Source organism: Ideonella sp. FW305-24 (assembly GCF_058788035.1).
Genome location: NZ_JBYTAI010000002.1, coordinates 1 through 56,555, shown reverse-complemented (window position 1 = coordinate 56,555; position 56,555 = coordinate 1). Strand labels below are relative to the sequence as shown.

Genomic DNA, 56,555 nt, shown 5'->3' with positions numbered 1-56,555 from the left:
ATCGGGAGCAGATGCGCAAGTCGATCGCCTTGGGCAACGCGGCCATCGGCAACGACCAGCCCATCGACCCGACCAACCGCTATTTCAACGCCGCGCTGCCGCAGCGCGCGTTCGACCTCGACAAGGCGAAGTTCCACTTGCGCAAGTCCGGCCTGGGCAGCGGCGCCATTCCCATCGTCGCGTCTCCTGCGGCCACCTATTCGGTCGAGATGGCGCTGGTGCTGCAGCAGACGGCGCGCCAGATCGGCCTGAATCTCGAGGTCAAGCGCATGCCGGCCGACGGCTACTGGTCGAACCATTGGATGAAGAGCCCCATCGGCTTCGGCAACACCAACCCGCGTGCAACGGCGGACATCCTCTTCACGCAGTTCTTCAAGTCCGACGCGACCTGGAACGAGTCCGGCTGGAAGAGCGAGCAGTTCGACCAGCTTCTGCTGGCGGCGCGCGGCGAGGCCGATGAGGCCAGGCGCAAGAGCCTGTACGGCGACATGCAGGTGCTGGTGCACGAGCAGGGCGGTGTGGGCATTCCGCTGTTCATCTCCAGCCTCGACGCTCACTCGTCCAAGGTGCACGGCTTCGTGCCCATGCCGCTTGGCGGAATGATGGGCACCGCGTTCGCCGAGCACCTCTGGCTAGAGGCCTAGAGGCCTGACGATTCCCCAAGCCGCGTGCGCATCATGAATCTCCTCCTCGCCCGCCTCATTGCCCGACGAGTCGGCACGGCCCTGCTGTCCTTGCTCGCAGTCTCGGTCATCGTCTTCGCGATCACCGTGCTGCTGCCGGGTGACGCCGCGCAGCAGCAACTCGGGCAGGAAGCCACGCCCGAGACGCTGGCGGCCCTTCGCCTGGAGATGGGGCTGACGCAGTCCGGGCCCGAGCGGTATTGGCACTGGTTGCTGGGCATGCTCAAGGGCGCACCGGGCCAGTCGCTGGTCAGCGGACAAGGCGTGGCCGAGATGATCGGCGAGCGCCTGCCCAATTCGCTGCTGCTGGCGCTCATCACCGCGGCCATCTCGGTGCCGCTCGCGCTCGGCCTGGGCATCGCTTCGGCGGTCTGGCGGGGATCGTGGTTCGATCGCGGCGTGACCGTGGGCGCCGTGGCGGTGGTGTCGGTGCCGGAATTCCTGGTCGCGACCCTGGCCGTGCTGATCTTCGCGGTGAAGCTGAAATGGCTCCCGGCCCTCTCGTATGCGAATGACATCGAGTCGCTGGCGCAACTGCTCAAGGCGTACGCGCTCCCCGTTCTGTGCCTTTGCTGCGTGATCGTGGCGCAGATGATGCGGATGACACGCGCCGCCGTCATCGACCAGCTGCGTGCGCCCTACATCGAGATGGTGCTGCTCAAGGGCGCCAAGCGCAGCCGCATGGTGCTTGCGCACGCGCTGCCCAATGCCGTCGGCCCGATCGCCAACGCGGTCGCGCTGAGCCTGTCATACCTGCTGGGCGGGGTGATCATCGTCGAGACCATCTTCAACTATCCCGGCGTGGCCAAGTTGATGATCGAAGGCGTGACCCAGCGCGACATGCCGCTGGTGCAGGCCTGCGCCATGCTGTTCTGCGCCGCCTACTTGATGCTGGTGACCGCGGCCGACATCTTCGGCATCCTCTCCAATCCCCGCTTGCGCCACCCATGAACAAGCCCTCGAGTCCCGTTCCAGCCGTTCACGCGCAGTCCGTCGCCACCGTCACCGCCGACTCTCCGCCCGAGCGTCGTCGGCGGATCTCCGCTGCGGGTGTGACCGGCCTGGCCATCATCGCCCTGTGGATGGCGGCGGCCGTGTTCGGGCCGTGGATGCTGGCGAAGGATTCGGGCGACATGGGCGACGCTGCGGTCTTCGCGCCGATGGGTAGCGCCCATTGGCTGGGCACCGACTATCTGGGGCGCGATGTGTTCAGCCGCATCGTCGAGGGCACCCGCTACACGGTTGGCGTCGCGCTCGTTGCCACGCTGTGCGCCAGCGTCGCCGGCATCACGCTGGCGCTGCTGGCGGCCGTGCGTGGCGGCATGATCGACGCCTTGATGAGTCGCTCGCTCGACACCCTGGTCTCGATTCCCAGCAAGATGTTCGCGCTGCTGATGGTCGCGGCCTTCGGTCCGTCAGTGCCGATGCTGGTCCTGATCGCAGCCATCGTCTACGCGCCCGGCGCCTACCGGATCGCGCGGGCACTGGCGGTCAACATCGGCGCGATGGACTACGTCACCGTGGCTCGCACCCGGGGCGAGGGAACCTGGTACGTGATGCGCCGCGAGATCCTGCCCAACATCGCCGGGCCCATGCTGTCCGACCTGGGCCTGCGTTTCGTCTACGTGGTGCTGCTGCTCGCCGGGATGAGTTTCCTGGGCGTGGGCATTCAGCCGCCTGACGCGGACTGGGGCTCGCTGGTGCGCGAGAACATCGGTGGCCTGTCTGCCGCGGCGCCGGCCATCATCGCCCCGGCCCTGGCCATTGCCAGCCTGACCATTGCCGTCAACCTCGCGATCGACGCCCTGGGCGGCTCGCACCGTCGGTCGGAGTAAGCCAGCATGGGAGCTTCCGTTGCAGTGCAGGGCCTGCGCATCGTCGCGGGCGAGGGCGATGCCGGGCAGGTGATCGTCCACGACCTCAGCTTCGCGGTGAAGCCGGGCGAGGTGCTGGCCCTGATCGGCGAGTCCGGCTCCGGCAAGACCACCACGGCGCTGGCGCTGATGGGCTATGCCCGCGAGGGATGCCGCATTGCCGCAGGGACGGTCGAGATCGGTGGCGTGGACGTCCTGTCGCTCGATGGCGAGGGGCAGCGCCGCCTGCGCGGCCGCACGGTGGCCTATGTGGCGCAGAGCGCGGCACAGTCCTTCGACCCATCGCGCACGCTGATCGACCAGGTGACAGAGCCGGCGCGCATCCACGCCCTCATGTCGCCTGCGTTGGCGAAGGCCAAGGCGCTCGCGCTGTTCCATGAGCTGGCCTTGCCCGACCCGGACCACATCGGCGAGCGCTACCCGCATCAGGTCTCCGGCGGCCAGCTGCAGCGCATCATGGCCGCGATGGCGCTCATCACGGACCCTGACCTGATCATCCTCGACGAGCCCACCACGGCGCTAGATGTCACCACGCAGATCGAAGTGCTGCGTGCCTTCCGGCGTGTGGTCCGTGAGCGGCGTGCCACGGCCGTCTACGTGAGCCACGACCTCGCGGTGGTGGCCCAGATGGCCGACCACATCCTCGTGCTGCGCGAGGGCCGCATGCGGGAATGGGGCGGCACGAACCGCGTCATCACCGCGCCGGAGGACGACTACACCCGCCGCCTGCTGGCTGCCGCCCGGCCCGAAGTGCAGGAAGTCGCGCCTGCGCGCGGCGGGGCCGAACTGCTGTTGGAGGTTCGCGACCTGGCCGCCGGCTACGGGCCGCTCGACGCCGCCGGCAGGCACCAGGTGCCTATCCTGCAGGACATCGAGCTGCGCCTGCATCGTGGGCAGGCCATCGGCGTGATCGGCGAATCGGGCTCCGGCAAGACGACGCTGGCGCGCGCCATCGCGGGGCTGGTGAGGCCCTCTGGCGGCAGCATCCTGTTCAACGGCAGCTACCTGGCGCCCACCCTGGCGAACCGGCGGAAGGGCGAGCTGCGGCGCATCCAGATCGTGTTCCAGATGGCAGACACCGCGCTCAATCCCGCGCACACGATAGAGGCCATCCTGGCGCGGCCGCTGCAGTTCTTCCATGGCCTGCGTGGCGCGCCGCTGCAGGCGCGCATCAGCGAATTGCTCGATCTCGTGAAGCTTCCCCAGTCCCTGCGTCGGCGCCGGCCCAGCGGCCTGTCTGGCGGGCAGAAGCAACGCGTCAGCCTGGCCCGCGCACTGGCCGCCAAGCCGGACCTGATTCTTTGCGACGAGGTCACCTCTGCGCTCGACACCGTGGTGGGTGCCGCCATCCTGGAACTGATCGCCGACCTGCGCCGCACGCTGGGCGTGTCCTTCCTGTTCATCAGCCACGACATGCACACGGTGCGTGCCGTGTGCGACGAGATCGTGGTGATGCAAGGCGGCCGCAAGCTGACGCAGATCGCGCGCGCGGACTATGCGCGCGGGCCGCATCACCCGTACTACGAATTGCTGTCGCGCTCGGTGCCGGAATTGCGTACCGGCTGGCTGGACGAGCTGCCAGCAACGGACGCGCCCGAGCTGGCTGTTTGAGGGGGAGGCGCCGGCCGCAGCAAGTTGCGGCGACCGCCGGCGATTCGCCACGAACCTTGCGCCGCGCCGCGCCAACACGGCATTTTGAGAAGCGTTGCGCTGGTCTAATTTCTGCTCAATCTGGTACGGAGTTCGGGCATGTCCACAGTGGCAATGAGCGGCGTGAGGGCCGCGGTACGGTCGGTTGGGACGATGAGCTCGCGCCTGTCGAGCATCGACGCCCTGCGCGGTCTCGTGATGATCTTCATGCTGCTGGATCACATCCGCGAGACCTGGTTCCTGTACATGCCGGTGACTGATCCGGTCAATGCGGCGACCGTCGCGCCCACGCTGTTCTTCACCCGCATCACGAGCACGCTGTGCGCGCCGATCTTCGTGGCGCTCACCGGCCTTGGCGCGTACCTGTTCAGCCAGAAGCACACCCAGCGCGAGACCAGCGAATTCCTGCTCAAGCGGGGCTTGTTCCTGGTCCTGCTGGAACTCACGCTGGTCAACTTCTCCTGGCGCGCCGAGCTGCCGTTCACGGTTGTCTACCTGCAAGTGATCTGGGCCATCGGCCTTTGCATGATCGCGCTGGCCGCGCTGATCCACCTGCCGCACCGGGCGATCCTGGCGATCGGCCTGGTGATCGTCTGCGGCCACAACCTGCTCGACGGTGTCGTCGTCGACAAGGACAGCGCGCTCTACATGCCCTGGGGTTTTCTGCACCACCGCGTGGTGATGGACGTCGCCGGCGTGCCGGTGAAATTCAACTATCCGGTGCTGCCCTGGCTGGGCGTGATCTGCCTGGGCTGGGCCATCGGCCCGTGGTTCAGCGAACTGGCCGCCGAGCTGCGCCAGCGACGGCTCATCCGCCTGGGCCTGGGCATGATCATTGGCTTCGTCGTGCTGCGTTCGCTGAATGTCTACGGTGACACGCCCTGGTTCGTCGTCCCCGGAGACGAGCTGCGCACCGTGATGAGCTTCCTGGCCATGACCAAGTACCCGCCCTCGCTGCTGTTCCTGCTGCCCACGCTGGGCATCGGCCTGGTGCTGCTCGCGTATTTCGAGCGCTGGCAGGGCGGCCCCGTCTCCGAGCGCCTCGCGGTGTTCGGCGGCGCGCCGATGTTCTTCTACCTGCTGCACCTGTACACGCTGCGCGTGCTGTACCTGTGCGCCAAGGCCATCTACGGGACCAATCATGGCGACGTGTTCGGCGTCTCGTCCATCGTCTATGTGTGGCTCTGGTACATCGCCTTGATCGTTGTCTTCTACTTTCCGACCGCCTGGTTCTCCGGCTTCAAGAAGCGCCGCAAGGACATCTGGTGGTTGAAGTACCTCTGAGCGGCTTCACCGCGCAGGAAAGCGGCCGGTGCCCTGCGGGACACCGGCCGCTTTTCTTTGTTCAGGTCTCGCCGAAGCCGAGGATGGCCTTGGTCTCCAGGTACTCCTCCAGGCCGTGCCGCCCGTATTCGCGGCCATTGCCCGAGAGCTTGTAGCCGCCAAAGGGCGCGAACGGATCCCAGGCGGGGTGATTGATCAGCACCTGGCCTGCACGGATGCGGCCGGCGACGGCGCGAGCCTGAGCGAGGTCGGTGCCCTGGACGTGCGCGCCCAGTCCGTAGACCGTATCGTTGGCGATGGTGATCGCCTCTTCAACTGTGTCGTAGGGCAGGATGCAAAGCACCGGCCCGAAGATCTCCTCCTGCGCGATCCGCATCTGCGTCTGGACGGACGAGAAGATGGTCGGCCGTGCATAGAAGCCTGTGGCGAGACCGTCGGGCCGGCCGAGGCCGCCGCAGAGCAGGCGAGCACCATCCTCGAGACCGACGGCGATCATCTGCTGGACGCGCTCGAACTGTGCGCGGTTGGCGATCGGTCCCAGGGTCGTGTCCGGCGACATCGGGTCGCCGACGATCAACGCGGCTGCCGCCTGGCAAGCCAGCTCCTCCACCTGGCGCAGCGCACTGCGCGGGACGATCATGCGCGTGGGTGCGCTGCAGGACTGGCCGACGTTGCGGAATGCGGCCGCCACGCCCAACGGCACCGCACGGTCAAAGTCCGTGGCGGGCAGCATCAGGTTCGGTGATTTGCCGCCGAGTTCTTGCGTGACGCGCTTGACCGTCGGTGCAGCAGCCTGGGCCACGAGGACGCCGGCGCGCGTCGAGCCTGTGATCGAGATCATGTCGATGCCGGGGTGCGCGGCCATGGCGGCGCCCACCTCCGGGCCCGAGCCGTTGACCAGGTTGAACACACCGGGCGGCACGCCGGCGTCGTGCATCAGCTGGGCGAACATCAGGGCGCTGTAGGGCGACAGCTCGCTGGGCTTCAGCACCACGCAGCAGCCCGCGGCGAGGGCTGGTGCCACCTTGGCGGTGATCTGGTAGAGCGGCCAGTTCCAAGGCGTGATGAGCCCGCAGACGCCGATGGCCTCGCGCGCGACTGCCGTCGTGCCGTGGCGCTGCAGGAAGGGATAGGCGAGCAGTGCTTCGCGCGCCACACGCACATGTTCCGCGGCGAACGGAACCTGTGCCGCCCGCGCATAGGTGCAGGCCACGCCCATCTCCAGGCTGAGCGCGAGCGCGAGTTCGTCGGCCCGCTGCAGCATCAGCGCGTGGATGCGCTCCAGCAGCGCGGCGCGCGCATCGACGCTCGTGCCAGCGAACCCGGGAAAGGCACGCCGCGCGGCGGCCACGGCCCGGTCGACATCGTGCGCATTGCCCATCGCGATCTGTCCCAGCACGCATTCGGTCGCGGGATTCACGACATCGAAGGACGCTGGTGCCTCGGCCTGCTGCCACGCGCCGTCGATGTAGAAGCGCTGGGGGTCGACACAGTCGACGATGGCCTGTTGCGGCGGTGGGGTCAATTCAGAGGCGGTCATCTCTGCAGTCTTTGAAAGAGGATTGAAAAAGCCCGGCGGCGACGGGATTCGCGGGCCGGGCAGCTTCGGGGAATGGGCGGTCTACTTCGGGATGTAGAGCTTCTCGTAGAAGCCCGAGGTCCGGATCTTGAGGGTTACATCGCTCTCGCCGCGGTTGCGCCAGAACCAGCCGTGGTGCCCATCGAACGGGGCCGTGAACGACCCTTGCGCAGTCGTCAGGTCGGACTGCATCCAGTAGCGCGTGAAGCGTTCGCCGTCATTGGGCTTCTCGCCGTGCATGTCCATCTTCAACGGGCCGTTGGCGTCCCAGTGGAAGATCAGGTGGTCGCCCGTCTTCATCTCCGCCTTCACCTCCAGGCCGCTGTGCGGCTTGAGCACCACGGTCATCTCGTCCGACCGCATGGGGGTGGCCTTGGAGATGGACTGCTGGCTCTGCGGCTCGACGGTGATGGCGGCCTGCGAAGAGGAAGAGGTCGGGCTCGGGGCTGCCGTCGCGACGGGTGTTGTGTCGGGTGTTGCGTCAGCCTCGCCGCTGCGCATCTGCGTTAGCCCGAGTTTGGCGCCAAGCCCGGTGATGTCGATGCCGCGTTCGGCCGGCAGCACGAACAGGGTCAGCACCACGGTGGCGACGGCGAAGGCGCTCGCGCAGGCCAGGCCGAGCGTGCGTGGCGAGACCTCGTAGGTGGGGCCTGCGGGCGTGTTGTCGAGGGCGATGCTCATGGCGGAGAGATGGAGGTGAAGTAGCCCGAGAGCTGGTAACCGATCAGCACGAAGCCCGCGCTCATCAGGGCCGCGTTGGCGACCACGACGCTGCGCTGGAAACTGGCGGTCTGCCGCCAGAGGGACATCAGCAGCAGGATGAGGCCGAGGGCCAAAAACTGCCCCATCTCCACGCCGACGTTGAAGCTGACGAGGTTGGGCAGCAGTCCGTCCTGCGAGATCGAGATCTCCTGCAGCTTGGCCGCGAGGCCGAAGCCGTGGAACAGGCCGAAGATGAGCACCGCGGCCTTCTGGCTGGGCTCGAAGCCGAGCAGGCGCTTGAGGCCGCCCAGGTTGTCGAGCGCCTTGTAGACGACCGACAGGCCGATGATGGCGTCGATGACGAACGCATTGGCGTGCACGTTGCCCAGCACGCCCGCCAGCAATGTCGTGCTGTGGCCGATGGCGAACAGCGTCACGTACGTGCCCACGTCCTTCAACCGGTACAGGAAGAAGATCACGCCGAACAGGAACAGCAGGTGGTCGTATCCCGTGACCATGTGCTTGGCGCCGAGGTAGATGTACGGAATGATGTTGATGCCGGGGTTGGACTCGATGAACGACTTGTCGCCATCGGACACGCCGTGCGCACAGGCCGCGCTGGTCACGACCGCCGCAGCAACGGCCGCCGTGGCGGCCAGCAGCATCGGCAGCCTCCGATGAGGCGCCGACGGCAGCGCTAGAACTGCGCGGCGTGTGTGGGTCGGCGTCGGGTGGCTCACGGCTTACGGGGCGGTGAATTCAGCCGAGGTCTTGGCCATCGTGGCGGTGTTGGTCAACATGACCTCGACCTTCGAGCCAGGCTTGACTTTGGTGCCCTTGGCTTCGAACTTGTTCCCGGCGGCCGCCTTCATGGCCACCTCGGACTTCGCGCCCTTGTAGGTGATCACCAGCTTGGCCGACATGCCGCTGCTGGGCACTTCTTCGTCCTCGTCGACCACGAACACCGACACGCCCGTGGGCTCGGTCAGCAATTCGACCAGCGTCTCGCCGGACATCTGCACGATGCCGCCGTGCGAAGGCTTGGTGGCGCCATGCGCGAAGGTGGCGGCGCTGAAGGCGAGCGAGGCGCTGGCGAGAGCCAGCAGGAGAGCGGTTTTCTTCCAGGTCAGGGGCAGCGTCATGATGCGTTCTCTGTGGGTGGGGTTGCGATGGGCGCGCGAGGCGCTCATTCCGGCGCGTGCTGGAGCGTGAAGCTGAGCGTGGCGAGGTGCACGGTCGCGTCGGCCTTGGCGGGGTCTTCCGACGGGCCGTTGTAGGTGGCAGCAAGGACGTTGAAGCCCTGGTTGCGGACCTTGATCGTGGCGGTGCCGTCGGCGCCGGTCTTCACGCCCGCGCTGTCGGGGTCGTTGACGTAGTCGTTCTGCACGATGGCGCCCGCGATGGGCTTGCCCTCGTACAGCACGCGCACGGTCAATGGCTGGTCCAGCATGTCGGGCAGCTTGCTCGCCACCGGCACGATCTGCAGGGTCTGGTTCGCGAGCACCGGGATCGGACCGGACAGCGGCCCGTTGATTCGCACCGTGTACTTCTTCGTGTGTTCGCTGACCACGGCGCCAGGGACTTCGCTGCGCCCCTTCTTGTGCCACTCGCCGTCCGGCGTCTTGCTCCAATAGCCGTAGTCCATGTCGGCCGTCAGGATGGTGGCCGGGCTGTCGGTGTCGACCAGAACGATGGGGCCGGCTGGGCGGAGCTTGACGGGAATGGCCTTGTAGGCCGCGTCATAAGCGGCGTAGTGGTTCAGCAGTGGGAGACGCTTGACCATGTCGAGGTCATCGGCGCCGACACCGTAGATCAGCGCCGTCTGGGTGGCGCGCTGGGCGAACCAGATGGCGTGGGCCTGCGCGGCGGAGGCGGCGATCAGGCCGGCCGTGAGGGCTGCGACTGCGACGAGTTTGGGGAACTTCATCTGGGACTCCGACGGTGAACGTGTGAAAGGATTCGACCCCGGCAAGAATACGGAATCGCTGGCGAGCAAGCTGCCAAATCGCGCGTGCGAGCGGGCACATCGTGCTGAATCGCGCGCTGGAAACCGCAGCCGCGGGAAGGGGCACCAAGCGGGGTCGCTGCGCACCAGCAGCGCAGGCGATCATGGTGCGCGAGAGGGCTGGAAACGAGCTGGCGGAACTTGCCGCCAGGCGCGATGCCGCGTGCTCGATTCGCATTGCCGGAGGCTTGTTCCATCTGCGAGTCCCCACCCGAAACGGCCGCCGCATGGCGTGCTGTTCGAAGACGGGAAAACGAAACTTCAGGGGTAGCCAGAGCCGCCCATTGAGGACTCCTTGCGGTGCCTTCATGCTTCAATTTCGCCATCGTTCATAGACAGGCGACCCGCATGACGTTCCGACCCAAATACATCACGTTCGATTGCTACGGCACCCTCACGCGCTTCCAGATGGGAGAAACCGCGCGGGCCATGTACGCCGATCGGCTGTCCCCGGAGAAGCTCGAGGTGTTCATCTCGGACTTCACCCACTACCGCCTTGACGAAGTGATGGGCGACTGGAAGCCATACGTGGACGTCCTGAAGAGCGCGCTGGAGCGGACCTGCAAGCGCCATGGCGTCAAGTTCATCGAGGCGGAAGGCCAGAAGTACTACGACCTGGTGCCGACCTGGGGCCCGCATGCCGACGTGCCGGAGCCGCTGACGCGCATCGCCAGGGAGATCCCCCTGGTCATCCTGTCGAACGCGATGAACAGCCAGATCCACAGCAACGTGGACAAGCTGCTGGCGCCGTTCCATCGCGTCTACACGGCAGAGCAGGCGCAGGCCTACAAGCCGCGCCTGCAGGCGTTCGAATACATGCTCGACCAGCTCGGTTGCGGCCCGGAGGACATCCTGCACGTCTCCTCCAGCCTGCGCTACGACCTGATGTCGGCCGACGATCTCGGCATCAAGCACAAGGTCTTCGTGAACCGCGGGCATGGGCCCGGCAATCCGGCTTACAACTACACCGAGATCAAGGACATCGGCGGATTGCCCGCGCTTGTCGGGCTTTGAAGCATTGCCCGGAATGCGGCACTGGACGAACGGCGACGTTCGGGTTCGGCTTTGCAAAGGCCGGGCAGCCGTGGTGGCAACCGGGGCCGGCGCGACGGCCGGTCCGCGGCTGGTCGATGACGCATCCGAGCATGCTAGATTCGACTGCTGGCGCTGCTGCTTGATCAGATGCGCCGGAACAGTTGGTTCGTGAATTTTGTGACATGCCCCACGCCGTGGCCCGCTTGCGCGCCGCGTGCATCGCGCAAAGCAGCACCATGCCCCGCTTGGACCGCGATGGTCCGCGCAAGCTGCGCTGTGTCACTTGCCGCCTGATCCCCAGCCACTGCATGTGCAGCCTGAGGACCGTGGTGCAGACACGCGCTGCGGTGTGTCTGATCATGGCCGAGTTCGAGCCGCTCAAGCCCAGCAACACGGGCTGGTTGATTGCGGACGTGGTGCCGGAAACGATGGCCTTCGGCTGGTCCCGCACGGCGGTGGACCCGGCGCTGCTGGCCTTGCTGGCCAATCCGCAGTGGCAGCCCTATGTCGTGTTCCCGGGCGAGTTTGCGGCGCCTGAGCGGGTCACGACCGAGTTGATGGGCCAGGCGGATGTTGAACAGCCGGACAAGCGCCCGCTGTTCATCCTGCTGGACGGGACCTGGTCCGAGGCGCGCAAGATCTTCCGCAAGAGCCCGTACCTGAATGCGTTGCCGGTGCTGAGCCTGCAGCCCGAGCAACTGTCCCGCTACCGCCTGCGCCGCTCCACGCACGAGCACCATTTCTGCACGTCAGAGGTGGCGGCGATGTGCCTCGCGCTCGCCGGTGAACTGCACGCGGCGCAAACGCTGGAGGCCTATCTTGACGTGTTCAGTGCGCGCTACCTGAGTGCGCGGCAAAGCGTGCCGGCTGACGCGGAGGACGAGGCGCACCAGCGTTTGCGGGCGCTGCGTCAGGGCGCTCCTCTACCGTCGCAGCCTTGATGAAAGCGTGCTTTCAACGACAACCGGCCTGTTAAAGCAATCTTTAACAGGCCGGTTGTGGTTCAAGCGCCGTTCAGGCTGCGCGCAGTGCGCGCGTCGGCGCTCAGATCGCGCTGGCCTTGCTGCCAGTGGCCACGGCAGCGGGGCCGCGGTCCTGCGTGCTGGAGATCACTTCGACCTTTTCGAACGACGTTGCCACGCCGCTGTTCCGGCGTTCCCACTTTTCGGCAGGGGTCAGCTGGCGCGAGGTGATCTTCAGGACCTGGCGGGTCGGGTATTCGCCGGCGGCGCGGGCCTGGGCGATGGCCACGTCCTTGGCCACGCCGGTGTGAATGGCGTAGGCCGCACGGGGGCCTGGGACAAGGTGTTCTTCAACGCGCACGTTGGACGACGCGGCTTGCGCGGCATCGCTGAAACCGGCAGTCTGGCCGCCCACGGCGCGTTGGTAGATCTGTTCCGGCGAGGCGGACGAGCCAGCTGCGAACGACGAGGCGGCGGCCAGGCTGATCAGGGCGCCCAGGGCCAGGGTCTTGGCGGTCTTGGAAGGGGAAGTGTGGAGGGTGAACATGGTGAAACCTCTGAGGAATGGGTCAGTGGGCTCGCTCAGGGAATCGGCACTTCGTTGTCGGTTCTGCTTGCCCTGGGTGCATTGCAGCATAGGGTTTTCACTAGTTCTTCCGGGCCTCGTTTTTGACCTCATTCAAAGTGTGCGCAATCGTTTGCGCGCCTCGCGTTCACAGCTTTTATGGAGTATGGGAGGCCTGGCCGGGGCTGAAGCTGGTTCCAGGACGTCTTGCGGGCGTGCGCCCCAGGGCCCGGCCGGCTTCAGCGTTTGATCGTCGCCGGCTTGTCGCCTTGGGCGACAGGACCGGGACCGGTATCAGGCGCGCTGGACAGCACTTCCACCTTCTCCCAGGGCGACACGTAGCGGCCGTTGACGCGGTCCCATTGCTCGGCCGGCGAGAGCTGGCGCGTGGTGATGCGCACGACCTGTCGGATGGGCACTTCACCGCCGGCACGGGCCTTGGCAATGGCTTCGGCCTTCGGCACGCCGGTGTGGATGGCATAAGCCGCGCGCGGCCCCGGTTGCAGCCGCTCTTCGACGCGCACTGCCTGCGAAGGCTTGCCGTCGCCGCAGCCCCAGGTCTGGCCGGCGACCGCGCATTGATAGGTCTTGTCCTGCGGGTCGGACGGACCGAGCGCGTACGAGGCGGTCGTCGCGACGAAGGAGGCAATGGCGACCAGTGCCGTGACCGCCGCCTTGGGTACGTGAAATGTGCGCATGGTGATCCCCTGATGCTGGTTGGACCGCGGCGGACGCCACGGGCATCAGGAGGCCGGCGCTGCGACTGGGCTGGCGCGGCGGTCCTGACAGCTGAACCATAGGATTCGCCCGGGCGAAGCGAATCTGCCATGCGGGGGGTGAGGCGGCCACACTTTGGGACGGCCGCCGCTTGCCCAGAAGCCTTCAGAATCCGGCGAGTACCACTTTGCCCAGCGCGCGGCCGCTTTCGATCAGTGCATGGGCGCGCTTCAGGTTGGCGGCGTTGATGCTGCCGAAGTTCTCGCTCGCGGTGGTGCGCACGCGGCCGGCATCCACCAGCTGCGCCACCTCGGCCAGCAGCTCGCCCTGGCGGTACATGTCCGGTGTCTCGAACATCGGGCGGGTGAACATCAGCTCCCAGTGCAGCGACAGCGCCTTGGTCTTGAGCTTCATCGCGTCCAGGCCGTCCATGTCGTCAATGCAGCCGATGGCGCCTTGCGGCTTCAGCGCTTCGATGATCTGCGGGTAGTGATGCGCCGTCTGCGTGAGGGCGGCGACGAAGTCGGCCTGGCCTTCGCCCGCGGCTAGCAGCTCTGTGGCCAGGGGCTTGCTGTGGTCGATCACCGCATGCGCGCCCAGGTCCAGGCACCACTGGCGCGTCTCGGCACGCGAGGCGGTGGCCACCACGCGCAGTTGCGTGAGCTGTCGCGCCAGCTGGATCAGGATGGAGCCCACACCCCCCGCGCCGCCGATCACCAGCAGCGTCTGCCCGGCACCGCCGCCCTGGGCCACGCGCAGCCGGTCGAACAGCAGCTCGTAGGCGGTGATGGTGGTCAGCGGCAGCGCGGCGGCCTGGGTGTCGTCCAGCGACGTTGGCGCCAGCGCGGCGATGCGCTCGTCCACTGTATGCAACTCGCTGTTGGCGCCGGGGCGGTTGATGGCACCGGCGTAGTACACGCGGTCGCCAGGCTTGAACTTGGTGACGACCGTGCCCACCGCTTCGACCGTGCCCACCGCGTCCCAGCCCAGCACACGTGCCTGGCCTTCGGGGGGCGGGCTGTTGCGGCGCACCTTGGTGTCGACAGGGTTGACCGAGATGGCTTTGACGCGCACCAGCAGGTCGCGCGCGCCAGGCGCGGGTGCTGGCAGTTCAAGGTCGAGCAACGCGTCTGTGTGGTCGACGGGCAGGTTCTGGCGGTAACCAACGGCTTTCATGGTGCGGTCCTGTGAAGAAGGGAATGGCTTCACTGTAGGATTTCAACGTCTCGTTGATAAGTCGATGACGGCACTATCATTTTCAAATGAAGATTGACAATCCCGGCGACCTGCGCGTGCTGCTTCATACGGCCCGCGGCGGTTCGCTGACGGCGGCGGCCGCCGCGTTGGGCATCACGCCCGCCGCCGCCAGTGCCACGCTCAAGCGCCTGGAGCAGCAGCTCGGCACGCGGCTGTTCGAGCGCTCCACGCGGGCCATGCGCCTCACCGCCGCCGGCCAGACGCTGCTGGACTACGCTACGCGTGCCTTCGAGCTGCTGGAAGAGGGCGAAGCGCAATTGGCGACGGACGCTGGCGCGCTGGTCGGCACGCTGCGCGTGGCCGCACCTTCGGATCTCACGCGCACCGTGCTGTTGCCCTGGCTGGACGAATTCCTCGCCATGCACCCCGGGCTGCAGCTGGCACTTTCGGTGGGCGACCGGCCGCGCGACGTGGTGCGCGACGAAGTGGACCTGGCGCTGCGCTACGGCGCCTTGCCGGACTCGCGCCTGGTCGCTCGGCGCCTCGCCGTGGGCCGCATCGTGCTGTGTGCCTCGCCGGTCTACCTGGCGCGCCACCCGGCGCCGCAGAACCCGCAGGACCTGCTGCGCCACAACTGCCTGATCTTCGACCGTGGCGGCAAGCCGTACCGCCGCTGGCGCTTCGGCCAGCAGGGCCAGTGGACGGAGGTGACGGTGCATGGCGACCGTAGCGTGGATGACGCTTCGCTGGCGCGCGACTGGGCGCTGGCCGGCGCCGGCATCATGCTGCGCTCCGAGCTGGACCTGCTGCGCCACCTGGCGTCCGGCGAATTGGTTCCGCTGATGACCGACTGGGAAACCGAGCCGTATCCGCTGCACGCGCTGCTGCCCAGCGGCCGCTTCGTGCCGCGGCGGGTGCGGGCGCTGGTGGACTTCCTTGCCGAGCGCTTCGAGGCGCTGGACGCCGCTGGCGCTGCCGGGCTGGCTACACCTTGACCGGCATCGGCCTGTCCAGCGAGTCGGCGTCCTTGCAGAAGTAGCTGTCGGCCAGGTAGACCGCGTCGTACTGGCGCACGTCGTAGTGCACCCAGGTCGGCGCGATGGAAGAAGGCTCCAGCGCCTTGCGGTTGGCTGCCGTCCAGCCGATCTGGGCGTTCGAAAGCTCCACCAGCTTGCCGCGCACGGCGTCGCACTTGACCGCATCGTCGCGCTTGCTCTCGCCGGCCTTGAGCGCAATGTCCAGGTCCACCGCTTTGCCGTGGTGGTTGGTGCTGGTGCGCTTGTGCTGCTGGTTGTCCACGCTGCAGCGGTAGCCGGAGCTGAACGAGAACTGGTGCTCAGGCATGTAGAAATACGCCGCCCGCACGGCCCACAGCAGCATGCGGTGGATGCCCGGGTATTCGTACAGGTTGTTGATCTCCTGGCCCTGGCCGCCCGGCAGGTACTGGCCACGGAACAGCCCGCGGCCAAAGCCGCTGCAGGTGCCGCAGGGGCACTTCAGCTGCTTGAAGTCGATCGGGTAGCGTTGCGCGAACTGGTCGATGGCGATGAAGGTCGCCTTGTCCACCACCCGCGTCGGGCTGGCCATCTTCATCACGTCTCGCTGGAACTGCTGCACCTGCAGCTCGGTGCCCGAGCCGAAGTCGCCGTCCGGCAGCGTGCCGCGGAATCCCGCCAGCCGCAACTGCAGCTCGGCCACGTCCGGGCCCTTCATGTCTTTTTGCAGAACGCGTTCACCGTAAGCGGGCATGTGCATCTCCTTGGCAATCGTTGGCATGAACCACAGGGGAAGGGACGGCCGCAGTGTGCGGCCGGCAGGGCGGGCCGCACGTCCCCACCTTGGGGGAACAAAGCCTGGCCCGTCATCCTCTTGAACGATTGTTAAGCGTTTAATTTAGACAAGCATCGAAAGCCAATGCACGGCGATTTGCCTGGTCGGGATCAGATGCGGGATAGCCCTATTGGCAGTGCGCAGGCAGCGGCTCAAAAATCCGCGCACCAGATTAAGCGTTTAACTTAAACATTTCCGCTGCCAAGGCGGTGCTGCTGCGGCACACCGCCCCGCTTGGTCTGAATGCCACCCTTGGAGACAAAGGAGTTCCCGATGACCAGATCGCTGACCCGCCGCGCTGCGGCCCACACCTTGCTGGCTGCGGCCGCGCTCACTTCGTTGCTGGGAGCCAGCGTCGCGCACGCCGCCGATGGGAGCCTGCTGATCTGGATCAACGGCGACAAGGGTTACGAAGGCATTGCCAAGATCGCCGAGAAGTTCACGGCCGACACCGGCATTGCCGTCAAGGTCGAGCACCCCGAGGACGCCATCGCCAAGTTCGAGCAGGCCTCTGCGGCCGGCAAGGGCCCGGACATCTGGATCTGGCCGCACGACCGTGTGGGCAGCTGGATCTCGGCCGGCCTGATCGCGCCGGTCACGCCCAGCAAGAAGACAGTGGACGCGATCGACCCGCTGGCCTGGAAGGCCTGGAACATCGGCGGCAAGACCTGGGGCTACCCGCTGTCCATCGAGGCCGTGGCGCTGATCTACAACAAGGCCCTGGTGTCCACGCCGCCCACCACATGGGACGAAGTGATGGGGCTGGACAAGAAGCTCACGGCGCAGGGCAAGCACGCCGTCATGTGGCCGATGACAGAGATCTACTACTCCTACGGCCTGATGTCCGCCGGCGGCGGCTACGCCTTCAAGCGCAATGCCGACGGCACCTATGACGCCAAGGACACCGGCGTCAACAACCCCGGCGCGGTGCGCGGCATCGAGACGCTGATGTCGCTGATCAAGGCCGGCGCAATGCCCAAGACCGCCAGCTACGCCGAGGCCGAGGCAGGCGTCAACGAAGGCCGCGTGGCCATGATGATCAACGGCCCCTGGGCCTGGAACAACCTGAAGAAGAGCAAGATCAACTTCGGCGTCGCCCCGTACCCGAAGATCGACGGCAAGCAGGGCGCCCCGTTTGTTGGCGTGCTGGGCGCGATGATCGCCACCAACAGCAAGCAGAAGGAAGCCGCCAACGAATTCCTGGAGAACTACCTGCTCTCCATGGACGGCCTGAAGGCGATGAACGCCCACGTGCCACTGGGCGTGCCGGCCAACAAGGCCTACTACGCCGAGCTGAAGTCCGACCCGCTGATCGCCGGCACCTTTGCCGCCGCCCAGTCCGGCACCCCCATGCCGAACAACCCCGAGATGACCCGCTTCTGGACCGCGATGGCCGCCGCGCTGCAGAACATCACCCAGGGCCGCGAAACCGTGAAGGACGGCCTGGACCGCGCCGCCAAGCGCATCCAGGGGGAGTGATCCCCGCGGCCCCGTGCTGGCGCAACCGCTGAGCCCCAGGCGACAGTGGCTGGCATCCGGGTGGACGAGGGCAGCCAGTGCACCGTGGGCCTGCGCGTGATGCGCCGGCCGCTCAGTCGAGCGAACGCAAGGCGGCCACCAGCGGCTCAAGGCCATCGGCTGCGGCGGCCGCCCGATCAGCGATTTCGGGCTCACTGCGGCCCTTTATGCACGCCTGCTCCAGTGCCTCGGCAGCACGCTGGAGGGCGTGCGCGCCGATCTGCCCGGCCCCGCTCTTCAGGTCGTGGGCCAGGCGCATTGCGCCATCAGCGTTGCCGCTGGCCCGGGCCGCGTGAAACTTCTGGCGGAAGTCCTGTTGCTGATCGCGGAACAGGCGCAGCAGGCGGCGGTACAGCACAGCGTCGCCCATCACGGCGTCAAGCCCGGCGCTCGCATCCAGGCCGGGCACCTGATCGGGCAGCTCGGTCGCGAGCCGCGACGCTGCCGCCACGGCGATCGGCCCGGCGCCACCCGGTTGGATCCAGCGCGCGATCGTTGCGAACATTTCGTTGACCTTGATCGGCTTGGCAATGTGGTCGTTCATGCCCGCAGCCAGCACCTTCTCCCGGTCGCCAACCATGGCGTTGGCCGTCATCGCGATCACCGGCAGGTCCTTCAGCCGCGGGTCGCGGCGCAACTCGCGCGTCGCCGTGTAGCCGTCCATCACCGGCATCTGGCAGTCCATCAGCACGCCATCGAACGGTTCACGCTGCAGTCGCTCGAGCGCTTGTGCGCCGTCACCGGCAACGCTGACGACGATGCCGGCACGGCCCAGCAACTCGACCGCGACTTCGCGATTGATCAGGTTGTCCTCAACCAGCAGAATGCGCGCGCCCTTCAGACCGGCGCGGTGCGCCGAATTGACGCGCTCACGCAGGCGCGCTCGGCTGGTCGGGTCCAACATCAGGCCGAGCGCGGCGCAGCAGGCTTCGTACAGTGTCGACGGCGTGACTGGCTTGGTGAGCAGAGCTCCCACCTTCAGCGAAACCTCGTCCAGACGTCTTTCGATCTCGTCGCGGCCGAACCCCGTCAGCATCATGACGGCCGGTGCAGGGTGGCGCAGCGCGCGATCACGAATGCGGCGCACGCACTCGACACCATCCATGCCGGGCATCTTCCAGTCGACCAGCAGCAGCTGATAGGGCACATTGCTCGCATCGGCCTGCGCCATTGCCGCCAGGGCCTCCTCGCCGCTGCTGGCCGCTTCGGCATGCATGCCGAGCGCGCCGGCCATCTTGCACAAGAGTTCGCGTGCGGCTGCGTTGTCGTCGACCACGAGCACATGCGCCTGCAATGAGTCGACGGGCGTGGGTGGGTCCAACGCGGCGTCCGCTGGCAAGCCGAAGCGGGCGCTGAAATGGAAACGGCTGCCCTGCCCCGGTGTGCTCACCACCCCGATCCGGCCGCCCATCAGCTGCACCAGCTGCTGGCTGATCGCCAGCCCCAGTCCTGTGCCGCCGTAGCGGCGGCTGGTTGACGCATCGCCCTGCACGAAGGGCTGGAACAACCGGGCGCAGTCCGCGGCATCGATGCCGACTCCGGTGTCACGCACTTCGAAGCTGAGCACCACCGACGCGGCATCGCGTTCAAGCAGCTGCACGCCGATCGACACTTCGCCACGTTCGGTGAACTTGACGGCGTTGTTGCCCAGGTTCAGCAGGACCTGGCCCAAACGCGAAGGGTCGCCCAACAGCAGGGGAGGCAGTCCCGGCGGCAGCACGAGCAGCAGCTCCAGACCCTTTGCCTCGGCCTTCAGCCCCACCAGATTGCTGGTGTCGTCCAGCACCTCGGCGACGCTGAACGGGATGTGTTCGACATCGAGCTTGCCGGCCTCGATCTTGGAGAAGTCGAGGATGTCGTTGATGATGCCGAGCAAGGCCTCGGCCGAGCGATGAACCTTGGTGATGTAGCCGCGCTGCCGGGCGTCGAGATCGCTGCCGAGCGCCAGGTGTGACATGCCGATGATCGCGTTCATCGGCGTGCGGATTTCGTGGCTCATGTTGGCGAGGAACTCGCTCTTGGCCCGGTTGGCGGCCTTGGCCATTTGCTGCGACTGTTCGAGGTCGGCGGTGCGGGACCGCACGCGTTCCTCCAGACTTTGGTTGAGCAAGCGGATCTCTTCGTTGACCCGTTTGCGCGCCGTCACGTCGGAGAACACCGCGACGCCGCCGCGCGCCGCGCCTTCGGCATCGACCAGCGGACGCGCCGTCACGATCAGCCAGCGCCCTTCGGGGCAACTGGCATTGCGCAGGTACAACTCGACTGCGTCGCAGGACTGGCCGCGAACCGCACGCGCGAGCGGCAGGTCCACGACCGGGTAGGGGGTTACCTCGTCGGGCAGGTAGATGCCGAGCACCCGCGACCAGTCACGCGCGTTGACAACCTTGTCGACGGGGCCGAGGATCTGCTCGCCCGCCGGATTCATCAGGATCAGATTGCCCTGCTCGTCGGACACAGCGACGCCATCGCCAATGCTGTTGAGGATCAGTCGCAGGATGCCGGCCTGGTGCTGAATCTCGTCCTGCGATTGCGTGAGGCGGGTGTTGATCACTTCGAGCTGGCGCTGCGAGCGCCGCAGGAACACGACGAACACGATGGCCCCGGTCAGCGTGATGATGCTGCCGCCCAGCACCGTCCACAACCAGCGCTGCTGTAGCGCCCGTTGCGCCAGCTCAGCCGTCTGCTGCTCGTTGCGGCGTTCGAGCTCGGCAATCTGCCGCCGCCGGCTCTCGGATTCGTAGCGCTGCGCCAGCTCGACCATGTGGCTGCTGGCCTTCTCGCGCGCGGCCTTGTCGGTCATGTTGGAGGCTTCGAGCAGCAGCTCATAGCCTTGCCGGGCATTGCCGGCAGCCGCGACCACTGCGGCCAGCCGCCGCGCGCTTTCGCTGCGGTAGAGCGGGAAGCCGATTTGCTGTGCCAGTCGATAGGCCTCATCGGCGGCGGCGCGAGCCTCGGCCCTGCGGCCTTGCGCTTCGAAGTTGCTGCTCCGCGCGTTCAACACGAACCACTGGCCAATGAGGTTCGGGTGTTCGAGATATCGCGCGAGCACCTCGTCGAGCAATTGCCCGGTCTCGGCAAGACGACCCTGCTTGCGCAGCAACTCTGCCAGCCCGAATTGGGCAAAGCTGATGCTGAACGGCATGCCGATCGCGCGGTACAGCTTGATCGCTTCGCGACAGAGCCGTTCGCCGGCCGCCATATCGCCGAGCCCAGCCACCACGCCGCCCAAGTTGGAGAGCGCATCGGCCTCGAGCATCCTGGAGCCGGCCCGTTGCGCCTGCACTCGCATTTGTTCGAAATGCTCGCGAGCCTCTGCAAGGCGACCGCTCTGGTTGAACGAGATGCCCAGACCCTGGTGTGCGTAGGCCAGCACACGCGGCTGGCTCGTGCGCTGGGCGATCTCCATCGCCTGCATCGTCATCGTGACCGACTCGTTGACCTGGCCGATACGGCGGTACGACATCGCCATGCGCAGCATCGCCTCGCCGAGCAGGTCGGGCCGGTCGACCCCATCGAGCACGGCCAGGCCTTGCGTCGTGGCTGCCACGGCGGCGTCGATGCGGGCCTGGTTGATCGCGCTCAGCGCGATGTTGAGTTCGGCCTCGGCCTGTCCGACACGATCGTCCGATGCCTTGGCGAGCGCCAGCGCCGCGCTCGCATGCCCGGCCCCGGCTTCGGTCTGCGCGAGATAGACCTCGGCGCGCGCCACCAGGTTCAGCGCCCGGGCCCGGTCCACCGGCGAGGCGTCCACGGGCAGCGCCGCCAACAATTGCTGTGCCTGTTGAAGGGCACGTGGCGCGTCGTTTTCGACCAGCTCGCGGGCCTGGGTGGCCTCGAGATTCCAGGCGGCGTTGGGCGGGATTGACGATGCGACGGCATGGTTCATGCCGATCAACAAGGCGTTCAAGACGATCACGCTGGACATCCGCCATGCTGCGAGTCGTCGACCAGGTGTCTGCATACCGCCCACTGCCACTCCCGATCAATCCATTGACACTTCTTCGAGACGACGGCCGCCGCCGATGCGGCCAGGTTGCCATTGTCGCGCCAGCAGGCGGCTGCCTGTCCTGCTTTAGAAGCGCATTTGCAGCTGGGCGGTCTCAGAAGCGGAGCGTCGCGCCGAGGCCGATCTGAATGTCGTTGATCCAGGCGCTCTGCGGTCGTGTCGCGACCGTGTAGTACGAAGTCCGGCGCGTGTTCAGCAGGTTGCTGCCTTCGAGCGCAAGCGTGAGTTGTGTGCTGACCTTCCAGCGCAGCGACGCATCCAGCCAGCCGTAGCCGCGCGTGTAGACAGGTTGCGAGCCCAGGTTGACGATGTTGGTGATCCCGCTCAAGAACCGGCTTCGCCAGTTGTAGGCGATGCGGGCCGACACCTGGCCGAATTCGTACAGACCGATCAGGTTGCAGCTGTTCTTCGAAAAGTTCTGCAGCGGCAGCCCGGTGCCCCGCATTTCGCTGTCCACGTAGGTGTAGTTGGCCTGCAGTCCCAGCCCGCGCCAGGCGCCCGGCAGCCAGTCGAAAAACTGCTGGTAGCCGATCTCCAGGCCGCGCACGTCGGCCATCGGCCCGTTCTGCGGCCGGCTCACCTGGTAGGTCACGCCGTCATGGGTCTCGGGATCGCTTACCGTCGTGACGAAGCCATCGACCTTCTTCACGAACCCGGTCAGATGGGCCAAGGTGGTGGCACTGAAGTAGGTCTCCAGCGCCAGGTCGAGGTTGCGCGAGCGCACCGGCGCCAGCCCGGGGTTGCCGGCAGCGCCCTGGTTGAGGGTCGGGTCGACCGAGTTGCGGACCAAGGTCACCGACGGCGACAGCTGGTCGAAGTTCGGCCGCGTCAGGGTCTTGGATGCGGCGGCGCGCAGCTGCCATCCGGGCGCCGGCCGGTAGCGCAGATTCACGCTGGGCAGCAGGTCGACGTAGCTGCTGGCGATCGTGATCGGCGCGGTGCTGCCGGTGGCGGGCAGCGCCTGATTGCCGTCGACGGACTCGCTGGTGCGCACGATGCGCAGGCCTGCGTTGCCGTCCAGCGGCCAGGCCGAGGCCTTGAACACCGTTGCCGCATAGGCCGCCTGGGTGTCCTCGCGAATCGTCCACAGGCCCAGCGGGTTGCCGCCGGCGGGGATCGGCGTGGTGATGCCGAAGGCTCTGCGGTAGGTCACCGCATCGCGGGCCGCGTCGAGGTTGCCGACGATGTAGTGCGCCAGGCTGTTCGAAGATCCCGTGCCGAGAAAATCGCCATAGGGATTGGGAACTGCAAAACCGGCCTGGTCCGCGGCCGACACCCCGGACACGGGCGCATCGGCGAAGACCAGCCCGGGGCTGTCGGTTGCGCCGCGCCGCGCGAAGCGCAACCCGGCCTCCAGCGTCCGCAAAAAGCTGCCTTGCAGCACTTGTTCGAGATCGATCGTCCCGGCGGCAAGGTGGCCCTCGAACGGGCGAGTGCGGTAAGCGATCGAGCTGACCTGGAAGTTGTGCGGATCGAGCAGATCGGTTCCGCCGACCCGGGTGAACGGTACCGGCGTCGACACGTCCTGCGTGAAGCTCGCGGCCGTTCCCGCGAGCGTCGGACCCGAAAAGAACAGGTGGTTGAAGCTCCGCGCGTGACTGAGGTCGAGCTTGAGGGTCGTGGCTTCATCGCGCCAACTGCCGCCAAGCGCGGCACTGCGGGTGCGGTCGGTGGTGTCGCGCGCGAAGCTGAGGATGGAGATCGGTGCGTTGGTCCAGGTGATGCGCCGCACGTCGCTGGTGCCCGGGAACAGTTGCACACTGTCTGCCTGAAACGTTGGTGCGGCCGACGCATTGATCTGGTACGAGTCCTGCCGCGTGGCCAGCCGCGCGCTGGTGGCCTCGGCATAGAGTTCGAGCTGCTCGTTCGGCCGCCATTGCAGCACGCCCGCAATGCCGGTGCGCCGACGCAGGCCGACACTCGTGGCTTCCGACGTGCTGCTGGCCACGTTGACGATCTGGCCCGCCACGATGTCGCTGCGCGCGATGGGATTGCCGGTGCTTTTCTGATCTTCGCGCCATGCACGGTCCTGGCGCGAAACGTTCACGAGCAGGCCGAACTCGCCGGCGCCGGCCGTCTGCCAGCGGTCGGACGCCAGCACCGAAAACTGGTTCGCCCCGGCCTGTGCGAGCTGCGAGTCCACACGCCGCAGCGAGATGGCCGCCTCGCGCCCGGCGAAGTCGAAGGGCCGGCGGGTGCGCATGTCCACGAGGCCGCCAATGCCGCCTTCGATCTGGGACGCCGACGAAGTCTTGTACACGCGAAGGCTGGCCAGCATCTCGGCGGGAATGTCGGCAAATTCGAGGTTTCTCCCGGTCCCTGCACTGAAGACCTCCCGGCCGTTCAGCGTCGTCTGCATCTGCGTGAGGCCGCGGATGGCGGCGGCGGTGCCGTCGCCCCGGTCACGTGCGATCTGGACGCCGGTGACGCGCTGCAGCGCATCGGTCACGCTGAAGTCCGGCAGTTTCAGGATGTCGTCGGCGAGCACCGCATCGACGACCTCCAGTGAATTGCGTTTCAGCTGCTGGGCCGACTTCAGACTGGCGCGGGTTCCGGTGACGACGACCTGAGCCAGCTGCTCCGTTGAGCCAGCCGTGGCCGGCGAGGGCTCCGGATCGACCGGTTGGCCACAGGCCCACAGCGGTGACGCCGCCGCAAGCAGCCCGGCAAGTGTCCGGCGCGAAGCCTGCGCCGGGTGAGGGCTGGAGCCAGGAGCAAGCGTCGTCACACACATTCTCATGGTGTCAATACTTCACGCTTTACCGCATCGATTTCCGTCGCCTATTGTGTACCCCATTTCTCGGATGGCGGCGCGAAGCCTCAGGTCATGCCGATTGCCGTCTCACCACTCCGCCACGCTCCCGTCCTTGTGGCGCCAGATGGGGTTGTGCCAATCGGGCGCGTTCTTGGCGGCGTGGATCACGCGTTCTTCGTCCACTTCCACGCCCAGGCCTGGCTTGGGCAGCGCGTGGATGTAGCCGTTGTCGATTCGGAAGTCTTCCTTGTTGATCACGTAGTCCAGCAGTTCGGCACCCTTGTTGTAGTGGATGCCCATGCTCTGCTCCTGCAGCACGGCGTTGTGCGAGACGAAGTCGACCTGCAGGCAGGCGGCGAGTGCCACCGGGCCGAGCGGGCAGTGCGGTGCAAAGGCCACGTCGTAGGCCTCGGCCATCGAGGCGATCTTGTGGCATTCGGTGATGCCGCCGGCGTGCGACAGGTCCGGCTGCACGATGGCGATGCCGCCGGCTTCGAGCACGCGCTTGAACTCGAAGCGCGAGTACATGCGCTCGCCGGCGGCCAGCGGGATGCTGGTGGACGCGGCCAGGCGCGCGTAGTGCTCGGCCTGTTCGGCCAGCACCGGCTCTTCGACGAACAACGGGCGGAACGGCTCCAGCGCCTTCAGCAACGGCTTGGCCATGGGCGCGGAGACGCGGCCGTGGAAGTCGATGCCGAAGCTGACCTGGGTGCCCAGCGCGTCGTGCACGCCGGCGATCTTGGCCACGGCCGTGTCAATGGCGCGCGGCGTGTCCAGCAGGCCGAATTCCTCGGTGCCGTTGAGCTTGAAGGTGTCGAAGCCGCCTTCCATCAGGCGCTGCATGTCGGCCACGATGTCGGCCGGCCGGTCGCCGCCGACCCAGCTGTAGACCTTCATCTTGTCGCGCACCAGGCCGCCCAGCAGCTGGTAGACCGGTACGCCCAGGGCCTTGCCCTTGATGTCCCACAGCGCCTGGTCAATGCCGGCGATGGCGCTCATCAGGATCGCGCCACCGCGGTAGAAATGGCCGCGGTACATGGTCTGCCACAGGTCGTTGATGCGCATTGGGTCCTGGCCGATCAGGGTCTCGGCGAATTCCTGCACGGCGGCTTCGACAGTGCGGGCCCGGCCTTCAAGCACGGGCTCGCCCCAGCCGGTGATGCCTTCATCGGTCTCGACCTTGAGGAACATCCAGCGCGGGGCAACGCGGTAGGTGGTGAGGCGGGTGATCTTCATCTCAACTTCTCTTCGGGGGATCTTCGGGGAGTGGTGGCCTGGCGGGCAGAACATCGCACAAGTGGATGGCGCCGGGGTGGCCAATACCGGCAATGTGCCACGGCCAGGCGGCCCGGGTCGACAAAGGGCTCAGTCCAGCCACCAGGCAGCCACGCCGCCGGCTTCCAGTACCGGGCCGCCGAGCACGAAGCGTGCGTCGGCCGGCGCGGGCAGCTGCACCGCTTGCTCGCCATAGTGGACGGCGAACTGCAGCCTGCCGCGCCGCCGCAGCCGCAGGCCTTCGGGCAGCGGCTGCGCAGGCAGGCCGGCCGCGCTTGCGGCGCGGGCCATCACCGCGCCCAGTCCCGCGTCGCACAGCCAGCCGCTCACATAGCGAGCAGCGCCGTGTTGCACGACGGCCGCGTGGCCGTCCGGGTAGCTTGCCTCGGCCGTCAACCCGGCCGGCAGGTCCAGCACGTCGCGCCAGCGCGTCACTTGGGCCGACGTGTCGCCCAGCGAGACTGGCAGCGCAATGCCGGGCCGCAGGCCTTCGACCGCGGTGACGCGCAGACCTGGGAAGAGGGCGCGCAGCGGCCCGGGGGGCAGGCCTTCGGCAATGTGCATCTCGGCCGTGCGCGAGCCGCTGCGCGGGCCGAACACCAGCTGCGCGCCGCTGCGCTGCAGGCGGTCCACGAAATCCGGCGAGACGACTGGCAGCGTGGGCACCGCCACCAGCTGGTAGCCGCTGAAATCGGCCGAGGCCGGCAGCACGTCCACGTCCAGCCCCAGGCGGCGCAGCGCGCTGTACCAGCGCAGCTGCAGCGTGTGCACCTCGAAGTCGGCGCTGTTGGGCAAGGCGTCGATCGCCCACTTGCCGGCGTAGTCCACCACCAGCGCCACGCGCGCCGGCCGGCTGGTTTCCACCGGCACGGTGGCCAGCTCGCGCGCCACCTGCGCGGCCTCTTCGCCGCCGGTGGCCAGCAGGTTGTCGGGCGTGTTCAGGCCGGAGTGCAGCTGCTCTTGCGCGTACGGCACCTGGCGCCAGCGGAAGTAGGAGACCAGCTCGGCGCCGTGCGCAAAGGCCTCCCAGGTCCACGCGCGCACCATGCCGGGCAGCGGCAGCGCGTTCCAGGGCGCCCAGTTCACAGCGCCGGCCTGCTGCTCCATCACCCACCAGCGGCCACCGGCGACCACGCCGCGGTAGAGGTCGTGGTTGAACGCCGCGATGTCCGGGTGGCCGGTGCGCCGGTGGGCCAGCTTCTCGGCTTCGCTGGCCACGTTCATGCCGTCCAGGTGGCCCAGCGGGTAGCTGTCCCAGCTGGCAATGTCCAGGTCGCGGCCCATCTCGTGGTGCTCGAAGTTGCCGAAGAAACCCATGAAGTTGTGCAGCACCGGCCGGCCCAGCGCGTGCCGGCGCAGGATCTCGACCTGCATGCGGTTGTAGCGCAGCACCTCGTCGGAAGCGAAGCGCTGGAAGGCCAGCAGCTGCGAGGGGTTGGGCGGTGCCGGCATCGCCACCGGCAGGCCCACGTCGTCGAAGCTGCCGTAAGTCATGCTCCAGAAGACATTGCCCCAGGCCTGGTTCAGCGCTTCGATGCTGCCGTAGCGCTCGGCCAGCCAGGCGCGGAAGCGCTTCAGCGCGCCCTGCGAGTAGGACACGGTGGTGTCGTGGCAGCCGTATTCGTTGTCGGTCTGCCAGGCGATCACGGCCGGGTGGCGGCCATAGCGCTCGGCCATCGCCGTCACCACGCGGGCGCTGGCGGTGTGGAAGGTCTCGCTGGAAAAGCAGTAGTGGCGGCGCGAGCCGAACTGCTTGGTGCACCCATGTGCATCCACTGCCAGCACGTCCGGATGCTGCTCGACCAGCCACTGCGGCGGCGCGGCGGTCGGCGTGCCCAGCACGACTTCCAGCCCGGCTTCGGCCAGCGTGTTGACTGCCCGGTCCAGCCAGTCCCACTCGAAGCGGCCGGGGGCCGGCTCGATCAGCGCCCAGGCGAACTCGGCGATGCGCACCGTTGACAGGCCCAGCTCGGCCATGCGGCGCGCGTCCGAGGCCCACAGCGATTCGTCCCACTGCTCGGGGTAGTAACAGACGCCCAGCTTCATGGCGCAGGCCCAGGAAAAGTTTTGATGTGCATAGATTAAACGCTTAATCCTTTGCCCGTCAATGGCGGTCTTGCCGGCCACGCGGCCCGTTCTAACTGGGCCGAAAACGTTGAGGGTTTTCCCGCTGGCTCGGGCGGAATGCAGCCGACACACTGCCGGAAGTTAATCGCTTAACAAGGCATTCCGCCTTCATTCCCTGCGCCGATGAACCTCCCGTCTTCCCTCCCGCTGAGCGGCCCGCTGGGCTTGCAGCTGCCGCCCGCACCGGCGCGTGCCGAATCCGGTTTCCTGAACCTGGGGCAGTACCCGCAGGCCGACCGGAGCCTGGCCGTCAACAGCCGCTGGCTGACGCTGGACGGCAAGCCGTGGATGCCGGTGATGGGCGAGTTCCACTACTCGCGCTTCCCGGAAAACGAGTGGCGCACCGAACTGCTGAAGATGGCCGCTGGCGGCGTGCACATCGTCGCCAGCTACGTCTTCTGGAACCACCACGAGGAACGCCGCGGCGAGTTCGTCTGGACCGGGCAGCGCAACCTGCGCCGCTTCGTCGAGCTGGTGGCCGAAGCGGGGCTGCTGTTCTACCTGCGGCCCGGTCCCTGGGTACATGCCGAGGCGCGCTACGGCGGCCTGCCGGACTGGGTGATGGCGCAAGGCCCGGTGCGCAACAACGATGCAGCCTACCTGGCGGCCGTGCGCGCCTTCTACGGCCAGATCGGCGCGCAGCTGCGCGGCCTGCTGTGGTGCGATGGCGGCCCGGTGATCGGCCTGCAGCTGGAAAACGAATACGACCAGGTTGGCCCCGGCCGCGGTGCCGAGCACATCGAGGCGCTGCGCCACATCGCCATCGACAGCGGCCTGACCGTGCCGCTCTACACGGTGACCGGCTGGCCCACGCTGGACATTCCCGAGCGCGAGGTCATCCCCGTCTCCGGCGCCTATGCCGACGGCTTCTGGAGCGGCGCCACCGAACCGCTGCCACCGTCTGGCGTGTTCCTGTTCGACACCAGCCGCGCCATCGGCGAAATGGGCAATGTCGGCGGCACACCGGCCGAAGGCCGCATTGACCCGTCGCACTACCCGTTTTTCCTCGCCGAAGCTGGCGGCGGCATGCACGTGTCCTACCACCGCCGCCCGGTCGTCACGCTGCAGGATGTGGCCGCCACCGCGCTGGTGCAGGTCGGCTCCGGGGCCAACCTCTATGGGTATTACATGTACCACGGCGGTTGCAACCCTGCCGCCCTGGTGCCCGGCGCGCGCCTGCAGGAAACTCAGGACACCGGCTACCCGAACGACGTGCCGGTGCTGAACTACGACTTCCGCACCCCGCTGGGCCAGTACGGCCAGGTGCGCGCTTCCTATGGCCGGCTGCGCTGCCTGCACCAGTTCATGGCCGCGTTTGGCGATGAGCTGGCCGCGATGGAAGCTGTGCTGCCCGCCGAGCGCGCCAGCGGCCCGGAGGACCGCACCCGCCTGCGCGCCTCGTTGCGCGGCGCCGGTGACAGCGGCTTCCTGTTTGTCAACAACCACCTGCGCCACCACCCGCTGCCAGCCTTCTCCGGTGTGCAGTTTGAAGTGCAACATGGCGGTGGCAAGGCACTGCTGCCGGCCGCACCCGTCCAGGTGCCCAGCGGCCTGAGCTTCATCTGGCCCATCGGCCTGCGCCTGGGCGCCGCGCGCCTGGCCCACGCCACGGTGCAGCCGCTCACGCGCTGGACCGAGCCGGACGGCACGCAGGTGCTGGTCGCGTTTGCGCTGCCGGAGTTCGGCGCCAAGCTGCACTTCGAGGCGGCGTCAATTGAGGTCACTGATTCAATGCCGGGCGATGAAATCCAGCAGGGCGCCCAAGGCTGGCAGCTGGACATCGCCGTCACCATCGCGCCGCGCCTGCTTCGCGTGACCGATGCCACCGGCGCGGTCCACAGCGTCGTGCTGCTGCCGCAGGCGCTGGCCGACCAATGCCTGCACGCGAAGCTGAATGGCCGCGACCGGCTGCTGATCAGCCCGCAGCCGCTCTACCTGGACGGCGACGAGGCGGTGGTCTCGGTGGCCGACGACGGCCTGGCGCAAGTGCAGGTGTGGCCGGCGAACGAGGTGGCTGCAGGCTCCGCCGTGCGGATTGCTTCGCTGCCCGCGCGGGTGCCAGGCGAGGTGGCGCTCGCGCTGCTGCAGGACAACCCGAGCCCGCCGCCCGTGCGCCTGGGCCCGCACGTGGCCTGGCGCGGCAAGTCCACGCCGCTGGCGCCGGACGACGAGGCTTACGCCCAGGCCACGCGCTGGCGCCTGGACCTGCCGGCCGAGCTGGCGCAAGGCCCTGGCCGCGTGATGCTGGTGCTGGACTACCTGGGCGACGCGGCGAGGCTGTATGCCGACGGTGAGCTGGTGGACGACCATTTCTACGACGGCGAGCCGTGGCAGATTGGCGTGGACCGTTTTGTCGTGCAAGGGAACGCCGGGCCGTCCCAAGTTGCCTTGTCCCCCACGGGGGGCGGGCTGGGTATCGCCCAGCCCTGGGGGCACTCAGATGGCCGCTGGCCGGTGCTGGAACTGGCGGTGCTGGCGGCCGACCCCGAAGCGCCCATCTTCCTCGAAGCCTTCGCGCGCGAGCGCTTGCGCGAGGTGGGTGGGCGGCCCACGCTGGCCAGCGTGGCGCTGCACACGCGGCGCGAACTGCGCTTGCCACTTCAGTTGGCATGAGCCTCTGACAACCGAATCGGAAATCCCATGGCCAGTGTGACCCTGGAACATTTGTTCAAGCGCTACGACGGCGGCGCCGACATCGTGCGCGACGTTTCGCTCGACATTGCGGACGGCGAGTTCTGCGTCTTCGTCGGCCCCAGCGGCTGCGGCAAGTCCACGCTGCTGCGCATGATTGCCGGGCTGGAAGACATCACCGGCGGCACGCTTCGCATCGGCGGCAAGCCTGTCAACGACCTGGCGCCCTCGGAGCGCGACGTGGCCATGGTGTTCCAGAACTACGCGCTGTACCCCCACCTCAGCGTGTCGCAGAACATCTCGTTTGGGCTCAAGCTCTCCGGCATGAAAAGCCCGGAAATCCGCACCCGCGTCGGGCAGATCGCGAAGGTGCTGGAGATCGAGCACCTGCTGGAGCGCAAGCCGCGCGCGCTGTCTGGCGGGCAGCGGCAGCGGGTGGCGATTGGACGGGCGCTGGTGCGCAACCCGGGCGTGTTCCTGTTCGACGAGCCGCTGTCCAACCTGGACGCCGCGCTGCGCACCCAGACCCGGCTGGAGATTGCGCGCATGCACCGCGAATACGGCCGCGCCAGCACCGTCTACGTCACGCACGACCAGGTCGAGGCCATGACGCTGGGCGACAAGATCGTGCTGCTGCACACCGGTGAGGACATGACGCGCCACGGCAGCGTCGCCCAGGTCGGCACGCCGATGGACCTGTACCAGCACCCGCGCAACCTGTTCGTGGCCCGCTTCATCGGCTCGCCGCAGATGAACCTGCTGAGCGCGCAGGTGGTGTCGCTGGCGCCGAGCGGCGTCACGGTCGCGCTGCGCGACGGCACGCAGGTGACGGCCGGTGTCTCGCCCGATGGCCTGGCGATGGGCGCCAAGGTTACGCTGGGCGTGCGCAGCGAGCACCTGTCGCTGTGCGAGTCGGCCAGCGACAACGTGCTGAGTGGCCGCATCCAGTGGGTCGAGCACCTGGGCGACACCACCTTCGCCTACGTGGACGCCGCGCACGGCGGCACGCCCGAGCGCGCGCTGGTCGTGCGCCTGCCGGGCGACAGCGCGGTGCTGGTGGGCGACGCGGTGGGCCTGCGGCTGCCGACCGAGCACCTGCACGTGTTCGGCGAAGACGGCCTCGCATTGCGGCGCCTGGTAGCCCGGCCGTGACTGCGCTGAGCATGCGCAAGGTGGAAGTCCCTTCGCCTCGCTTCAGCCGGCTGCATGCGGTGGTGGTGCTGCTGGGTGTGCTGGCATTGCTGGCAGCGCTGGCCATCGTCGTGCTGCTGCTGGCGGCGCACCAGCCGGCCGCGGCCGCCGGCGTGATGGCGGTGCTGGGCGTGGCGGTCTTCATCTACCTGTCGCCGCGTTTCTACGCCTGGCGCTACGTGGTGCCGGGCATGCTGGCGGCGCTGGTCTTCATCGTCGTGCCCATGGGCTACACGGTGGCGATCAGCTTCACCAACTACAGCTCGGACCACCTGCTCACCTTCGAGCGTGCCACCGAAGTGCTGCTGAGCCGCAGCAACAGCGACGGCGCCGGGCTGGACTTCAAGCTGCTGGAAGACGCCAACCGCTACCGCTTGGCCTTTACCGATGAGGCCGGCCAGCACTACCTCAGCGCGCCTTTTTCGCCAGGCGCGGTGCAGCGCGTGAAGTCTGAAGCAGTGGCCGACGAGCCCGCCGGCACCGCGCTGCCGCTCAAGCGCGTGATCGCGCTGCAGGAGGCGCTGAAGCAGGTCACCGCCGTGCTGCCGGACGGCACCGAGCTGCACCAGAGCAGCCTGCGCCGCTTTGCCGCCAGCCGCCCGGCCTACACCCGCAACGCCGACGGCACGCTGACCGACAACGCCGACGGCGTGCGCATCCAGGCCAACTGGGCCGCAGGCTACTGGCAGCGGGCCGACGGAAAGACGCTGCAGCCCGGCTTTCGCGCTTCTGTGGGCTGGCACAACTACGTGCGCATCTTCACCGAGCAGCGCTTCCTCGAACCCTTCCTGCGCGTGTTCGCGTGGACGGTGAGCTTCGCCGCCCTCAACACGCTGTTCACCTTCGCCATTGGCGTGGTGCTGGCAGTCGCGCTGAACTGGGACGCGCTGCGCGGGCGCAACTTCTACCGGCTGATGCTGTTCCTGCCTTATGCGGTGCCGGCCTTCATCTCCATCCCGGTGTTCCGCGGCCTGTTCAACGAAAACCTGGGCGAGATCAACCTGGTGCTGGACCAGTTGTTCGGCATCCGCCCCGGCTGGTTCTCGGATGCGACGCTGGCGCGCAGCATGGTGCTGCTGGTCAATGCGTGGCTGGGCTATCCGTACATGATGATTCTGTCGATGGGCCTGATCAAGGCGATCCCCGACGAGCTGTACGAAGCCTCGGCGCTGGCCGGCGCCGGCCCGCTGACCAACTTCTTCCGCATCACGCTGCCGCTGATCGCCCGGCCCATCGCGCCGCTGCTCATTGCATCGTTTGCGACCAACTTCAACAACCTGACGCTGATCGCGCTGCTGACCAACGGCGCGCCGGATTACCTGGACACCGCCGTGCCTGTGGGCGCCACCGACCTGTTGGCGTCCTACACCTACCGCATCGCCTTCCAGGACTCGGGGCAGAACTACGCGCTGGCCTGCGCGATCTCGTCCATCGTGTTCCTGATCGTCGCGACGCTGGCGATCGTGAACCTGAAGGTGTTCAAGGTCGGGCGCGAGCAGCGTTGATTAATTGAGGTAACTTATTCATGGCCATCGTCCTGAAGAAGTCCCAGCGCTGGCGCGTGCTGGGCATGCACGTGGCGCTGCTGGCCTTCATCGGCCTGACCATCACGCCCTTCCTGATGATCCTGTCGATCTCGCTGCGGCCGGGCAACTTCGCCGGCGGGCACCTGATCCCGCCGGAGATCAGCTTCGAGCACTGGAAGCTGGCGCTGGGCATCTCCTACCAGGATGCCGACGGGCAGATGATCCACCCGCCGTTCCCTGTCCTGCAGTGGATCCTGAACTCGTTCAAGGTGGCCGGCATCTCGGCCACCGTCTCGCTGCTGCTGTCCATCACCAGCGCCTATGCGTTTGCGCGCATGCGCTTTCGCGGCCGCGACGCGACGCTGAACGCCTTGCTGCTGCTGCAGATGTTCCCCTCGGTGCTGGCGCTGGTGGCCATCTACGCGCTGTTCGACCGCATCGGCGAGGCCGTGCCCTGGCTGGGCCTGAACAGCCACTGGAGCCTGGCACTGGCCTACACCGGCGGCGTGGCCCAGCACATCTGGCTGATCAAGGGCTATTACGACAGCGTGCCCGGCGAACTGGAAGAGGCCGCCGCGGTAGACGGCGCGACACCGCTGCAGGCCTTCGTCTACGTGCTGCTGCCGATGGCGCTGCCCATCCTGGTGGTCGTCTTCGTGTTGGCTTTCCTGGGCGGCATGATCGAATACCCCATCGCCTCGGTGCTGATGCACGACGAGGACAAGCTGACGCTGGCCGTCGGCTCGCGGCTGTTCCTGTTCAACCAGCGCTACCTCTGGGGCGACTTCGCCGCCACCGCCATCCTGGCCGGCCTGCCGCTGACGCTGCTGTTCCTGGTCACGCAGCGCTGGCTGGTCTCGGGCCTCACCTCTGGCTCGGTGAAGGGCTAAGTTTGTATCCAGTCGTTTATCCTGCCCCGCATGAACCCTTCTTCTCGCTGTTTCCCGCATGACCACGCTGGCTGAAGTCGCCCGCAAGGCCGGCGTCACCGCGGCCACGGTGTCCAACGTGCTGCGCGAGCGCGGCAAGGTGAGTGTCGAAACCCGTGAGCGGGTGCTGGCCGCTGTGCGCGAGCTGGGCTACCGGCCCAACCTGACGGCGCGTGCGCTGGCCGAGGGCCAGCCGCAGACCGTGGCGCTGATGGTCTCCAGCATTGCCAACCCTTTCTACCCGGCGTTTGCGTTGGCGGTGGAGCGCGCGGTGCGCAAGCTCGGCTATTTCCTGATCGTCTGCAACACCAACGACGACCCCGAGCAGGAGCGCGCCTACCTGGACGCAATCGCCGGTTCGCTGGCGCGCGGTGTGCTGGTGATGAACGCCGATTTCGTGCAGATCGACGAACTGGTCAAGCTGCGCGAGCGTGGTGTGCCGGTCGTGCTGTGCATGTGGGAAAAGCCGGACCAGCCGCCGCCGCTGCCCAGTGTCGCGGTGGACTTCTTCCGCGCCGGCATGATCGCCGCCGAACACCTGGTCAAGCTGGGCCACCGGCGCATTGGCGTGGTGATGGGCAGCGAGCTGAGTGGCAACCACATCTGGCGCTACCGCGGCTTTCTGGAAGGCCTGAAGCGGGCGGGCCTGGAGCTGCCAGAAGGCCATACCGTGTTCGGGCACGACACCATCGACGCAGGCCGCAACGCCGGCCATGCGCTGCTGGCCGCGGTGCCGGACCTGACAGCCGTCTTCGCTTCCAACGACCTGCCCGCACTCGGCGTGCTGCAGGCCGCCGCCGAAGTCGGGCTGGACGTGCCGGGCGACCTCTCGGTCATCGGCATCACCGACATCGCGCTGGCGCACCAGGTGCGCCCGGCGCTGACCACGGTGGCCGTGCCCATCGACGAGTCGGCCGAACTGGCGGTGGAACTGATCACGCAGATGATCCGCGAGAGTGGCGCGCCCGGCGGCCAGCCGCCGCTGCGCGAGGCCTCGGTGCCGAGGTTGGTGGTGCGCGCGTCGACCGGGCGGGCCGGCAAGGCCGCGGCCGGCACGAAATAGCCCCATCCCCCTAGCTTGGGTAGGCGGGGCTTTCGGCGCCCTGTTTGGGCTCGGCTATTGCTAGACAGCTGGCGCAAATCGGCGGCTCTCAGGGGCCGTGGCGCACCGGCCTCAAAGGGTTGCACCCGATGTCCCTGGCTGGTGGCGCTCCTAAATTTGCGCCGCTGCCGTTCAAGAGACGGCGGCGTCCCCATCGTCGACACACACACTCGGAGAACCCAGTGCAAAAAGTTTCCAAAAGGATCGTCAAAGGGATGTTCAAGACCAGCACCATCGTGGCAGCGATGCTGGTGGCCACTGGCGCTTCGGCCGCCGCACGCGAAGTGCTGGATGTGCAGCTCTCGCTGGACAGCGCGGTCGTGCAGGGCGACAGCCAGGTCGCGGTGCACGTCACCGTCACCAACACCACCGGCCATGATGTGAAGGTGCTGAAGTCGCAGCTGCCTTCGAAGCACCTGCAAGGTCCGCTGTTCCGCGTGCTGCAGGACGACGGCACGCCGGCCGCCTACGTCGGCCCGCTGGTCAAGCGCGCCGCGCCCACCGCGAAAGACTTCGTCGCGCTGCAGGCCGGTGCCTCGCTGAGCTACACCGTGGACCTGAGCCGCGACTACGAGCTGGGCAACGGCCACTACCGCATCGAATACGTCGGCGGCGGCCTGCGCCAGGGCGCCGTCGATTTCGCATCGACCGCACCGGCCGAGCTGTGGACCCAGGGCCGCAGCGCCGTGCAGGCCGAGTTCATCGACCCCGAAGAAGCCGTGCAGGCGCAGACCGACGAACTGCTCGGCCGCGCCCACCTGGCCAGCATCAGCTACACGGGGGCCTGCACCTCGACCGAAAAGAGCACGCTGGTCAGCGCCGTCAGTGCCGCCACCACCTACGCGACCAACACCACGACCTACCTGAGCGGCACGCCTTCGGCCACGCAGCGCTACGTCAAGTGGTTCGGCACCTACTCGTCGTCCGGCTGGAACACCGCGAAGAGCCATTTCACCAACGAGACAAGCGCCTTCACGACCCAGCCGCTGACGCTGGACTGCTCCTGCAACGACAGCGGCACCTATGCCTATGTCTATGCCAACCAGCCGTACAAGATCTACCTCTGCGGCGCGTTCTGGAGCGCCCCGATGACCGGCACCGACTCCAAGGGCGGCACGCTGGTGCACGAGATGTCGCACTTCACCGTGGTCGCCGGCACCGACGACTGGGCCTACGGCCAGACCAAGGCCGCGCGGCTTGCCAAGACCAACCCGACCAAGGCGCTGGACAACGCCGACAGCCACGAGTATTTCGCAGAGAACAATCCGTCGCTGCCGTGATTTTCAATTGAGATGCCTCTTTCCTCCGGTCGCGTGATGCGGTCCGGAGGAAGGGCCCGCGCTAAGCGGGTCAGCGCGGCACGACGCCCAGTTGCTGCAGCAAGCCGAGGTTGTCCTCGAGGTGCCAGTTCTCGGCGATCTGGCCCGACTCGATGCGGTAGATGTCGGTGGCGATGAAGTCGATCGCGCGGCCATCGCCTTGCCGCGCATTCGCACCGCTGCCCAAGCGGCCGCTGAAGTGGCCGGTGAAGCGCAGCCGGCCCACCACGCGGTCGCCCACCAGCAGCATTTCCTCGACCTGGGCGCGCAGGTCCGGCACCGCGGCGCGGAACTGCTGCGAAGCGAACAGCGGCCCTTCCGGGCCTTGCGGCCGGCCGGCTGGCAGGTTCCGGTCGATGAAGGCAGGCGACAGTGCGGCCTGGGCATAGGGCGCCTCGCCGGTGTTCCAGAACGCGTAGTAGCGGCGTGCGGCCAGCGCCATCGCGTCGCGCTGGGCGGCTGGCAGCGAGCGGTCCACCACCAGCGAGGCTGGCTCTGGCAAGGCTTCGACGGCGTGCGCGGCGTGACAGGCGCTCAGTGCGGTCAGCGACGTGGCAAGCAGGGTGCGGGCAAGGTTTTTCATGGCGGGAAGAAGCCCGTGGCGGGGCAGGACGTTTGACATGCCCGCATCGTCGTCTTTTCGGCCCTGGATCAAAATGGCTCAAGCTGTTGCGGCAGCTGTTCCAATTCGAGAAAGATGAAAGGTGACATCGCGCATGGCCGATCTGTCTGACATGCGGCTTTTTGTGCAGAGCGTGCTGGCCGGCAGCCTGTCCGCCGCTGGCCGGGAGCTTGGTTTTTCACCGGCGGTGGGCAGCAAGCGGCTGGCGCGGCTGGAGGCTGGGCTCGGCGTGCGGCTGCTGCAGCGCAGCTCGCGCCGGTTGGCGTTGACCGAGGAGGGTCAGCGCTACTTCGAGCGTTGCCGCACCATCCTGGCGGACGTGGCCGATGCGGAGGCCGAACTGGCCCAGGGCAGGCGCGAAGCCACCGGCCTGCTGCGCGTCTCGTCGCCGGTGGCGCTGGGCCGGCGCTGGATCGGCCCGGCGATCCAGCGCTTTGCCGCCTTGCATCCGCAGCTGCGGGTGCAGCTGTCGCTGTCCGACGGCGTGGTCGACCTGCTGGATGGCGGCTTCGACTGCGCGGTGCGCATTGGCGGCGACCCGGCCTCGCGCCTGGTGGCCCGCCACCTGGCCGACAACCGCCGCGTGGTCTGCGCCGCGCCCGCCTACCTGCATCGGCGCGGGGTGCCGCAGTCTCCGGCCGAGCTGGCTCAGCACGACTGCATCGTGCTGAGCCGTGGCAGCGCGAGCTCGTCGGCCGACTGGCGCTTTGTGCCTGCAGGCCCGGCCGGCGCGGCACCGGTCAGCGTGCGGGTGAGCGGCCGGCTGCAGACCGATAACGGCGAGCAGGCGCACGACTGGGCGCTGGCCGGCCTGGGCCTGGTGCGCCGCTCGGTGTGGGACGTCGCGGCCGAGCTGGCCGATGGCCGGCTGGTGGCGGTGCTGCCGGCCTGGACCGGCGAACACGCCCCCATTCACGTGCTGTTCGCTTCGCGCGAGTTCCTGCCGCTGCGCACCCGGCTGTTCATCGACGCGCTGGTGGCCGAGTTCGCCGAGGCTGCGGCCGGCCTGGCTGGCCAGGCGCCGGCCAGGCGAAAGCCGCGGTCAAGGTGAGGCGCGGGTTCAGGTCGCCGCGCCAAACAGCTGCTGCCGCCCCGCCTGCGTGATGGCCGAGACGGCAGGGTGCGTGATGCGCCGCTCGACCGAGATGGCGTAGAACTCTTCCACCAGCTCGTCGCTGCGGCCCAGCACCTTCACACCGTACTGTTCGCAGGTTTCCTGCTCCAGCACCGTGGGCGAGGTGAACACGCCGCGACCCTCGCGGCCGAAGGCCTTCATCAGCGCCGCGTCGTCGAACTCGCCGATGGTGCGCGGGTGCAGCTGGCGCTCGGCAAACCATTGCGTGAGCCGCTGGCGCATCGCCGAGCCGGCCCCGGGCAGCAGCATCGGTGCGCCGTCCAGCTGTTGCGGGAAGCGCCCCTTGAGCGTCTTCTTCAGCTCGGCGGTGCAGAAGAAGCTGGTCGCGGTCGTGCCCAGCGGGTGGTTGAAGGCCTTCACGCTGAGCTGCTTGTTCATCGCCTCGTCGGCCATCACCAGGTCCAGCCGCTGCACCGCCAGCTGGGCCAGCAGGTCCTGGAACTTGCCTTCGTGGCAGATCAGCCGCACCTGCTGCGGCACGGCGTCCAGCGCCGGGGCCAGCAGCCGGTAGGCAATGGACTTGGGAACAGAGTCGGCAATGCCCACGCGGCAGTCTAGCGCCTGCCCGCCCGCGCGCGCCTGGCCGATGGCGGTTTCCATCTCGGCGCTGAGGCTGAAGATCTGCTCTGCGTAGCCCAGCATCACGCGGCCTTCTTCCGTCAGTTCCAGCTTGCGCCCGTGCTTGCGGAAAAGCGGGTAGCCCAGCCGCGCCTCCAGCAGCTTGATCTGGCCCGAGAGCGTTTGCGGCGTGATGTGCAGCTGCTCGCCGGCCCGCATCACGCCACCGGCCTTGGCTGTGGCCCAGAAGTAGTGAAGGTGCTTGAAGTTCATCGGTGCGCCAGGATGAGCTGTGGGATTTCTCGAAGCATTGGATCAAGAAATACGAATTTACGCGAAGTGTCTTCGCGCGTAAGGTGCGGGCAACGCTCAAACGATGCGTTGTTGCTCCAGAAAGGACTCTCATGAGCCAACATCTCCAAACCCTCTCGCCGGCCTTTGGTGCCGGCGCTTCCGGCTCGGTGGCCCAGCGCAACCGGGTGTTGCGCAACACTTACTGGCTGCTGGCGCTGTCCATGGTGCCGACGGTGGCTGGCGCCTGGCTGGGCGTGGCCACCGGCCTCGCCAGCGCGATGAGCCCCATCGTCAGCATGGTCGTGTTCCTGGCCGGCGCGTTCGGCTTCATGTTCGCGATCGAGAAGACCAAGAACTCGGCTGCCGGCGTGCCGGTGCTGCTGGGCTTCACCTTCTTCATGGGCCTGATGCTGTCGCGCATGATCGGCGCGGTGCTGGGCCTGGCCAACGGCGCCGGCCTGATCATGACCGCCTTCACCGGCACCGGCCTGATCTTCCTGGGCATGGCGACCATGTCCACCGTGATCAAGCGCGACCTGTCCAGCATGGGCAAGTGGCTGTTCATCGGCATGATCATGCTGCTGGTCGCCGGCATCGCGAACGTCTTCATCCAGTCCAGCGCGCTGATGATCACGCTGTCGGTGGTCGCCATCGGCATCTTCTCGGCCTTCATCCTGCATGACTTGAAGCGTGTGCAGGACGGCTACGAGACCAACTACATCAGCGCCACGCTGGGCGTGTACCTGAGCCTCTACAACGTCTTCCAGTCGCTGCTGGCCCTGCTGGGCATCTTTGGCGGCCGGGACGAGTGACTGGCCTAACTGGTGCGGCCAGAAAGCCGTGGCCACGTGCGCAATGAAGTGCGCAATGAAGTGTGTGCGAAGCGGTAATTAGCGTTTCGCATCAACATGATGGGTGAGTCACAATGTTCGCAAATGAGCTTGTACGACTCACCCCAGCAGTTTGAGCCCTTGTTGCCTTCGGAGCGCCAGCAAGAGCCTTTGCTGGCGCGCGCGCATGACTTGGCGCGCGCCGCAGTTTCGCTGAGCAGCCAGCCGATCACGCCGGCATTGCGCCAGTTGCTGCGCGGCATGAATTCGTACTACACGAATCGCATCGAGGGGCAGCACACGAGACCGCGCGAGATCGAGCAGGCCCTGCGTCGCGATTTTTCCTCCGACCGGGATCTCGCCGCCCGGCAGCGCTTGGCGGTGGCGCACATTGAGGCCGAGGCTGCAATCGAGCAGAGATTTGCCGGCGATGCTGGTGCGGAGCAGCTCTACAGCGCAGCGGCCGTGGCCGACCTGCACCGCGAATTGTTCGCCCGTTTGCCCGCCGACGATTTGCGCACGGCCGAGGGTGTGACCCTGGTGCCCGGGCAGTGGCGGGGCAGGGACGTGCAGGTGGGCGCGCATGTTGCGCCAGTGCACAGCAGCCTGCCTGCATTCCTGCAACGCTGGGCATCGTTCTATGGTGGGGTGCGTCGGGGCGAGGCGTCCTTGCTGGCACTGGCGGCTGCCCACCAGCGCTTGGGATGGATTCATCCTTTCGTGGATGGCAATGGCCGCGTGATGCGGTTGCACACCCACGCCATGCTGCATGCGTTGGGCTATACCGGCGGCTTGTGGTCTCCGCTGCGCGGCTTTGCCCGCAGCACCGAGCGCTACTACGCCTTGCTTGCGGATACCGATTCGGCGCGCCGAGGCGATCTGGACGGGCGTGGCAACCTGAGCGAACAGGCCTTGGTGGCCTGGATCGAATATGTGCTCGAGGTCTGCCAGGATCAGGTGAACTTCATGGCCCGCCTGCTGGACTTGTCGAGCATGGAGCGCCGGTTGGCAGCCTGCCTGACCCACGAGGAACAAATCCTGAAGTCGGGCGTGCGGCGCGAAGTGCTGCGGCCCTTGCACTACCTCTTTCTCACAGGCGGCGAACTTGAGCGCGGCGAGTTCAAGACCATGACCGGCCTGGGCGACCGCACCGCGGTGTCGGCCTTGTCGGCGCTGCTCAGGCGCGGACTGCTGTCCTCTGACAGCCCGCAGGGCAAGGTGCGCTTCGCGATGCCCTTGCACGCCTTGCGCTTCTATTTCCCTGCCCTCTGGCCGGAGGCGGAAGCGGACGCCGACGAGTTCGCCTGATGGCTTGACCCAGGCGGCTGCTGCGCCCCAGGGCGTTCAGCCGGCAAAGCGGTTGGGCTGCAGCCCGGTCACATTCGTCTCGACCGTGAACAGCGCGCCAGCCAGCGGTTGTGCCGCCAGCTGGGCTTCGCTGAGACCGAAACGGGCGCTGGTGATGTGCAGCGTCGTCAAGTCCGGGCCGCCGAAAGCGACATTGGTGATGTGGTCGGTGGGCAAAGGCACGCGCAGCAGTTCGCCGGCTGTCACCGGGTCGTGGCAGGTCACGCAGGCGGCGCCCCAGTGGCAGATCCACAGGCGGCCTGCCGCGTCGCTGGTCATGCCGTCGGGGTGGCCGTCGTGTTCGGCGAATTTCAGCCAGACGCGGCCGGCGCCGACTTCGCCGGTGACCGGGTCGAACGCGTAGGCCATGACCTTGCGGTGCACCGTGTCGTTGAAGAACATGGTGCGCTGGTCGCGCGACCAGGTCGGGCCGTTGGTCACCGGGAAGTTGGCCCGCAGCGCCAGCGTGGCCTGGCCGGCGGCGTCGAAGCGGTACAGCGAGCCGGTGGGCGCTTCGCAGGCGAAGTCCATCGTGCCGCCCCAGAAGCGGCCTTGCGCGTCGCACTTGCCGTCGTTGAAGCGGTTGCCGGGCAGTTCGGGTTCGGGCGCGTCCAGCATCTGCAGCGCGCGGCCCTTGGGGTTGAACAGCGCCAGGCCGCGGCGCAGCGTGATGACCAGGCCGGGCTGCGTGGCCCGCTCGGCCACCGCGCTGATGGTGTCGTCCATGTCCCAGCTCTGCTTGCCGCCAGTGGCCGGCTCCCAGCGGTGCAGCTGCTGGCCCAGGATGTCGACCCAGTACAGCGCCTGCTCGGAGGGCGACCAGCAGGTGCCTTCCCCGAGCGTGGCACCAGCGGCCCAGACGCAGCGGGGTTCGGACAGGAGGCGAGGGGCTTCGGTGGTGCTCATGGCATGCGTCCGAGGAGAAAAAGCCTAGTGTGAATCACGCGGGATCGGCGCGCCACTGCCGCCAACCAGGAAGTCCAGGTCGGCGCCAAGGTGGGCCTGCTGCACGTGTTCCACGTAAAGCTTGTACCAGCCGCGTTCGGGCGACGGCGGCTTCTGCCACTCGGCCAAGCGGGCGGCCAGCTCCTCGTCGCTGATGTCCAGGTGCAGGCGGCGGGCCGGCACGTCGAGGTCGATCATGTCGCCATCGCGCACGACGGCCAGCGGGCCGCCGGCCGCGGCTTCGGGCGAGGTGTGCAGCACCACGGTGCCGTAGGCGGTGCCGCTCATGCGCGCGTCCGAGATCCGGACCATGTCGGTGATGCCCTTCTTCAGCACCTTGGGCGGCAGCGGCATGTTGCCGACCTCGGCCATGCCGGGGTAGCCGCGCGGGCCGCAGTTCTTCAGCACCATCACGCAGTGTTCGTCGATGTCCAGCGCGTCATCGTCGATGCGCGCGTGGAAGTCCTCGATGTTCTCGAAGACCACCGCGCGGCCGCGGTGCTGGAGCAGGTGCGGCGAGGAGGCCGAGGGCTTGATGACGGCGCCATTGGGCGCCAGGTTGCCCTTGAGCACCGCAATGCCGGCGGCCGGTTTGAAGGGCTCGACCATGGTCTTGATGACCTCGGGGTTCCAGCACTGGGCCTCGGCGATGTTCTCGCCAATGGTCTTGCCGTTGGCGGTGGGCTGGTCCAGGTGCAGCAGCGAGCTGATTTCCTTCATCACCACCGGCAGGCCGCCGGCGTAGCATAAGTCTTCCATCAGGTAGTGGCCGGAAGGCTGCAGGTTGACCAGGCAGGGGATCTCCGCGCCCAGGCGGTCCCAGTCTTCCAGCTTCAGCTCCACGCCCATGCGGCCGGCAATGGCCAGCAGGTGGATCACTGCGTTGGTGGAGCCGCCAATGGCCGCATTGGTGCGGATCGCGTTCTCGAAGGCCTCCCGGGTCAGGATCTGCGACATGCGGATGTCCTGCTTGACCATCTCGACGATGCGCCTGCCGGTCAGCTGCGCCAGCCGGTTGCGCCGCGTGTCGGCCGCGGGAATGGCAGCGTTCTCGGGCAGAGACATGCCCAGCGCCTCGACCATCGAGGCCATCGTCGACGCCGTGCCCATGGTCATGCAGCTGCCCTTGGAGCGGTGCATGCAGCTCTCGGACGCGGTGAATTCTTCCTGCGACAGCTCGCCCGCGCGCACCATCTCGCTCATGCGCCAGACGCCGGTGCCCGAGCCCAGGTCCTGGCCGCGGAACTTGCCGTTCAGCATCGGGCCGCCCGAGAGGCCAATGGTCGGCAGGTCGCAGCTGGCCGCGCCCATCATCAGCGACGGTGTCGTCTTGTCGCAGCCCATCAGCAGCACCACGCCGTCGATCGGGTTGCCGCGGATCGACTCTTCCACGTCCATGCTGGCCAGGTTGCGGAACAGCATCGCGGTCGGCCGCAGCTGGGTCTCGCCCAGCGACATGACCGGGAACTCCAGCGGGAAGCCGCCGGCCTCGTACACGCCGCGCTTGACGAACTCCGCGAGCTCGCGGAAGTGGCCGTTGCAGGGCGTGAGTTCGCTCCAGGTGTTGCAGATGCCGATGATGGGCCGGCCGTCGAACAGGTCGTCCGGGTAGCCCTGGTTCTTCATCCAGCTGCGATGCACATAACCGTCCCGGTCCTGCCGTCCGAACCAACCCTGGCTGCGGCGAACGGGCTTCTTTTTGCTGTCCATTGATCTTGTCTCCTGAGCTTGACGCGGCGCATCCTATCCCCGCACACTGATATAGGAAAAATAAAGAATGAAGCCTCTTTCATATCCGTTTTGACATAGCTTTGGACGCTCAGTGCATGAGCCCCGCCGCCTGGCCCTTCCGAACAAGCCACCGCCACCCGCTACGCCAGCCTGCCGTGTGACGCGTGGATGTCGGCCGAGGACGAGGCCATGCTGGCCAAGAATCAGTGCATGCCCGACGGGCTGCAGCCGGAAGATGTCGCGACGATGGTGCTGTTCCGGGCGTCGGACGACGGCAAGATGTGCACCGCGCAGGAGTAGGAGTTCGTCGCGGACGGCGGATTGACAACGCAGGCCCCGCGCTGGGTGCGCTGTCAGATCAGCGCCGCGCTCTCGCGAAGCCGCTCGGCAGTTTTGCCCAGACCGGCGCGGGCGAAGGCGGTGGCAAATTCCTCGGGCGTCAGGGGTGGATTGGCGAGCCGTGTGCGCTGGATTTTGAAAGCCGCCAGCGCTTGCGCTGCATGGGTCGCCAGCAGTTGAACGAGGAAGTCGTCGGGATGGACTGCGCGAATCCCGTGCACGTTCAAAAGCTGCTGCGGGAAATCTTTCAGATTTGCCGTGACGATGCAACTGGCAGCGGCAGCAATGGCTGCAGCGAGCACGTGGCGGTCGCCGGGATCGGGCAGACGGAGCCCGTCAAGGTGCGGAGTCCATTGCGCTGCGGGCACTTCCCAATCGGGTACTGCTCTGCGGGCGGCGTCGCGGCGCCGATCATAGAAGCCCGCGGGTTTTCCATTGTCGCGTGCCAGATTGCGGGTCCACTCCGCATCGATCTGAGCAGTCCACTTCGGCACGAGCAAGCCTGCAGTGGCCAGGGTCAGCAGCGCATCCGAGATCACGATGGGGTACATGACGCAAGCGTCGAGTATCACCGGTGCCAGCCGCGTGGGCGCGATCACCATCAGTACTCAAGTCCCAGTTCGCGCGAACTTGCTGCCAGGTCGTCGAGTGCCTTGTCGCGGTCCGTCCGCATCTTGGCGGCGTACTTCATCAGTTCGGAGAACTCAATGCGGCGGTGCGTGCCAACCTTCCGGCAAGGCAGGCGGCCGGCCTCGATTTCCTTCACGATGAAGGGCCGGGAGACATTCAGATAGTTGGCAGCGTCTTGAGTGGACAGCTCTTGAGGTGCCTGAATCACGGCCACTTCCAGCCCCTGGCTCATCGCGCGCAGCACGTCCTCGATCACTGCCAGTGCCTCGGGTGGCAGCTGAATGCTCGGAGACAGGCCAGCTTCGGACGCCATCACGATGTACACCGGTTGGTCGCGGTGCTCTGCGGCCGCGAGGGCACGGTAGGCCAAACCCGCAGCCTCTGCAGCTGTGCCGGGCGAAGAGCGAACCTTGTCTGTGGAATCTGCGGTGTTCATGTTGATGGCTCCGGTGGCTTGCAACAGCCGGAGTTTATCCAAACGAATTTAACGAAACCAACGAATCCAACGAAACGCGCAAGGACATGGCGGAAGCCGGTATTTCGCTTACTCAAGCCCGGTCAGGTCGAACCGCGTGCCGTAGATCGCCAGCGCGGTGCTCTTCAGCGCGCGCAGCATCACCTTGGCTGCTGGTGACAGCAGCCGGTCGGTGCGGGTGATGAGGCCAAACGCGTCCATCTTGCAGGGCAGCTGGATGGGCAGTACCGCGCACAGGCCGTGTTCGGCGTAGTAGCGCGCCACGTCGGTCGCCACCACGGCCAGCAGGTCGCTCTGCTGCATCATCTTGGTCATGAACAGCAGCGCGCTGGTCTCCACCAGGTTGACCGGCGCGTCCAGCCCTTCTTCCTGGAACATCAGCTCGAAGCGGTGGCGCAGCACGCTGCCGGCGGCCGGCACGATCCAGCCTGCGCCCACCAGGTCGCGCAGTGTCAGCCGCTGCACGTTGAGCAGCGGATGGCCGGGCCGGCCCACGGCCGAGACCGGTTCCTCGACCAGCGCCTCGTAGCGCAGGTCCGACTTGTCGTGCCGTTCGAACAAGCGGCCGATCACCATCTCCAGCTTGCCTTGCTGCAAGCGCTCCATCAGCACGTCGCTGGTCTCGATCTGCAAGGAGATGCGCAGGCTGGGGTGCTCTTCCTTGACCAGCGCCACGGCCGGCGGCAGCAGGCTCATGCCGGGCGAGGTGATGGCGCCCACGCTGACCTGGCCATAGCGGCCTGCCTTCAGCGCCTCGATCTCGTCGTGTGCCTGCGACAGATTGGCCAGCGCCATGCGCGCGTGGCGAATCATGGTTTCCCCGTACCAGGTCGGCCGCATGCCGCGCGGCAACCTGTCGAACAGCTGTACTTCCAGCATGTCCTCCAGTTCCTTGAGCAGCTTGGACGCGGCCGGCTGCGTCATGTTCAGCACCTGCGCTGCACGGTTGATGTTGCCTTCTTCCTCCATCGCCACCAGCAGCAGCAGCTGGCGCGTCTTCAGGCGCGCGCGGATGAACCAGTGGGTGTAGTTGGTCGACGAGGACATATGCCAGATCGTATATGGATGCTGCTTGTAAATCTATTAGAAAGATATCGCTCAGCTTCGTACCATGCGCGCCAAACAAGACCACTGCGACCAGGGCGATTTGCCCGGCCGCCAGATGCAGGAGACCTCGTCGATGTGCCGATTCCCGGACCTCGTTGCCACGCCCGGCAGCGCCCGCCGCTTCTTCCAAGCGAGCTGAGCGCGCCGCTGCCATGCAAGCAACGCTGAAGCTGTTCATCAATGGCCGCTGGGAGACCGGCGTGACCTTGGGCATCAGCGAAAACCCGATCTCGCAAGGCGACGTGGTTGCCGAGTTCGCACGCGCCGACGCGATCCAGACCGAGACCGCCGCCCGTGCCGCCGACCAGGCGCGCCGCAGCTGGGCTGGCAGCGAACCTCAGCGCCGTGCCGACGTGCTCTCCACCATCGCCGCAGAGCTGCTGGCGCGGCAGGACGAGCTGGCTCGCTTGATCGCACGCGAAGCGGGCCGCCCGGTGGAAGAAGCGCAAGCCGAAGCGGCCCGGGCCGGCCAGCTGTTCCGCTTCTTTGCAGACGAAGTCCTGCGCCAGGCAGGCGGCGAACGCGCAACCGGCAAGCCCTCGGCGCGCGCCGCGGCACCGCGCACGCCGGTGGGTGCCGTCGCGCTGATCGCAGCATCGCAGTTCCCGCTGGCCATTCCGGCCGAGCAGATCGCCCCGGCGCTGGCTTTTGGCAACACCGTGGTCTTCAAACCGGCCGAACGGGCCTCGGCTTGCGGCTGGGCGCTGGCCGAAATCGTCAGTCGCGCGGGTTTACCCGCAGGGGTATTCAATCTGGTGATGGGCAGCGGCCGTCTGGTGGGGCAAACCCTGGTCGACAGCCCCCTCATTGCTGCGGTTTGCTTCGCAGGTTCCGCGGCGATTGGGGAGGGCGTGCGCCAACGCATCGCCACGCGGCGGGCCAAGGTCCAGCTCCTGCCTTTGCCGGTGCGCCAGGCCACCGGTTTGCAGGCGTCGATTGCCGGTGGGCGGGCGCTTGGTCGCCGGGCCGCCGAGTTCTTCACCCTTCCCGCCGCCACCCGGCTGGCGGCCACCGTGTCCCGGGCATGAGCACCGCCCGGCCGCCCGCAGGGGCTGAAAACCCAAGCCCGCCAGGGTGAAGGTGCTCATTGATCCCGATCCCGGATTTCCGTCAAAGCAACCACAAGGAGACAGACATGATGAACCGCATGAACCGCCGCAGCGTGCTCACTGCAATGGGCGCTGCCACGCTCTCGGCAGGCCTGCCGCTGGGCGCGCTCGCCGCCGACAAGAAGCTGGTCCTGGGCTTCTCGCAGATCGGTGCCGAAAGCGAATGGCGCACCGCCAACACCGAGTCGATCAAGGCCGCCGCAGCTGCCGCTGGCATCGAGCTGAAGTTCTCGGACGCGCAGCAGAAGCAGGAAAACCAGATCAAGGCGCTGCGCTCCTTCATCGCCCAGAAGGTCGACGTGATCGCCTTCTCGCCGGTGGTGGAGTCGGGCTGGGAAACCGTGCTGCGCGAAGCCAAGGCCGCGAAGATCCCGGTCATCCTGACCGACCGCGCCGTCAACGTGAAGGACGATTCGCTGTACGTCACCTTCATGGGTTCGGACTTCCTGGAAGAAGGCCGCAAGGCCGGCCGCTGGCTGGTCGAGAAGACCAAGGGCTCGACCGGTGATGTGAACATCGTCGAGCTGCAAGGCACCGTGGGCTCGGCCCCGGCCATCGACCGCAAGAAGGGCTTCGAGGAAATCATCAAGGCCGACCCGAAGTTCAAGGTGATTCGCTCGCAGACCGGCGACTTCACGCGCGCCAAGGGCAAGGAAGTCATGGAAGCCTTCCTGAAGGCCGAGGGCAAGAAGATCAATGTGCTGTACGCGCACAACGACGACATGGCCATCGGTGCGATCCAGGCGATCGAGGAGGCCGGCCTGAAGCCAGCAAAGGACATCACCATCATCTCGATCGACGGCGTCAAGGGCGCCTTCGAAGCGATGATTGCCGGCAAGCTGAACGTCAGCGTCGAGTGCAGCCCGCTGCTGGGCCCGCAGCTGATGCAGGCCGCCCAGGACCTGAAGGCCGGCAAGACCTTGCCCAAGCGCATCGTCACCCAGGAATCCATCTTCCCGATGGAAGTCGCGGCCAAGGAATTCCCCAGCCGCAAGTATTGAGCTTTGATCGGATGATCGCGGGCCTGGCCCGCGGCCATCCGGACCCTCTCGGGGGACCTGGCGCAATTGCGTCAGGTCAGGGGGCGCTCTGAAATGAAACTGGAGACACGAACATGAAGTTGATGAACAAACGCACGCTGCTGCTGGCCACCAGCCTGATGGCGACCCTGGGCTGGCTGCAGCCCGCTGCCGCGCAGGACAAGGGCCCCATCGGCATCTCGATGCCGACCAAGTCCTCGGCCCGCTGGATCGCCGACGGCGACAACATGGTCAAGTACTTCAAGGACAAGGGCTACAAGACCGACCTGCAGTACGCCGACGACGACATCCCGAACCAGCTCGCGCAGATCGAGAACATGGTCACCAAGGGCGCCAAGGTGCTGGTGATCGCCGCCATTGACGGCACCACCTTGTCCAACGCGCTGCAGAAGGCGGCCGACAAGGGCGTCAAGGTCATCGCCTACGACCGCCTGATCAAGGGCTCGAAGAACGTCGACTACTACGCCACCTTCGACAACTTCCAGGTCGGCGTGCTGCAGGCCGGTGCCATCGTCGACAAGCTGGGCCTGAAGGCCGGCAAGGGCCCGTTCAACATCGAGCTGTTCGGCGGCTCGCCGGACGACAACAACGCCTTCTTCTTCTACGACGGCGCGATGTCGGTCCTGAAGCCCTACATCGACAGCGGCAAGCTGGTCGTGCGCAGCAAGCAGATGGGCATGGACAAGGTCGGCACGCTGCGCTGGGACGGCGCAGTGGCCCAGGCCCGCATGGACAACCTGCTGTCGGCCTACTACGGCAAGGACAAGGTCAACGCCGTGCTGTCGCCGTATGACGGCCTGTCGATCGGCATCCTGTCGTCGCTGAAGGGCGTGGGCTATTGCACCGCTTCGCAGCCGTGCCCCATCGTGTCCGGCCAGGACGCCGAGATCCCCTCGGTCAAGTCCATGCTGCGCGGCGAACAAAGCGCCACCGTGTTCAAGGACACGCGTGAACTGGCCAAGGTGGTTGTGGGCATGACCGACGCGCTGCTGTCGGGCAAGCAGCCCCCGATCAACGACACCAAGACCTACAACAACGGCGTCAAGGTCGTGCCTTCGTTCCTGCTCAAGCCGATCTCGGTCGACATGAGCAACTGGAAGCAGGCCCTGGTCGACAGCGGCTACTACAAGGAAAGCCAGCTGCACTGACGGGCTGACACCTCACCTGCGCACACGCCAAATTCGTATGAGTACTTCGTTGTTAGAAATGCGCGGCATCCGGAAGACGTTTTTCGGTGTTGTTGCGCTGGACCATGTGAACCTGAGCGTGCGCGCCGGTGAGATCCATGCCGTCGTCGGAGAAAACGGCGCCGGCAAGTCGACCCTGATGAAGGTGCTCAGCGGGGTCTACCCGCATGGCTCGTACGAAGGCGACATCGTCTTCGACGGCGAGGCCCGGGAGTTCTCGGGCATTGCCGACAGCGAGCGGCTGGGCATCATCATCATCCACCAGGAGCTGGCCCTGGTGCCGCTGCTGTCGATTGCCGAGAACATCTTCCTCGGCAACGAGCCCGCCAGGCGCGGCGTGATCGACTGGGGCCTGGTGCACCAGAAGGCGCGCGCCTTGCTGACCAAGGTCGGCCTGAACGAGTCGACCGCCACGCGGGTCACCGACATCGGCATCGGCAAGCAGCAGCTGGTCGAGATTGCCAAGGCGCTGGCCAAGGAGGTGCGGCTGTTGATCCTCGACGAGCCGACCGCCAGCCTGAACGAGACCGACAGCGATGCGCTGCTCGAATTGCTGCTTGCGCTCAAGCGCCAGGGCATCGCCTGCATCCTGATCTCGCACAAGTTGAACGAGATTGCCAAGGTGGCCGACTCGATCACCGTGCTGCGCGACGGTTCCACCGTCTCGACGCTGGACTGCCGCGACAACCCGCCGTCGCAGGACCTGGTGATCCGCCACATGGTCGGCCGTGAAATGGCCGACCGTTATCCGCGCCGCACGCCAAAGATCGGCAACACCGTGTTCGAGCTGCGCGACTGGCGTGTCTACCACCCGCAGCACTCCGACCGGCTGGTCGTCAAGGGCGTGGACCTGAACGTGCGCCGTGGCGAGATTGTCGGCATTGCCGGGCTGATGGGGGCCGGCCGCACTGAACTGGCGATGAGCGTCTTCGGCCGCTCCTGGGGCCGGCGCATCAGCGGCAGCGTGAAGATGGACGGCCAGGAAGTCGACGTCAGCACGGTGCAGAAGGCGGTCGGCCACGGCATTGCCTACGTCACCGAGGACCGCAAGTCGCTCGGCCTGGTGATGGGCGACAGCATCGCCCGCAACACCTCGCTGGCCAACCTGCCTGGCGTGGCCAAGGCGGGGGTGATCGACGAAGCCAAGGAATTCAATGTCGCCAGCGAATACCGCCGCAAGCTGGCCACGCGCTGCTCGGGCGTGCAGCAGCAGGTGCTGAACCTCTCGGGTGGCAACCAGCAGAAGGTCGTGCTGGCCAAGTGGCTGTTTGCCAATCCCACGCTGTTGATCCTGGACGAACCCACGCGCGGCATCGATGTCGGCGCCAAGTTCGAGATCTACAGCCTGATCGCCCAACTCGCCGAAGAAGGCCGAGCCATCCTGATGATCTCTTCCGAAATGCCCGAATTGCTGGGCATGTGCGACCGCGTCTACGTGATGAACGAGGGCGAGTTCGTCGCCGAGTTCCCCGCGGCAGAAGCCTCGCAGGAAAAGATCATGCATGCCATCGTCAATGCCACGCGCCTCGAACGCCATGACTGCAGTGTCTGATACCAATACCCCCCAGCGCCCCGCCGCCTTGCCAGTGGCTTCCTCCGCAGCGCGTTTCCTGAAGCAGCATCTGCGCGAGTACGGCATGCTCATGTCACTCATCGTGATCATGGGCTTCTTCCAGTACGTGACAGACGGCACGCTGCTGCAGCCGCTGAACCTCACGAACCTGGTGCTGCAGAACAGCTACATCGTCATCATGGCGCTGGGCATGTTGCTGGTCATCGTCTCGGGCCACATCGACCTGTCGGTCGGTTCGGTCTGCGGCTTCATCGGCGCGCTGGCCGCGGTGCTGATGGTCGACTACAACTGGAATTTCGTCGCGGCTTCGCTGGTCTGCCTGATCGTTGGCGCGGTGATCGGTGGTGCCCAGGGCTGGTTCGTCGCCTACTTCCGCATCCCGTCCTTCATCGTCACGCTGGCCGGCATGCTGGTCTTCAAGGGCCTGGCGCTGGCGCTGCTGAAGGGCCAGTCCGTCGGCCCGTTCCCGGACGAGTTCCAGAAGCTCAGCTCCGGCTTCATCCCGGACGTGTTCGGCGGCGCCGAAATGCGGGTCACCTCGCTGCTGCTGGGCGTGATCGTCTCGGTGGTGATGGTGGTGGCGGGTTGGCGCGAGCGCTGGCACCACCACCGCCACGGCATGGAGACCGAGCCGTTGGTGCTGTTCGTGCTGCGCAACCTGATCTTCGCCGGCCTGCTGATCGCGCTGGCTTGGCTGATGGCCTCGTACAAGGGCTTGCCGAACGTGCTGATCATCATGTTCGTGCTGATGGTGCTCTATGAGTTCGTCACCAGCCGCACCACGCTGGGCCGGCGCATCTACGCGCTGGGCGGCAACGAGAAGGCCGCGCGCCTGTCGGGCATCAAGACCGAACGCCTGGCCTTCCTGACCTTCGTCAACATGGGCGCGCTGGCGGCGCTGGCCGGCCTGGTTTTCGCCGCGCGGCTGAACACCGCCACGCCCAAGGCCGGCCTCGGCTTCGAGCTGGACGTGATCGCCGCCTGCTTCATCGGCGGCGCTTCGGCCTCGGGCGGCGTGGGCCGCGTGATGGGCGCGGTGATCGGCGCCTTCGTGATGGGCGTGATGAACAACGGCATGTCCATCCTCGGCATCGGCATCGACTACCAGCAGGTCATCAAGGGCCTGGTGCTGCTGGCTGCCGTGTGTGTCGACGTCTACAACAAGAACAAGGGCTGAGCCGCATGACCGCCGCGTCGTCCGCCAATCCCGTCGTGCTGCAGCTCACCGGCATCGGCAAGCGCTTTGGCCCGGTGCAGGCGCTGCGCAATGTCAACCTGACCCTGCGGGCCGGCGAGGTGCATGCGCTGATGGGCCAGAACGGCGCGGGCAAGTCCACGCTGATCAAGGTGCTCACGGGCGTCTACCCGGTGGACGCGGGCGAGATGCTGCTGGGCGACACGCCGGTCGCCGCGGCCACGCCGCGGGACGCGCAGACGCTGGGCATCAACACCGTCTACCAGGAGGTCAACCTCTGCCCGAACCTGTCGGTGGCCGAGAACATCTTCGCCGGCCACTACCCCCGCCATGGCGCCAAGGGGGCCTGGCGCATCGACTGGCGGCGCATGCAGGACGACGCGCGCGCCTTGCTGGCCCGGCTGAACCTGGACATCGACGTTAGCCGCGTGCTGGGCAGCTTCCCGGTCGCGGTTCAGCAGATGGTGGCGATTGCGCGCTCGCTACATGGCGAGTCCAAGGTGCTGATCCTCGATGAGCCCACTTCCAGCCTGGACCGCGATGAAGTCGCGCGCCTGTTCGGCGTGCTGCGCCAGCTGCGCGCCCAAGGCCTGGCCATCCTGTTCGTCAGCCACTTCCTGGACGAAGTCTACGAGCTGGCCGACCGCATCACCGTGCTGCGCAATGGCGAGTACGTGGGCGAATACCTGCCGGCCAACCTGGACGCGCCAGCGCTGATCAGCGCGATGATCGGCCGCGCCTTCACCGCCAGCACCGGCGCCGTGCGGGCCGGTGCTGCGCCCAACACGGTGGAGCCCTTGCTCAGCGCACGCGGCCTGGGCCGCAAGGGCGCGGTGCAGCCGCTGGACCTGGACCTGCGGCCTGGCGAAGTGCTGGGCCTGGCCGGCCTGCTGGGCTCTGGCCGCACCGAACTCGCGCGACTGTTGTTTGGCCTGGACAAGGCCGACAGCGGCACGCTGAAGCTGCGCGGCGAAACGCTGGCGCTCAGCTCGCCCACGCAGGCCGTGCGCCACGGCCTGGCGATGTGCCCGGAAGACCGCAAGGCCGAAGGCATCGTGGCCGACCTGTCGATCCGCGAAAACATCGCGTTGGCGCTGCAGGCCCGGCTGGGCATCTGGCGCTGCCTGGGCATGCGCCGGCAGCAGGTGCTGGCCGACAAGTTCATCCAGCAGCTGGGCATCAAGGCGGCAGACGCGGAGATGCCGATCGGCCAGCTCTCTGGCGGCAACCAGCAGAAGGCGCTGCTCGCGCGCTGGCTGGCCACCGAGCCGGCGCTGCTGATCCTCGACGAACCCACGCGCGGCATTGATGTGGCCGCCAAGCAGGACATCATGGACAAGATCCGCATGCTGGCCGCCGAGGGCCTGGCCGTGCTGTTCATCTCGGCCGAGCTGGACGAGATCTCGCGCCTGTCGGATCGCATTGCCGTGATGCGCGACCGGCGCAAGGCCGGCGAGCTGCCCGGCGGCAGCAGCGAAGTCGCCATCGCCGACATGATCGCCGGGGTGCCGGCATGAAGCGGCTCACTTCTCATCGCCTGTTCTGGCCGCTGGTCACGCTGGTGCTGCTGCTGGCCATCAATGCCAGCTTCAACCCCGGCTTCTGGCAGCTGCGCTGGCGCGACGGCCACCTCTACGGCAGCATCATCGACATCCTGAACCGCGCCGCCCCGCTGGCCATTGTCTCGCTGGGCATGACGCTTGTCATTGCCACCCGCGGCATCGACATTTCGGTCGGTGCCGTGGTCGCGATCAGTGCCGCGGTGGCGGCCTGGATGATTGGCGGCCAGCTGGTGATGCAGGACGGCGCGCCGGTCTACCTGAGCCGCTTCCCGATGGGGCTGGCCCTGGCCTGCGCCATGGGTGTGGCGCTGCTGTGCGGGCTGTGGAACGGCGTGCTGGTGGCAGGTGCGGGCATCCAGCCCATCATCGCCACGCTGATCCTGATGGTCGCCGGCCGCGGTGTGGCGCAGCTGGTCACCGGCGGGCAGATCATCACCGTCTACTACCCGCCGTTTTTCTTCCTCGGCGGTGGCTTCCTGTTCGGCCTGCCGTTTGCGCTGTTCGTGGTCGCGGCCATCTGGCTGGTGCTGCAGCTGGCGCTCACGCGCACTGCGCTCGGGCTGTTCATCCAGGCCATTGGCGTGAACCCGGCGGCCGCGCGGCTGGCGGGGGTGCGCCAGCGCCTGATCACCGTCTGCGTCTACGGCTTTTGCGGCCTGGCCGCGGGTGTGGCCGGGTTGCTGCTGAGCAGCAATGTGAAGAGCGCCGACGGCAACAACGCCGGCCAGCTGATGGAGCTGGACGCGATCCTCGCCGTCACGCTGGGCGGCACGCTGCTGACCGGTGGACGCTTCACGCTGGCCGGCAGCGTCATCGGCGCGCTGATCATCCAGACGCTGACCTCCACCATCTACTCCATCGGCGTGCCGCCCGAGGTCAACCTGGTCGTCAAGGCTGCGGTGGTCTTTGTCGTGATGCTGCTGCAGTCGCCCGACTTCCGCACCTGGCTGCGCAGCATTGCGGTGCGGCCGGCGGCGAGGAGTGCGGCATGAGTGCCTTGCCCCAAATGACGACGCCTTCCATCGAACGAGCTGAGCCGTCCAAGCTGCAAGTCGTGCCGCCGGCACCGGCCCCGCAGCGCCGCGGCCCGCGCCTGCGCGCAGAGCAGCTGCCGCTGGCGCTGACCATCCTGCTGTTTGGCGTGATGGCCGCCTACGGCTCGGTCGCCTACACCGGCTTCTTCTCGGCCCAGGTCTTCCTGAACCTGCTGATCGACAACGCCTTCCTGCTGATCGTCGCGGTCGGCATGACCTTCGTGATCCTGGCCGGCGGCATCGACCTGTCGGTCGGCTCGGTGATTGCGCTCACCACCATGGTCGAGGCCACGCTGGTCGAGCGCCATGGCTGGAGCGCGACGGCGGTCATCCCGCTGGTGCTGGCCATGGGCCTGGTCTTCGGCACGGTGCAGGGCTTCCTGATCCAGCGCTTCCGGCTGCAGCCCTTCATCGTCACGCTGGCCGGCATGTTCCTGGCGCGCGGCCTGTGCTACCTGATCAGCATCGACTCGATCAGCATGGCCGACGAGACCTTTGGCGAAATCTCGCAGGCGCGCTTCTCGCTGTGGGAAGGCGCTTCACTGTCGGTCGGCGCCATCATTGCGCTGGTGGTCGTCGCGGTCGGCCTGTTCGTCGCGCACGGCACGGCGTTTGGCCGCACTGTCTATGCGATTGGCGGCAGCGAACACTCGGCCTTGTTGATGGGGCTGCCGGTGGCACGCACGACGGTGCAGGTCTATGCGCTCAGCGGCTTCTGCTCGGCACTGGCCGGCGTGGTCTTCAGCTTCTACATGCTCTCGGGCTATGGCCTGCATGCGACCGGGCTGGAGCTGGACACGATTGCCGCGGTGGTGATCGGTGGCACGCTGTTGTCTGGAGGCGTCGGTCACGTTGCAGGCACCTTGTTTGGCGTGCTGACGCTGGGCATCATCCAGACCCTGATCAGCTTCGACGGCACCCTCAGTTCCTGGTGGACGCGCATCGTCATCGGTGCCTTGCTGTTTGTCTTCTGCCTGCTGCAGCGCCTGTTTGAAGGCCGCCGTGGCCATGCTGTTTCCTGACTGAATCCATGGCCACAGCGCCTGTGCGCCGTGTGCCTTGTTCGCGCAACCGTACGCCCGAGTTTTTTCCCTCGCGCAGGCTGTCCATTGCCTGCGACTTCCTGTCCGGTCCTTTCGATCGGTCGATAACATCCTGGAGACTCACCATGAATCGTTTTGAAACTGCCCGCCGCGGCGCGGTGCCGCGTGCACTGCTGTCGGCCACGGCCTTTGCCGCGACCACGCTGCTGGCACTGCCATCGGCGCAGGCGCTGGACTGGGGCGGCTACTTCCGTGCAGGTCCCGGCCTGACCTCGAAGAACACCTCGCGCGCCTGCTACGCGCTGAACGGCGGCAGCGCCGGCATGAAGTACCGACT

At 67.0% G+C, this 56,555-nt stretch carries 47 protein-coding genes and 2 pseudogenes (1 of these 49 running past the window's edge); 29 read left to right on the top strand and 20 right to left on the bottom strand.

The annotated features are described in order from the left end of the window. From AC3WR5_RS05970 to AC3WR5_RS05950, 5 genes are all read left to right on the top strand, one after another. Positions 1–644, top strand: partial view of an ABC transporter substrate-binding protein gene (locus AC3WR5_RS05970; protein ID WP_492483550.1) — the 3' portion only. It extends 874 nt beyond the left edge of the window; only the last 644 of its 1,518 coding nucleotides appear in the window; its start codon lies beyond the left edge, outside the window; it ends in the stop codon at positions 642–644. Between the two features lie 33 nt (positions 645–677). Continuing rightward, the gene (locus AC3WR5_RS05965; protein ID WP_492482721.1) at positions 678–1,634 is read left to right on the top strand and encodes an ABC transporter permease; all 957 of its coding nucleotides are present in this window, start codon (positions 678–680) and stop codon (positions 1,632–1,634) included. Beyond that, positions 1,631–2,518 (top strand): ABC transporter permease, encoded by an 888-nt coding sequence (locus tag AC3WR5_RS05960; protein WP_492482719.1) that lies wholly within the window; start codon positions 1,631–1,633, stop codon positions 2,516–2,518. Before AC3WR5_RS05965 ends, AC3WR5_RS05960 begins: the two co-directional genes overlap by 4 nt. 6 nt (positions 2,519–2,524) lie before the next feature. Beyond that, positions 2,525–4,168: an ABC transporter ATP-binding protein gene (locus tag AC3WR5_RS05955; protein ID WP_492482717.1), complete on the top strand. Its 1,644-nt coding sequence runs from the start codon at positions 2,525–2,527 to the stop codon at positions 4,166–4,168. Positions 4,169–4,306: 138 nt separating this feature from the next. Continuing rightward, on the top strand, positions 4,307–5,491 hold the full coding sequence (locus AC3WR5_RS05950; RefSeq protein ID WP_492482715.1) for an acetyltransferase domain-containing protein: 1,185 nt from the start codon (positions 4,307–4,309) through the stop codon (positions 5,489–5,491). 61 nt (positions 5,492–5,552) lie between these two features. On the opposite strand, the gene AC3WR5_RS05945 is transcribed toward AC3WR5_RS05950, so the two are convergent. The 5 genes from AC3WR5_RS05945 to AC3WR5_RS05925 form a co-directional block, all read right to left on the bottom strand. Next, positions 5,553–7,031: an aldehyde dehydrogenase family protein gene (locus AC3WR5_RS05945; protein WP_492482713.1), complete on the bottom strand. Its 1,479-nt coding sequence runs from the start codon at positions 7,029–7,031 to the stop codon at positions 5,553–5,555. A gap of 81 nt (positions 7,032–7,112) precedes the next feature. Further along, complete coding sequence (locus AC3WR5_RS05940; RefSeq protein ID WP_492482711.1) at positions 7,113–7,751, bottom strand: transmembrane anchor protein; 639 nt, start codon at positions 7,749–7,751, stop codon at positions 7,113–7,115. Continuing rightward, complete coding sequence (locus tag AC3WR5_RS05935) at positions 7,748–8,437, bottom strand: HupE/UreJ family protein (RefSeq protein WP_492482709.1); 690 nt, start codon at positions 8,435–8,437, stop codon at positions 7,748–7,750. Before AC3WR5_RS05935 ends, AC3WR5_RS05940 begins: the two co-directional genes overlap by 4 nt. A gap of 78 nt (positions 8,438–8,515) precedes the next feature. Next, positions 8,516–8,914 (bottom strand): hypothetical protein, encoded by a 399-nt coding sequence (locus AC3WR5_RS05930; RefSeq protein ID WP_492482707.1) that lies wholly within the window; start codon positions 8,912–8,914, stop codon positions 8,516–8,518. 44 nt (positions 8,915–8,958) lie between these two features. Next, positions 8,959–9,699, bottom strand: a complete 741-nt coding sequence (locus tag AC3WR5_RS05925; RefSeq protein WP_492482705.1) for a DUF4198 domain-containing protein — start codon at positions 9,697–9,699, stop codon at positions 8,959–8,961. 426 nt (positions 9,700–10,125) lie between these two features. Here AC3WR5_RS05925 and AC3WR5_RS05920 point away from each other — a divergent pair, with 426 nt between their 5' ends. Both AC3WR5_RS05920 and AC3WR5_RS05915 read left to right on the top strand, forming a co-directional pair. Further along, complete coding sequence (locus AC3WR5_RS05920; protein WP_492482703.1) at positions 10,126–10,791, top strand: haloacid dehalogenase type II; 666 nt, start codon at positions 10,126–10,128, stop codon at positions 10,789–10,791. Positions 10,792–11,048: 257 nt separating this feature from the next. Next, positions 11,049–11,753, top strand: coding sequence for a tRNA-uridine aminocarboxypropyltransferase (locus AC3WR5_RS05915; protein ID WP_492482701.1), 705 nt, complete (start codon positions 11,049–11,051; stop codon positions 11,751–11,753). Between the two features lie 103 nt (positions 11,754–11,856). Here AC3WR5_RS05915 and AC3WR5_RS05910 read toward each other — a convergent pair whose 3' ends face one another. The 3 genes from AC3WR5_RS05910 to AC3WR5_RS05900 form a co-directional block, all read right to left on the bottom strand. Continuing rightward, complete coding sequence (locus tag AC3WR5_RS05910) at positions 11,857–12,321, bottom strand: hypothetical protein (RefSeq protein ID WP_492482699.1); 465 nt, start codon at positions 12,319–12,321, stop codon at positions 11,857–11,859. A gap of 257 nt (positions 12,322–12,578) precedes the next feature. Beyond that, entirely contained in the window at positions 12,579–13,037 is a 459-nt protein-coding gene (locus tag AC3WR5_RS05905; protein WP_492482697.1) for a hypothetical protein, read from the bottom strand. Between the two features lie 184 nt (positions 13,038–13,221). Further along, positions 13,222–14,232, bottom strand: a complete 1,011-nt coding sequence (locus tag AC3WR5_RS05900) for a zinc-binding alcohol dehydrogenase family protein (RefSeq protein WP_492482695.1) — start codon at positions 14,230–14,232, stop codon at positions 13,222–13,224. Positions 14,233–14,318: 86 nt separating this feature from the next. Here AC3WR5_RS05900 and AC3WR5_RS05895 point away from each other — a divergent pair, with 86 nt between their 5' ends. Continuing rightward, positions 14,319–15,248, top strand: a complete 930-nt coding sequence (locus AC3WR5_RS05895; RefSeq protein ID WP_492482693.1) for a LysR family transcriptional regulator — start codon at positions 14,319–14,321, stop codon at positions 15,246–15,248. On the opposite strand, the gene AC3WR5_RS05890 is transcribed toward AC3WR5_RS05895, so the two are convergent. After that, positions 15,238–16,002: a peptidoglycan-binding domain-containing protein gene (locus AC3WR5_RS05890; RefSeq protein WP_492482691.1), complete on the bottom strand. Its 765-nt coding sequence runs from the start codon at positions 16,000–16,002 to the stop codon at positions 15,238–15,240. The two genes, AC3WR5_RS05895 and AC3WR5_RS05890, sit on opposite strands and share 11 nt — an antisense overlap. Positions 16,003–16,356: 354 nt before the next feature. Here AC3WR5_RS05890 and malE point away from each other — a divergent pair, with 354 nt between their 5' ends. Further along, positions 16,357–17,562 carry a maltose/maltodextrin ABC transporter substrate-binding protein MalE gene (malE, locus tag AC3WR5_RS05885; protein ID WP_492482689.1) on the top strand — a complete coding sequence of 402 codons (1,206 nt, stop codon included), beginning with the start codon at positions 16,357–16,359 and terminating at the stop codon, positions 17,560–17,562. Between the two features lie 112 nt (positions 17,563–17,674). On the opposite strand, the gene AC3WR5_RS05880 is transcribed toward malE, so the two are convergent. The 4 genes from AC3WR5_RS05880 to AC3WR5_RS05865 all read right to left on the bottom strand — a co-directional run bounded on the left by AC3WR5_RS05880 (position 17,675) and on the right by AC3WR5_RS05865 (position 27,683). Next, positions 17,675–21,526 carry a response regulator gene (locus tag AC3WR5_RS05880; protein ID WP_492482687.1) on the bottom strand — a complete coding sequence of 1,284 codons (3,852 nt, stop codon included), beginning with the start codon at positions 21,524–21,526 and terminating at the stop codon, positions 17,675–17,677. Between the two features lie 175 nt (positions 21,527–21,701). Further along, positions 21,702–24,335, bottom strand: coding sequence for a TonB-dependent receptor (locus tag AC3WR5_RS05875; RefSeq protein ID WP_492482685.1), 2,634 nt, complete (start codon positions 24,333–24,335; stop codon positions 21,702–21,704). Positions 24,336–24,449: 114 nt separating this feature from the next. Further along, complete coding sequence (gene dgoD, locus AC3WR5_RS05870; RefSeq protein WP_492482683.1) at positions 24,450–25,598, bottom strand: galactonate dehydratase; 1,149 nt, start codon at positions 25,596–25,598, stop codon at positions 24,450–24,452. Positions 25,599–25,727: 129 nt separating this feature from the next. Beyond that, the gene (locus AC3WR5_RS05865) at positions 25,728–27,683 is read right to left on the bottom strand and encodes a beta-galactosidase (RefSeq protein WP_492482681.1); all 1,956 of its coding nucleotides are present in this window, start codon (positions 27,681–27,683) and stop codon (positions 25,728–25,730) included. Between the two features lie 204 nt (positions 27,684–27,887). Between AC3WR5_RS05865 and AC3WR5_RS05860 the strand changes: the two genes are divergently transcribed. From AC3WR5_RS05860 to AC3WR5_RS05835, 6 genes are all read left to right on the top strand, one after another. After that, entirely contained in the window at positions 27,888–30,377 is a 2,490-nt protein-coding gene (locus AC3WR5_RS05860) for a beta-galactosidase (protein WP_492482679.1), read from the top strand. 27 nt (positions 30,378–30,404) lie between these two features. Continuing rightward, positions 30,405–31,547, top strand: coding sequence for an ABC transporter ATP-binding protein (locus tag AC3WR5_RS05855; RefSeq protein WP_492482677.1), 1,143 nt, complete (start codon positions 30,405–30,407; stop codon positions 31,545–31,547). After that, positions 31,544–33,091, top strand: coding sequence for a maltose ABC transporter permease MalF (gene malF, locus AC3WR5_RS05850; RefSeq protein WP_492482675.1), 1,548 nt, complete (start codon positions 31,544–31,546; stop codon positions 33,089–33,091). Before AC3WR5_RS05855 ends, malF begins: the two co-directional genes overlap by 4 nt. 20 nt (positions 33,092–33,111) lie before the next feature. Beyond that, positions 33,112–34,002 (top strand): maltose ABC transporter permease MalG, encoded by an 891-nt coding sequence (gene malG / locus AC3WR5_RS05845; protein ID WP_492482673.1) that lies wholly within the window; start codon positions 33,112–33,114, stop codon positions 34,000–34,002. Between the two features lie 58 nt (positions 34,003–34,060). Further along, entirely contained in the window at positions 34,061–35,104 is a 1,044-nt protein-coding gene (locus tag AC3WR5_RS05840) for a LacI family DNA-binding transcriptional regulator (protein WP_492482671.1), read from the top strand. Positions 35,105–35,358: 254 nt separating this feature from the next. After that, the gene (locus tag AC3WR5_RS05835; RefSeq protein ID WP_492482669.1) at positions 35,359–36,423 is read left to right on the top strand and encodes a M35 family metalloendopeptidase; all 1,065 of its coding nucleotides are present in this window, start codon (positions 35,359–35,361) and stop codon (positions 36,421–36,423) included. A 70-nt stretch (positions 36,424–36,493) separates the two neighbouring features. Here the strand turns inward: AC3WR5_RS05835 and AC3WR5_RS05830 are convergent, their stop codons facing one another. Then, positions 36,494–37,045 (bottom strand): ester cyclase, encoded by a 552-nt coding sequence (locus tag AC3WR5_RS05830; protein ID WP_492482667.1) that lies wholly within the window; start codon positions 37,043–37,045, stop codon positions 36,494–36,496. Between the two features lie 133 nt (positions 37,046–37,178). On the opposite strand from AC3WR5_RS05830, the gene AC3WR5_RS05825 reads away from it, so the two are divergent. After that, positions 37,179–38,135, top strand: a complete 957-nt coding sequence (locus AC3WR5_RS05825; protein ID WP_492482665.1) for a LysR family transcriptional regulator — start codon at positions 37,179–37,181, stop codon at positions 38,133–38,135. Between the two features lie 9 nt (positions 38,136–38,144). On the opposite strand, the gene nhaR is transcribed toward AC3WR5_RS05825, so the two are convergent. Further along, on the bottom strand, positions 38,145–39,050 hold the full coding sequence (gene nhaR / locus AC3WR5_RS05820) for a transcriptional activator NhaR (protein WP_492482663.1): 906 nt from the start codon (positions 39,048–39,050) through the stop codon (positions 38,145–38,147). Positions 39,051–39,181: 131 nt separating this feature from the next. Between nhaR and AC3WR5_RS05815 the strand changes: the two genes are divergently transcribed. Together AC3WR5_RS05815 and AC3WR5_RS05810 are read left to right on the top strand one after the other, a co-directional pair. Then, a complete protein-coding gene (locus AC3WR5_RS05815) occupies positions 39,182–39,883 on the top strand; it encodes a Bax inhibitor-1/YccA family protein (RefSeq protein WP_141287889.1) in 702 nt (233 codons plus the stop codon). A gap of 123 nt (positions 39,884–40,006) precedes the next feature. After that, complete coding sequence (locus AC3WR5_RS05810; protein WP_492482661.1) at positions 40,007–41,209, top strand: Fic family protein; 1,203 nt, start codon at positions 40,007–40,009, stop codon at positions 41,207–41,209. 36 nt (positions 41,210–41,245) lie between these two features. Here AC3WR5_RS05810 and AC3WR5_RS05805 read toward each other — a convergent pair whose 3' ends face one another. Both AC3WR5_RS05805 and AC3WR5_RS05800 read right to left on the bottom strand, forming a co-directional pair. Continuing rightward, the gene (locus AC3WR5_RS05805; protein WP_492482659.1) at positions 41,246–42,154 is read right to left on the bottom strand and encodes an SMP-30/gluconolactonase/LRE family protein; all 909 of its coding nucleotides are present in this window, start codon (positions 42,152–42,154) and stop codon (positions 41,246–41,248) included. Between the two features lie 24 nt (positions 42,155–42,178). Next, on the bottom strand, positions 42,179–43,903 hold the full coding sequence (locus AC3WR5_RS05800; RefSeq protein WP_492482657.1) for an IlvD/Edd family dehydratase: 1,725 nt from the start codon (positions 43,901–43,903) through the stop codon (positions 42,179–42,181). Between the two features lie 213 nt (positions 43,904–44,116). Between AC3WR5_RS05800 and AC3WR5_RS05795 the strand changes: the two are divergent. After that, a pseudogene (locus tag AC3WR5_RS05795) lies at positions 44,117–44,224 on the top strand (3-oxoacyl-ACP reductase); the annotation flags it as partial. 53 nt (positions 44,225–44,277) lie between these two features. Here AC3WR5_RS05795 and AC3WR5_RS05790 read toward each other — a convergent pair. The 3 genes from AC3WR5_RS05790 to AC3WR5_RS05780 form a co-directional block, all read right to left on the bottom strand. Continuing rightward, entirely contained in the window at positions 44,278–44,865 is a 588-nt protein-coding gene (locus AC3WR5_RS05790; RefSeq protein WP_141287893.1) for a VapC50 family PIN domain-containing toxin, read from the bottom strand. Further along, positions 44,865–45,329, bottom strand: a complete 465-nt coding sequence (locus AC3WR5_RS05785; RefSeq protein ID WP_492482655.1) for a helix-turn-helix domain-containing protein — start codon at positions 45,327–45,329, stop codon at positions 44,865–44,867. Before AC3WR5_RS05785 ends, AC3WR5_RS05790 begins: the two co-directional genes overlap by 1 nt. Positions 45,330–45,437: 108 nt before the next feature. Beyond that, a complete protein-coding gene (locus AC3WR5_RS05780; RefSeq protein ID WP_492482653.1) occupies positions 45,438–46,415 on the bottom strand; it encodes a LysR family transcriptional regulator in 978 nt (325 codons plus the stop codon). 64 nt (positions 46,416–46,479) lie between these two features. Here AC3WR5_RS05780 and AC3WR5_RS05775 point away from each other — a divergent pair, with 64 nt between their 5' ends. From AC3WR5_RS05775 to AC3WR5_RS05730, 10 genes and pseudogenes are all read left to right on the top strand, one after another. Further along, positions 46,480–46,614 carry a hypothetical protein gene (locus tag AC3WR5_RS05775; RefSeq protein ID WP_259372444.1) on the top strand — a complete coding sequence of 45 codons (135 nt, stop codon included), beginning with the start codon at positions 46,480–46,482 and terminating at the stop codon, positions 46,612–46,614. Positions 46,615–46,627: 13 nt separating this feature from the next. Continuing rightward, positions 46,628–47,503, top strand: coding sequence for an aldehyde dehydrogenase family protein (locus AC3WR5_RS05770; RefSeq protein ID WP_492482651.1), 876 nt, complete (start codon positions 46,628–46,630; stop codon positions 47,501–47,503). Between the two features lie 119 nt (positions 47,504–47,622). Beyond that, complete coding sequence (locus AC3WR5_RS05765) at positions 47,623–48,585, top strand: ABC transporter substrate-binding protein (protein ID WP_492483548.1); 963 nt, start codon at positions 47,623–47,625, stop codon at positions 48,583–48,585. A 113-nt stretch (positions 48,586–48,698) separates the two neighbouring features. Then, on the top strand, positions 48,699–49,772 hold the full coding sequence (gene chvE / locus AC3WR5_RS05760; protein WP_141288845.1) for a multiple monosaccharide ABC transporter substrate-binding protein: 1,074 nt from the start codon (positions 48,699–48,701) through the stop codon (positions 49,770–49,772). Between the two features lie 58 nt (positions 49,773–49,830). Further along, complete coding sequence (gene mmsA, locus AC3WR5_RS05755; RefSeq protein WP_492482648.1) at positions 49,831–51,363, top strand: multiple monosaccharide ABC transporter ATP-binding protein; 1,533 nt, start codon at positions 49,831–49,833, stop codon at positions 51,361–51,363. Beyond that, entirely contained in the window at positions 51,347–52,561 is a 1,215-nt protein-coding gene (gene mmsB / locus AC3WR5_RS05750; protein ID WP_492482646.1) for a multiple monosaccharide ABC transporter permease, read from the top strand. The genes mmsA and mmsB overlap by 17 nt, the downstream gene beginning before the upstream one ends. Before the next feature lie 5 nt (positions 52,562–52,566). Continuing rightward, positions 52,567–54,096 carry a sugar ABC transporter ATP-binding protein gene (locus AC3WR5_RS05745; protein ID WP_492482644.1) on the top strand — a complete coding sequence of 510 codons (1,530 nt, stop codon included), beginning with the start codon at positions 52,567–52,569 and terminating at the stop codon, positions 54,094–54,096. Continuing rightward, positions 54,093–55,133, top strand: coding sequence for an ABC transporter permease (locus tag AC3WR5_RS05740; protein WP_492482642.1), 1,041 nt, complete (start codon positions 54,093–54,095; stop codon positions 55,131–55,133). Before AC3WR5_RS05745 ends, AC3WR5_RS05740 begins: the two co-directional genes overlap by 4 nt. Positions 55,134–55,147: 14 nt before the next feature. Then, on the top strand, positions 55,148–56,197 hold the full coding sequence (yjfF, locus tag AC3WR5_RS05735; RefSeq protein ID WP_141290722.1) for a galactofuranose ABC transporter, permease protein YjfF: 1,050 nt from the start codon (positions 55,148–55,150) through the stop codon (positions 56,195–56,197). Between the two features lie 146 nt (positions 56,198–56,343). Continuing rightward, positions 56,344–56,555: pseudogene (locus tag AC3WR5_RS05730) on the top strand (hypothetical protein); the annotation flags it as partial.

What these genes read in the sequence shown, in the direction of transcription:
- AC3WR5_RS05965 (WP_492482721.1), top strand. Translation starts at nt 678, where the DNA reads ATGAATCTCCTCCTCGCCCGCCTCATTGCCCGACGAGTCGGCACGGCC.
- AC3WR5_RS05960 (WP_492482719.1), top strand. Translation starts at nt 1,631, where the DNA reads ATGAACAAGCCCTCGAGTCCCGTTCCAGCCGTTCACGCGCAGTCCGTC.
- AC3WR5_RS05955 (WP_492482717.1), top strand. Translation starts at nt 2,525, where the DNA reads ATGGGAGCTTCCGTTGCAGTGCAGGGCCTGCGCATCGTCGCGGGCGAG.
- AC3WR5_RS05950 (WP_492482715.1), top strand. Translation starts at nt 4,307, where the DNA reads ATGTCCACAGTGGCAATGAGCGGCGTGAGGGCCGCGGTACGGTCGGTT.
- AC3WR5_RS05945 (WP_492482713.1), bottom strand. Translation starts at nt 7,031, where the DNA reads ATGACCGCCTCTGAATTGACCCCACCGCCGCAACAGGCCATCGTCGAC.
- AC3WR5_RS05940 (WP_492482711.1), bottom strand. Translation starts at nt 7,751, where the DNA reads ATGAGCATCGCCCTCGACAACACGCCCGCAGGCCCCACCTACGAGGTC.
- AC3WR5_RS05935 (WP_492482709.1), bottom strand. Translation starts at nt 8,437, where the DNA reads ATGCTGCTGGCCGCCACGGCGGCCGTTGCTGCGGCGGTCGTGACCAGC.
- AC3WR5_RS05930 (WP_492482707.1), bottom strand. Translation starts at nt 8,914, where the DNA reads ATGACGCTGCCCCTGACCTGGAAGAAAACCGCTCTCCTGCTGGCTCTC.
- AC3WR5_RS05925 (WP_492482705.1), bottom strand. Translation starts at nt 9,699, where the DNA reads ATGAAGTTCCCCAAACTCGTCGCAGTCGCAGCCCTCACGGCCGGCCTG.
- AC3WR5_RS05920 (WP_492482703.1), top strand. Translation starts at nt 10,126, where the DNA reads ATGACGTTCCGACCCAAATACATCACGTTCGATTGCTACGGCACCCTC.
- AC3WR5_RS05915 (WP_492482701.1), top strand. Translation starts at nt 11,049, where the DNA reads ATGCCCCGCTTGGACCGCGATGGTCCGCGCAAGCTGCGCTGTGTCACT.
- AC3WR5_RS05910 (WP_492482699.1), bottom strand. Translation starts at nt 12,321, where the DNA reads ATGTTCACCCTCCACACTTCCCCTTCCAAGACCGCCAAGACCCTGGCC.
- AC3WR5_RS05905 (WP_492482697.1), bottom strand. Translation starts at nt 13,037, where the DNA reads ATGCGCACATTTCACGTACCCAAGGCGGCGGTCACGGCACTGGTCGCC.
- AC3WR5_RS05900 (WP_492482695.1), bottom strand. Translation starts at nt 14,232, where the DNA reads ATGAAAGCCGTTGGTTACCGCCAGAACCTGCCCGTCGACCACACAGAC.
- AC3WR5_RS05895 (WP_492482693.1), top strand. Translation starts at nt 14,319, where the DNA reads ATGAAGATTGACAATCCCGGCGACCTGCGCGTGCTGCTTCATACGGCC.
- AC3WR5_RS05890 (WP_492482691.1), bottom strand. Translation starts at nt 16,002, where the DNA reads ATGCCCGCTTACGGTGAACGCGTTCTGCAAAAAGACATGAAGGGCCCG.
- malE (WP_492482689.1), top strand. Translation starts at nt 16,357, where the DNA reads ATGACCAGATCGCTGACCCGCCGCGCTGCGGCCCACACCTTGCTGGCT.
- AC3WR5_RS05880 (WP_492482687.1), bottom strand. Translation starts at nt 21,526, where the DNA reads ATGTCCAGCGTGATCGTCTTGAACGCCTTGTTGATCGGCATGAACCAT.
- dgoD (WP_492482683.1), bottom strand. Translation starts at nt 25,598, where the DNA reads ATGAAGATCACCCGCCTCACCACCTACCGCGTTGCCCCGCGCTGGATG.
- AC3WR5_RS05865 (WP_492482681.1), bottom strand. Translation starts at nt 27,683, where the DNA reads ATGAAGCTGGGCGTCTGTTACTACCCCGAGCAGTGGGACGAATCGCTG.
- AC3WR5_RS05860 (WP_492482679.1), top strand. Translation starts at nt 27,888, where the DNA reads ATGAACCTCCCGTCTTCCCTCCCGCTGAGCGGCCCGCTGGGCTTGCAG.
- AC3WR5_RS05855 (WP_492482677.1), top strand. Translation starts at nt 30,405, where the DNA reads ATGGCCAGTGTGACCCTGGAACATTTGTTCAAGCGCTACGACGGCGGC.
- malG (WP_492482673.1), top strand. Translation starts at nt 33,112, where the DNA reads ATGGCCATCGTCCTGAAGAAGTCCCAGCGCTGGCGCGTGCTGGGCATG.
- AC3WR5_RS05840 (WP_492482671.1), top strand. Translation starts at nt 34,061, where the DNA reads ATGACCACGCTGGCTGAAGTCGCCCGCAAGGCCGGCGTCACCGCGGCC.
- AC3WR5_RS05835 (WP_492482669.1), top strand. Translation starts at nt 35,359, where the DNA reads ATGTTCAAGACCAGCACCATCGTGGCAGCGATGCTGGTGGCCACTGGC.
- AC3WR5_RS05830 (WP_492482667.1), bottom strand. Translation starts at nt 37,045, where the DNA reads ATGAAAAACCTTGCCCGCACCCTGCTTGCCACGTCGCTGACCGCACTG.
- AC3WR5_RS05825 (WP_492482665.1), top strand. Translation starts at nt 37,179, where the DNA reads ATGGCCGATCTGTCTGACATGCGGCTTTTTGTGCAGAGCGTGCTGGCC.
- nhaR (WP_492482663.1), bottom strand. Translation starts at nt 39,050, where the DNA reads ATGAACTTCAAGCACCTTCACTACTTCTGGGCCACAGCCAAGGCCGGT.
- AC3WR5_RS05815 (WP_141287889.1), top strand. Translation starts at nt 39,182, where the DNA reads ATGAGCCAACATCTCCAAACCCTCTCGCCGGCCTTTGGTGCCGGCGCT.
- AC3WR5_RS05810 (WP_492482661.1), top strand. Translation starts at nt 40,007, where the DNA reads ATGAGCTTGTACGACTCACCCCAGCAGTTTGAGCCCTTGTTGCCTTCG.
- AC3WR5_RS05805 (WP_492482659.1), bottom strand. Translation starts at nt 42,154, where the DNA reads ATGAGCACCACCGAAGCCCCTCGCCTCCTGTCCGAACCCCGCTGCGTC.
- AC3WR5_RS05800 (WP_492482657.1), bottom strand. Translation starts at nt 43,903, where the DNA reads ATGGACAGCAAAAAGAAGCCCGTTCGCCGCAGCCAGGGTTGGTTCGGA.
- AC3WR5_RS05790 (WP_141287893.1), bottom strand. Translation starts at nt 44,865, where the DNA reads ATGGTGATCGCGCCCACGCGGCTGGCACCGGTGATACTCGACGCTTGC.
- AC3WR5_RS05785 (WP_492482655.1), bottom strand. Translation starts at nt 45,329, where the DNA reads ATGAACACCGCAGATTCCACAGACAAGGTTCGCTCTTCGCCCGGCACA.
- AC3WR5_RS05780 (WP_492482653.1), bottom strand. Translation starts at nt 46,415, where the DNA reads ATGTCCTCGTCGACCAACTACACCCACTGGTTCATCCGCGCGCGCCTG.
- AC3WR5_RS05775 (WP_259372444.1), top strand. Translation starts at nt 46,480, where the DNA reads ATGCGCGCCAAACAAGACCACTGCGACCAGGGCGATTTGCCCGGCCGC.
- AC3WR5_RS05770 (WP_492482651.1), top strand. Translation starts at nt 46,628, where the DNA reads ATGCAAGCAACGCTGAAGCTGTTCATCAATGGCCGCTGGGAGACCGGC.
- AC3WR5_RS05765 (WP_492483548.1), top strand. Translation starts at nt 47,623, where the DNA reads ATGAACCGCCGCAGCGTGCTCACTGCAATGGGCGCTGCCACGCTCTCG.
- chvE (WP_141288845.1), top strand. Translation starts at nt 48,699, where the DNA reads ATGAAGTTGATGAACAAACGCACGCTGCTGCTGGCCACCAGCCTGATG.
- mmsA (WP_492482648.1), top strand. Translation starts at nt 49,831, where the DNA reads ATGCGCGGCATCCGGAAGACGTTTTTCGGTGTTGTTGCGCTGGACCAT.
- mmsB (WP_492482646.1), top strand. Translation starts at nt 51,347, where the DNA reads ATGACTGCAGTGTCTGATACCAATACCCCCCAGCGCCCCGCCGCCTTG.
- AC3WR5_RS05745 (WP_492482644.1), top strand. Translation starts at nt 52,567, where the DNA reads ATGACCGCCGCGTCGTCCGCCAATCCCGTCGTGCTGCAGCTCACCGGC.
- AC3WR5_RS05740 (WP_492482642.1), top strand. Translation starts at nt 54,093, where the DNA reads ATGAAGCGGCTCACTTCTCATCGCCTGTTCTGGCCGCTGGTCACGCTG.
- yjfF (WP_141290722.1), top strand. Translation starts at nt 55,148, where the DNA reads ATGACGACGCCTTCCATCGAACGAGCTGAGCCGTCCAAGCTGCAAGTC.